The following is a 48,676-nucleotide window of genomic DNA, read 5'->3' as shown; positions in this document are numbered from 1 at the left end:
TCCCGTCCGACGAGGCCGCGATGAAGCTGCTCTACCTCGGGCTTCGCAACATATCGAGCAACCGCGGCGGAGAGTCGGGCACAGGCACCCACGGCTGGAAAATAGCGCTCAACACACTGGTCGTCCACTTCCCCGGACGCCTCAAGCTCTGATACATTCCGACAATCAGCGTCCCGTTGCTTACACGGGAATCGTGACACGCTCTGGTGGATCAGCCCGTCGAGCCGCCCATCACGGGTCTGACCAGCGCGTTCCCGGGTCCAGAGCGCCATCTCCAGGGCATCGAGGGGCAGCTCGGTGGGCATCCGGGCCGCGCAGCGCCAGCCGACGATGCGCCGCGAGTACACGTCGGAGACGAACGCGGTGAACACCATCCCCGACCACGTCGGCACGTAGGTCATGTCGACGACCCAGAGCTGGTTCGGGCGCTGCGCGGTGAAGTCCCGGTCGACCAGATCCGGGGCCCGCTGCGACTGCCGATCCGGCCGGGTGGTGATCACCGGCTGCCCACGACGCACCCCACGGAGCCCGAGGGAGCGCATCAGCCGCTCGACGGTGCAGCGCGCCACCGGGGCGCCGGATGAGCCGGTGACGCCGTCGCGGCGCAGCTGAGCAGCCATCTTGCGGGCCCCGTAGACCCCGCGGCCCTTCTCCCGGTCGAAGAACGTCGCCTCAATAATCTCCTCGAGCGCGGCGTCCGAGAGCGCCCGCCGCGAGGGCACGCGCGCCTTATGGGCGTAGTAGCCCGACGGGGCGACCTGGATGTCCTCGCTGGTCAGGACCCGGCAGATCGGCTCGACCCCGAAGCGGTGCTTGTGCTGATCGATGTAGTCGACGATCAGCGGATATGGCGGTCGAGCTCCGCCGCCGCGAAAAACGCCGACGCGGTCTTCAGGATCTCGTTCGCCCGGCGGAGCTCGGCGTTCTCCCGGCGCAGCCGCTTGATCTCCTCGGACTCCGTGGTCGTGGTCCCCGGGGCCTCGCCGTCGTCGACCTGGGCCTGGCGGAACCAGCCCCGCAGGGTGTCCGGGGTGATCCCCAGCTGCGGGCCGATCCGCTTGCACGCCGCGTTGACCGACAACCCCGGCTCCTGCTGGCGGGCCTCGCGGACCATCCGCTTCGCCCGCTCCCGCATCTCGTCAGTGAACTTCCTCGGTGCCGGCACGACCCCCACCTTCCCGTGGGATCAGAGCCTCCACCACAGCCGGGGCGCTTCAATCCGCTCGAACGCCGGCTCCGCCATCCCCGGATCCAAATCCAAGCCGTGAATCTCCGCCGCCCCCGACGGCGCGATCCGCGTCGACACCCGCGACCGAGCCACCGCCGCCGCCCGACGGTTCTCCGCCCCCAACGGATCCACATCCACCACCGCCGCCGCGACCCGCTGCGCCAACTCCCACAACCCGAGCTTCGGGGCCTGCTCGATCAGCGCGTCCACCACCACCGCCGCCTGCGCATCGGTCACATCGCGCAACCCGGAGACGAACACTGCGACCTTCGCCTGCTCCAACCGCCCCTCGCGCATCGCCTCGCCGAGCCGCGGCAACCGCTCCAACGCACCAGCCGCGGTCTCCAACCGGGAAGCAGCCATCGCCACCGACCACCCCAGACACGCCGCGATCACCCGCGGATCCGGCTCCGGCCACCGCTCCAGCGTGTCCGCGCGCGCCCGGGCGGTCTCGAGCATCCAACACGCCCGACGCCACTCGTCATGCACCAACCGCGCCTGCCAGGCCACCAGACCGGCCTCGCACTCCTGACCGGGCAACTCACGCGGATCGGCGAAGGACACCGCAGGCAGCGGCGTGTCGAACACCCCACCACCACCCGAGAACCCCGCCTCCACCGCCATGACCCGAACGGTAGTTCGAACCCCCGACAGTCACCGGTACCCCGAAACCCCACGCCACGGCCGGGCGCGACGCGAGAGGTACACCAGGCAGGAATCCGGACCAAAGAACCTGCCTCACGTACCCCTCGCGACCCCAGAACCCACGACAAGCGCAAAGATCACGAAACCATCACGATCGTCGGTACATCACGCCCACACACACGTAGGGGTACGCCACGACCGCACGGCCCTCCACGGACGACCGGATCGAAGCCAGCATTCGCTCCCGGTCCTCCGGCTCACGCGTGCTCACCCGGGAGAACGTGGAGAACAGCCGCACCAGGTCGGGAGCGCCGAGCGTCTGCTCCCAGCGCACGCGCGTCACCTCGCCCGCGCCGAAGCCCGGCAGCTCGGACCGACGGACCTCGGGCGCGACGTCCGGCAGCCCCGCGATCCGGTTGAGCTCCCGCACCCAGTCGACCGCCAGGTCGGGCACGTTCCACAGCTGCAGCAACACCCCGTCGTCGACGAGGACCCGTCGCGCCTCCGCCGCCGCCGCGACGGGATCCGCCCAGTGCCACGACTGCCCGTAGACCACGGCCGACGCGGTGCCCGTACCCACGGGCACCCGCTCCGCCGTCCCGTCCACGACCTCCACGCCGGGCAGGCCGCGGTCGGCGAGTACCGAGCGCATGGCGGGGTCGGGCTCGACCGCCACCACCCGTCGTCCGGAACGGGTCACCGCCGCCGTGAGCTTCCCGGTCCCCGCGCCCACGTCCACCACGAGGTCCCCGGCCACGGCCGCCAGCGCTGCGGGCGGATAGCCGGGACGGAGCCGGTCGTAGTCCTCGGCGAGGCGCCCGAACGAGCGCGCCCGCCCGGTCACGCGAACACCGGCCGTCCCACCCGCGTCCGCTTGAGCTCGCAGAATCCGGCCGAGCCGGCGAGGGCCACCGCTCCGTCGAACACCTCCAACGCGGCATGCCCACGAGGCACCGCCCCGAGCACCGGACCGAAGAAGGCGACCCCGTCCACGTGGACCACGGGAGTCCCGACGTCGAGGCCCACCGGCGCCATGCCCTCCTCGTGGCTGCGACGGACCTCGGTGTCGAGCGAGGGGTCGTCGGCGGCGGCGTGCAGCGGCAGGAGGTCCATCACGGCGAGCACCCGCCGCAGCACCTCGTCGCGACCACGCACACCGTCGCGGTGGTAGAGCGCCCCGAACCGCGACACGAACTCACCCAGCCGCTCGCCGACCGCGACGCCGACCCGCACCGGCCGCCACGCACTCTCCGTGCCGCGCGCGGACTCGGGCCCACGCCCGGGATCCGCCTCGCCGAGCACCGCGAGACTCATCAGGCGCACCTCCAGGTCCACCGGACGCTGCGCGGCGACCTCCTCGAGCCAGCACAGCGCGAGGTACGCGAAGGGGCAGACCGGATCGACATAGAGTCGCACCCCGCCAGCATGACCGAGGAGACCGACGATGCCCGACCAGTTCGACGTCACCGACGTCCCCGAGCGCCACCGCTACGAGATCCGCGTCGGCGACGTGACCGCCGGGTTCGCGGAGTACGCGCTGCGCACCGATCCGCACGGCGACGGCGAGACCATCGCCTTCGTCCACACCGAGGTCGACGACGCCTTCGCCGGTCAGGGGCTCGCCGGCCGCCTGGCCCGGGCCGCCCTCGACGACGCGCGGGCCCGCCACCTGGCCGTCCTGCCGTTCTGCCCGTTCATCCGCGGGTGGATCACGAAGCACCCGGACTACCTCGACCTGGTCCCCGTCGGACGCCGGGAGCAATTCGACCTCGCCTGACCGCAGGAGTACTTTCTTGCGCTCAGTACCGAGTGCGAGGAGGTGGCAGGATGGCCACGGACGCCGGATCCTTCCCGACGGCGGGTGCCAGCGCCGCCCTCGAGAACCTCCCGCTCTCGCGGTGGCACCGCACCATCGTGGTGCTCGTCGGGATCGGTTCGTTCTTCGACCTCTACGAGGTGTTCCTCGGGGGCGTGCTCGCGCCGATCCTGGCCCGCGAGTTCCAGCTCGGGTCGCTCGGCAAGGCCGCCGTGGTGGCGAGCGGGTTCCTCGGCATGTTCGTCGGCGCCAACGTGCTCTCCGTGGTGGCCGACCGGCTGGGCCGCCAGCGTGTCTTCCTGCTCAACCTGCTGATCTACAGCCTGTTCAGCCTGCTCGCGGCGTTCTCGCCGAACATCGAGATCTTCCTGCTGCTGCGCTTCCTCGGCGGGATCGGCCTGGGCTGCGAGCTCGTCCTCGTCGACACCTACCTCGCCGAGTTCCTCCCGGCGAAGGTCCGGGGCCGCTACATCGCGTGGGCGTACACGGTCGGCTTCCTGGGCGTCCCGGTCGCGGCCCTGCTCGGCGGCAAGCTGGTCGCCGCGCAGGAGATCGCGGGCGTCGCCGGGTGGCGCTGGCTGCTCGTCGCCGGCGCGCTCGGTGCGGTCTTCGTCATCGTCATGCGCCGCGTCCTGCCCGAGTCCCCGCGCTGGCTGGAGTCCCGGGGGCGCTTCGCCGAGTCCGAGGCGACCGTGCGCGCCATCGCGGCGAAGGTCGGGGCGCCGCACGCGGTGGACGAGCTGCCCGCCCGCGCCGTCCCGCCGGACCGGGGGCGGGACCGCTCCACGACGGAGGTCCTGCGGATCGCGTTCACGGACTACCGCCGGCGCACCGTCATGCTGTTCATCTTCCAGGTGCTGCAGACCGTCGGGTACTACGGCTTCGGCACCCTCGCGCCCCTCGTGCTCGTCTCCAAGGGCTTCGAGGTGACCGAGTCGCTCGGCTACGCGGCCCTGTCCTTCGCGGGCTACCCGCTCGGTTCCCTGCTGTCGGTGCCGATGGTGGAGCGCTTCGAACGCAAGTACCTGATCATCGCCGCGGCCCTCGCGATCGCCGTGTTCGGCGTCGTCTTCGCGGCCGCCGCGACCCCGTGGTTGATCGTGCTGGCGGGCTTCCTGCTGACCACGGCGAGCAACGTCTTCTCGAACGCGTTCCACATCTACCAGGCCGAGATCTTCCCGACCGCGATCCGCTCCACCGCCTCCGGTGTCGCCTACTCGCTGTCCCGTGGCACCTCGGTGGTCCTGCCGTTCATCGCCGTGCCGCTGCTCGCGACGGCGGGTCCGGTGTGGGTCTTCGGCGGCTCGGCGTTCCTGATCGTGCTGCTCTGCCTCGACGTCGGGCTCCTCGGGCCCCTGACGACGGGTCGCTCGCTCGAGGAGGTCCACTGACCGTCCGCCCGGCGGCCTCGGTCAGTTGACGCAGGGCACCGTGGGCGCCGCGGTGCCGGCGTCCTCGGAGGGCACCGCCGGGGCGGCACTGGTCTTCGGGGCGGCGCTGCCGGGGGAGGAGCCGCCGGTGTTCGACCCCCCGGCCGTTCCCGACGACGAGCCGCTCGCCTTCGGTGGCGTCGTCGTCTCGCCGGCGCCGGAGATCGTGTCCGAGATGTACTCCTGGACCTTCTCGGGGTCGACCTTCACCGCCTCGCCGTCCTCGGCGGTGTCGTAGGAGGCGTTGACGATGGGGATCGTGTGGAAGCCGATCGACCCGGAGCTCACACCCTGCACCTGGGTGGCCAGGTCGAGCACGTCGAGCCCGCGGTCGACCGTGATCGCCTTGTCGACCGCGTCGATCAGCGCGTTCCGCTTCGTGGAGTCGGTGAGGGTGTCCGACGAGAGGACCGTGCGCGCCATGCTGGCGAGGAACACCTGCTGACGGCGGGCGCGGTCGAGGTCGCCGCCGGGCAGGCCGTGGCGCTGGCGGACGAAGGCGAGTGCCTGCGGGCCGGAGACCGTCGTCTGGCCCGCGGGGAACCTCGCCCCGGAGAACGAGTCGTTCACCGCCTTGTTGAGACACACCGGCACGCCGCCGATTGCCTCGCTGATCTGCGCGAACCCGGCCAGGTTGACCGCCGCGAAGTGGGTGATCGTGAGTCCGGTCAGGCCCTCGACGGCGCCGATCGTGGTCCGCGCCCCCGCGGCCCCGGACTGCACGGCGAGGTCGCTCCCGCTCACGCCGTCCTTGATCAGTTCCTGACGGGCCGCGTTGGAGCCGTAGGAGTAGGCGGAATTGATCTTGTGCGTGCCGAACCCGCCCGTCACGTCGACGTACGAGTCGCGGGGGATCGAGAACCCGGTCGCCGGTCCGCCGCCGCCCGGGATGTGCAGCACGATGATGGTGTCGGTCGAGTCGCCGCCGGAGTCGCTCCCGCCCGCGTTCAGCGAGGCCAGGATGTCCTTCGGCAGCGGGTTGCCGAACGAGTCGGTGCGCGTGTCGAGCCCGACCAGCAGGATGTTCTGGTCGGTCCCGAAGATCGACCCGAGCGACGTCGAGATCACGTCGACGCGCGAGAGCCCCGAGTCGAAGGTCCGGGCCGCGAGCACGGTCACCCCGGAGATCAGCAGGACGAGCACCGACGCCGCGGCCAGCACGAGCAGCAGGACCCGGCTGGTCGCCCACCCGCGCGCACGCTCGAGCAGGGCCAGGGCCCCTGCGCCCCGTCCCGACGGCGGGTCGTCCCCGGCTCCGCCGGGTCCCTCGGGCACCGGTGACGGAGCCACCCGGGTCGGCGTCGGGGCGGGGCGGCGGCCTCCACCGGGCGGCGGGCCGGAGCGTCCCGGGGGCGGCCCGGCCGGCGGGCGACCCGGTCCACCCGGTCCCGCGGGGCCCCCCGGTCCTGCGGGGCCACCGGGTCCCGCGGGGCCGCCAGGTCCACCGGGTCCCGGTCCGCCGGGACGCGGTCCGCCAGGGCCGGGCGCCGACGGACCAGGCGCCCCCGGCCGTGCGGACGGGCCGGCGCCGCCGGGCGAGGGAGCGGGCCCCGGCCGGGCGGGCGGGCGCGGCCCGGGCTGCGGGGCCCCGCCGTCGGGCCGGGTGGGCCGACGGCCGGGCAGCCGGAATTGCCCGGGACGTTCGTCGTCGTCGCGCGCCATCACGCGTTCCTCACACCGCGCACGGCGCCCAGCACGGAGAAGCCGGGATTCGCCTCGCGGAATCGCAGGAATCCGAGCAGCGCACATCCCACGAGTGCGACGAGCATCCACCAGAACAATTGCGCGAGCGGGGCGAACACACCGAGCACGAACAGCGTGCTGCCGGCCGCGTCACCCCGGACGACCGCCGCGACCACGAGGGCGAGGAAGGCGACCACGGGGGCCTGGAGGGCGGGCACGAGGACCCCGTCGACGCGGACCGCGCACACCGCGAGCAGGCAGACGACGAGGTAGCCGACCGGGAAGAACAGGCCCAGGAGACCGCTCCGGTCCTGCAACAACCAGGCCAGCACCGTGGTCAGCACGAGGGCGGCCGCCGAGGCGAGCGGCCACGGGAAGCCGGGGCCGACGGCGAACCGCCCGGGCTGGCGCGGCCGCGGGTCGCGCGCCGGTCGTGGGCCGGCCGGTCGGGGTCCGCGCGAGAACGAGCCGGTGGACCAGCGGGACGGCGCGGAGGGCCGGGACGGCCGCCCGCCGCCCGGTCGCGGATCCCAGCGGTCGGCCACGGCGCCACGATAGCCGAGGGGTCCGACCGTACCCCGCCCGCCGTCGGGAACTATTTCCCACCACCCGCGGAAATGGTCCCGATCCGACGGGGACGACAATTCCGGGTCGGAGCCCGGCGTCCCCGACCGGGCGACGGGACGGGCAGGCGGGCCGGGCCCGCCGTAAGGTCACCCACGCCGGTGATTAGGCCGTACGGAGTAATGCCGGCGGGCTCGGGGTCGATACACCCGGCACACGACCGATGACCGTCCGTACCGGCCCGACCCGGAGGATCCGCGTGCCCCTCTCCGTCCCCGCCCGTCGCGCGGGCGCCGTCGTGGCGCTCGCGCTGGCCGCCGTGCTCGCGCTGGCGGTACCCGCGCTCGCGCAGACACCCACGCCACCGCCCCTGCCGTCGGGCCCGGGCTCGACGACCCGGCCCACGCCGGTCGAGCCGCGGGCGGGGCAGGCCGCGAAGCAGCGGATGGACGAGCGGCGTGGCCGGGCACCGGCCAACGTCACCGCCTGGTACGTGGACCCCGCGACGAACCAGACCGTCGTCGCGGTCGTCGGCCCCGCCACGAAGTCGGCGACGGACTTCGCCGCGGACGAGAACCCGGCGGCCGTGCGGGTGCAGCCGATGTCGGCGCCGGTGCGTCCCCTCGCGGCCGCGCCGCTCGTCGGCGGCACCGCCATCACGACGGTGACCAGCACGACGACCAGCGGCGGCGTCACCACCCGCAGCGGCCTGCGCTGCTCCGACGGCTTCTCGGTGCGCCGCGGGACCACGACCTACCTGCTCACGGCCGGGCACTGCACCCGGGGCACCTCGACCTGGTCGGGGCCGAACGGGCAGACGATCGGCACCGTCGCACGGACCGCCTGGCCGGACACCGACTACGGGCTGATCCAGGTGACCAACACCGCCGCCTGGCGCGGCAGCGGGCAGGTCTCGGGCGGGCCCGCCGTCACCGGCGCCACCGAGGCGCCCGTGGGGACGCGGGTCTGCCGCTCCGGGTCGACGACGGGCTACCGCTGCGGCGTGGTCCAGGCGAAGAACGTCACGGTGAACTACGGCGGCGGCACCGTCGTGCAGGGCCTGACCCAGACCAGCGCCTGCGCCGAGTCCGGCGACTCCGGCGGCTCCTTCCTCGCGCCGGGGAACGCCCAGGCCCAGGGCCTGCTCTCGGGCGGCACCGGGGACTGCACCACCGGCGGCACGAGCTACTTCCAGCCGCTGCGCCCGATCCTCACGCAGTTCGGGTTCACGCTGGTCACCGGGAGCTGACGAGCACGTCGACGAGGGCCGCGCGCGCCTGCGCGGCGGTCGTCCACCGGCGGCTGTCCCACTGCTCGCCGGCCAGCGAGTCCCCGGCGAAGAGCACCTGGGAGAACGCCACGCCCCGGAACCGGGCCACCGCGATGAGCGCCGAGGCCTCCATCTCGACGGCGAGGCAGCCCTCCTCCCGACGACGGTCGGTGCGGGTGCGCGTCTCCCGGTAGACCGCGTCGGTGGTCCAGGTGCGGCCGACGGTGTGCGCGACGTCCGCCGCGTGGAGCGTCGCGACCAGCGCCTCGACGCCCTCCGGGTCGGCCTCGACGACCCGTCCGGCCGGCAGGTAGTGGAACGACGTCCCCTCGTCGCGCAGCGCCGAGGAGACGACCACCGCGTGCCCGAGGACGAGGTCGGGCACCAGCACGCCGGCCCCGCCGACCGCGGTGAAGCGGCGGCCGCCGAGCACGATCAGCTCCTCGAGCGTCACCGCCGCCATCGGCGCCCCCACGCCGGGGTGCGCGACCGCGACGGTGCGCCCGTCGGGCCGCGGCACGCCGAGGACGGGGGAGCGGCCGTTCTCCGAGTGCAGCGTGGCGATCTCCGGGTGCTCCTGCGCGAGCGCCGTCATCACCTCGGGGAAGAAGCACAGGACGACGTCGGGCGGCACGCTCCCGTGGGTGCGCATCGCGCCGGGCGCGATGATCCCGGGCTGGTCCAGGTCGTCCTCGGCGAGGGCGAGGTCGGCGCGATCGGGGCGGTCGAGTGCGGGGTCGGTCACCCGGTGATCGTCGCGTAGGCGGCCCGCACCGCACGGGCCGCCTCGCGGTCGACGTCGGTGGCCTCGACCACGGTGTCGCGCCCGATGCGCCAGTCGGGCTCCGCGCCGGTCAGTGCCCAGGCCGCCTGCCGCGCGGCCCCCAGTGCGACGTACTCCGCAGGGGCGAGCACCTCGACGTCGAGCCCGAACACCGCCGGCGCGACGGTCGACACCGCCCGGGAGCGGCTGCCCCCGCCGATGAGCAGGACCCGCGAACCCTCCACCCCCACGTCGGCGAGCGCCTCCACCCCCGCCGCGAGCCCGCAGAGCATGCCCTCGACGACGGCGCGGGCGAGGTTCTCCCGGGTGCCGTTCGCGTTCGTGAGGCCGGCGATCGTGCCGGTGGCGTCGGGACGGTCCGGGGTGCGCTCGCCCTCCAGGTAGGGCACGAGGACCAGCCCGCCGGCCCCCGGTGCGGCGGCGAGGGCGAGCGCGTCGAAGCCCTCCGGGTCGACGCCGAGCAGCGTCGCGCCCACCCCGAGCACGCGCGCGGCGTTGAGGGTGCAGACCAGCGGCAGGTAGCCGCCCCGCGCGTCGGCGAAGCCCGCGACCAGGCCGGACGGGTCGGCGGAGGGGCGCGCCGCGCCGGTGAACACCGTGCCCGAGGTGCCGATGGAGACGATGAGCTCGCCGGGCGCCGTCCCGATCGCGAGGGCCGCCCCCATGTTGTCCCCGGTCCCGGGTGCGACCACCGCCCCGGGCACCGGACCGTGCTCGTGGCCGCGCCCCACGGCCTCCCCGGGGCCCGCCACGCGCGGGACGTCGAGCGTGCGCCCGAAGGCGAGTTCGAGCAGGTCGGGGCGGTAGTCCTCGGTGTGCGGCGACCAGTAGCCGGTGCCGGAGGCGTCCCCCCGGTCGGTCACCGGGTCGGCACCGGCGCGGGCGCCGCCCCGGAGCCGCCAGGTCAGCCAGTCGTGGGGGAGCAGCACCGACCGCGCGCGCTCGGCGTTCTGCGGCTCCGCCCGGGCGGTCCAGCGCAGCTTGCTCGCCGTGATGCTCGCGACCGGCACGGTCCCCACCGCGTCCGCCCAGGCGGCGGCGCCGCCGAGCTCGGCGACGAGATCGTGCGCGGCGTCGGCGGAGCGGGTGTCGTTCCAGAGCAGGGCGTCGCGGACCGGCTCGCCGCGCTGGTCGCACAGCACCATGCCGTGCTGCTGACCGGCGACGGCGATCGCGCCGACGTCGTCGGTGCCGACCTCGGCGAGCGCGTCGCACAGGGCCGTCCACCAGGCCCGCGGGTCGACCTCGGTGCCGTCCGGGTGGGCCCGGCGGGCCTCCCGGACGACCGACCCGTCGTCGGGATCGACGACGACGACCTTGGTGGCCTGGGTGGAGGAGTCGACCCCTGCGACGTAGGTGGGCATGCGCCCATGCTCACACGCCGCAGCCGCAGCTCTCGCGGATCCGGAACGCCGGCGGGAGGCGCAGCACCTCGACCGGGGCCTCCGGCTGGGCGCGCCGGCGCAGGAGCAGGCGGACGGCCTCGGCGGCGATCCGGTCGAACGGCTGCGCCATCACGGTCAGGCGCGGGGAGAACAGGTCGGCCCACGCGAAGTCGTCGAACGCGACCACCGCGACGTCGTCGGGCACCCGCGCCCCGGCGTCGCGCAAGGCGGCGATCACGCCGATCGTCATGCTGTTGTTCCCGACGACGACGGCCGTGGGCGGCTCGGGCAGCGCCAGCAACCGGGCCATCGCGGCCCGCGCCGGCTCCGTCGCCGACTCGCCGGACACCTCGAGCGCCGGATCGCGCGGCACCCCGGCGTCGTCGAGCGCGCGACCGAACCCGGCGCAGCGCTCCTCGGTGGTGGTCAGGCCGTCCAGACCGGCGACGAGCGCGATCCGGGTGTGGCCGTGCTCCACGAGGTGGCGGGTGAGGGTGGCGGTCGCCGCGTGGTTCTCGCTGCCGACCTGGTCCAGCGCGGCCGCGCGGCCGCCGGGGACGAGGCGGTCGAGCAGCACCGTCGGGACCTCGTGTCGGGCGAGGTACTCCAACGCGGCGGACGGCTGTGCGGACGGCGCGAGCACCACGCCGTCGACGCGGTGGTGGTGCAACCGGGCGACGACGGTGCGTTCGTACTCCGGGTCCTCGTGCGGGTCGACGAGCAGGAGCGTGTACCCGGCGGCGGCGGCCGCGGACTCGGCGGAGGACAGCAGCTCGCCGAAGTACGGGTTGGAGATGGCGGAGAGGACGAGGCCGAGCGTGGTCGTCCGGCTGGTCGCGAGCGACCGGGCCACCGTGTTCGGCGTGTAGGCCGTCTCCTCGACCGCGGCGAGGACCGCGGCGCGGGTGTCGGCGCTGACGGCCCGCGTGTTGTTGAGGACGTGCGAGACGGTGGCCGTCGAGACGCCGGCACGCCGCGCGACGTCCGCCATCGTGGTCACTCGTGGACCTCCGTCCGCTGCCCGCCGTAACGACGCCGATGATGCCCGGTCGTGCCCGTGCGGGGGAGCAGTGAGTTCCGACCAACGGTCCGAGCAGGAACGGTCAAGCGCTTGCGTCGGTACGTATAGGAGTCCTACGGTCGCCCGACGTGACGTCGGGGTGAACCACGTCACTGCCGAGCGGGACGGGGGCGGGGCGTGCGGAGACCGAGGACGAACCGGCGGCCGGGGCGTCGGCGACCGGCGCTGGCGCTGGTCGCGGCGGCGCTGCTCGCCCTCGTGGCGGGGTGCTCCGGCGCGGGCGCCCTGGGGCAGGCCGAGGGCGTGCAGACCGTGACGGTCGCGATCGTGTCGAACCCGCAGATGGAGGACGCGATCACGCTGTCCCCGGAGTTCGAGCGGGAGAACCCCGGCATCCGCCTGCGGTTCGTGACGCTCTCGGAGAACGAGGCCCGCGCCAAGATCACGGCGTCGGTGGCCACCGGCGGCGGCGAGTTCGACATCGTCATGATCTCGAACTACGAGACCCCGCAGTGGGCGCAGAACGGCTGGCTCACCGACCTCGAGCCGCTGATGGCGCAGACGCCGGGCTACGACCGCGCGGACTTCCTGCCCACCGTGCGCGACGCGCTCTCCTACGAGGGCCGGATGTACTCGGTGCCCTTCTACGCCGAGTCCTCGTTCCTCATGTACCGCACCGACCTGTTCGCCCAGGCCGGCCTGACGATGCCGCCGCAGCCCACCTGGCCGCAGGTGGCCGAGGCCGCGGCCCGGCTCGACGACCGGCAGCGCGGCGGCAGCACCGCCGGCATCTGCCTGCGTGGCAAGCCCGGCTGGGGCGAGATGATGGCCCCGTTCAACACGGTGGTGAACACCTTCGGCGGCCGCTGGTACGACCCGCAGTGGAACGCCCAGCTGACCAGCCCGCAGTTCGAGCAGGCCACGCAGTTCTACGTCGACCTGGCCCGCGCGCACGGCATCGCCGGCGGCTCGCAGGCCGGCTTCTCCGAATGCGGCACCGCGTTCAGCCAGGGCAACGTCGCGATGTGGTACGACTCCACGTCCGCCGCGGGCACCGTGATCAACCCGGAGGACTCGCGGGTCGTCGGCAAGGTCGGGTTCGTCCCCGCGCCCGTCGTCGCCACCCCCAGCTCCGGCTGGCTCTACTCGTGGTCGCTCGCGATCCCGAAGACCTCGCCCCGCGTGGACGCGGCCTGGAGGTTCATGAGCTGGATGACCTCGAAGCAGTACATCCAGCTCGTCGGGAACCGCCTCGGGTGGGAGTCCGCACCCCCCGGCTCGCGCACCTCGACCTACGACAGCCCGCAGTACCAGCAGGCGGCGGGCGCGTTCGCCAACACCGTGCGCGACGCGATCGTCCGGGCGAACCCGCAGCAGCCGACGGTCGAGCCGGTGCCGTACCAGGGCGTCCAGTTCCTCCGGATCCCCGAGTTCCAGGACCTCGGCACACGGGTCAGCCAGCAGCTGTCCGCCGCGATCGCCGGACAGATCACGCCGGCGGAGGCCCTCGAGCAGTCCCAGGAGTACGCGACGACGGTGGGGGAGAGCTACCAGCGATGACCAGCACGCTCGAACGTCCGCCGGCGCCCTCCGGGCCGCCGCCCGCACCCGGTCAGACGCCGACGCGCTCGGCCCGCGCCGAGGGCTGGGTGCGCCGGGCGCCGCTCCTGCCCGCCCTCGTCTTCACGATCATCGTCACGCAGATCCCGTTCCTGCTGACGATCTTCTACTCGCTGCAGTCCTGGAATCTCGTCCGGCCAGGCTCGCAGCAGTTCGTCTGGTTCGACAACTACGTCAGCGTCTTCCAGGACTCGCAGTTCCGGGGCGTCGCGCTCAACACGGTGATCATGACCCTCGGGTCGGTGCTGATCGCGGTGGTGCTCGGCCTGGTCCTCGCGCTGCTGCTGAACCGGCACTTCATCGGTCGCGGGATCGTGCGCACCCTGCTGGTGACGCCGTTCCTGATCACCCCGGTCGCCGCGGCCCTGCTGTGGAAGACCACGCTGCTCGACCCGACCTACGGCCTCATCAACTTCGTGCTCTCGCCGTTCGGGGTCGGCGAGGAGGCCTGGATCTCCGACTTCCCGCTCGCGTCGGTCATGGTCGCGCTGATCTGGCAGTGGACGCCGTTCATGATGCTGCTGCTGCTGGCGGGCCTGCAGTCGATGCCCACCGACCAGATCGAGGCGGCCCGGATGGACGGGGCCGGCGCGTGGGCGATCTTCCGCGAGCTGACGCTGCCGCACCTGCGTCGCTTCATCGAGCTGGGCACGGTGCTCGGCGCGATCTACCTGGTCAACACGTTCGACGCCGTCTACATGATCACGCAGGGCGGGCCCGGCACGGCCTCGGCGAACCTGCCCTTCTACATCTACCAGCGGGCGTTCCTCGGCTTCGACATCGGCCAGTCCGCGGCCATGGGCGTGGTCGTGGTGGTCATGACGATCATCGTCGCGACCTTCGCGCTGCGCCTGGTCTTCCGGAGCTTCGGTGCCGCCGAGGGGAGCAACTGATGGCGATCACCACCGAGCGGGCGTCGACCACCGCCTCGTCGGGAGCCTCCGACCAGGAACCGCGGCGCTCCTCGCGCACCGGTCCGGTCCTGCTGACGACGCTGACGTGGATCCTCGGCATCGGGTTCTTCTTCCCGGTGCTGTGGATGGTCCTCACGGCGTTCAAGACCGAGGGCGACGCGCAGTCGAACCCGCCGACGTTCGTGTTCACCCCGACCTTCGAGCAGTTTCGCACCGTCTTCGACGCCGGGATCGGGCCCTACCTCGCGAACTCGCTGGGGGCGACGGTCATCTCGACGGTGCTCGTGCTGCTCCTCGCGATCCCGGCCGCGTTCGCGCTGTCGATGCGGCCGGTGGAGAAGACCCAGGACGTCCTGTTCTTCTTCATCTCCACCAAGATGCTGCCGGTGGTCGCGGCGATCGTGCCGATCTACGTGGTGGTCAACAACGTCGGGCTGCTGGACAACATCTGGACGCTGATCGTCCTCTACACCGCGATGAACCTGCCGATCGCGGTGTGGATGATGCGCTCGTTCTTCCTCGAGGTGCCCTCGGAACTGCTCGAGGCGGCCTCGATGGACGGGGCCTCCCTCGCTCGGACGCTGCGCGAGGTGGTGCTGCCGATCATCTCGCCCGGCATCTTCGCCACGGCGCTGATCTGCGTGATCTTCTCGTGGAACGAGTTCTTCTTCGCGGTCAACCTGACCTCGGCGAACGCCGGCACGATGCCCACGTTCCTGGTCCAGTTCGTGACCTCGCAGGGTCTCTACTTCGCGCAGCTCTCGGCCGCCGCGACGCTGGCGGCGCTGCCGGTGATCCTGGCCGGGTGGGTGGCGCAGAACAAGCTGGTGCAGGGTCTGTCGTTCGGCGCGGTCAAGTAAGGGGAGCTGGAGAACCATGGCCGAAGTGGTGTTCGACGAGGCCTCGCGTATCTACACGCCGGGCGCGACGCCCGCCGTCGACAAGCTGAGTCTGACGGTGAATGACGGCGAGCTCGTCGTCCTGGTCGGTCCGTCCGGCTCGGGCAAGTCGACGGCCCTGCGGATGCTCGCGGGCCTGGAGCCGATCGATGCGGGACACCTGCGCATCGACGGGCGCGACGTCGTGGACGTGGCGTCGAAGGACCGGGACATCGCGATGGTGTTCCAGAGCTACGCGCTCTACCCGTCCAAGACGGTGCGCGACAACATGGCGTTCCCGCTGAAGATGCGCGGGATGGACAAGGCCGAGCAGACGAAGCGGGTGAACGAGGCCGCCGAGATCCTCGGGCTCACCGAGTACCTCGACCGCAAGCCCAAGGCGCTCTCCGGCGGTCAGCGCCAGCGCGTGGCGATGGGCCGCGCGATCGTGCGCGAGCCGCGGGTGTTCCTGATGGACGAGCCGCTGTCGAACCTGGACGCGAAGATGCGCGTGCAGACCCGCGCGCAGATCGCCGGGCTGCAGAACCGCCTGGACGTCACCACGGTGTACGTCACCCACGACCAGGTCGAGGCCATGACGATGGGCGACCGGGTGGCGGTGCTGCGCGACGGGAAGCTGCAGCAGTACGCCACGCCCTCCGAGCTCTACGACAGGCCGGTCAACGCGTTCGTCGCCGGCTTCATCGGCTCGCCCGCGATGAACCTGATGGACCTGAGGCGCTCGGGCGACGGGGTGTCGCTCGGCGGGTCGACGGTGCCGCTGACGCGCGAGGTCGCGGACGCGGCCGGCTCGGCCGAAACCGTCACGGTGGGGGTGCGGCCGGAGGATCTGTCGCTGACCTCGGACGGCGACGGCATCAAGGCCGTCGTGGACGTCGTCGAGGAGCTCGGCAGCGAGTCCTACCTCTACGCGCACATGGCCGAGCACCCCGACACCACGCTCGTGGTGCGCGGGCCGGGCCGCACGTCGGTGCGCTACGGCGAGACGATCGGGGTCCGGGTGGACCCCGACGCGATCCACGCGTTCGACGCGTCCTCGGGGGAGCGGCTGGCGGCCTGAGGGCCGTCCCGACGGCGGGTGCGGGCGCGCCCGCCGTCGGGACCGGGGGTCAGCCGTGCAGGTCGGTCCACTGCACGGACACGCCGCGCCGGTGGTGCTCGAGGCGGCGCAGCCGGCGGCGGGCCTCGTGGGTGAGACCGTCGATGCGGTCGAGCAGCTGGTTCAGCTCGGCGGTCTCGGAGTCGATGAGCGCCTCGCGGGCCTGCTCGGTCTCGGGCGAGCGGGGCGTCGGCCGGTGGACGAACGGTGCGTGCTCGGTGGCGGCGTCGGGGACGGCCACGGTGTCTCCTTCACGGGACGGAGGACGATCGGACGTGCCCGGACGGGGGTGGCCCGCCCGGGCACTGAATCGTTCAACAAGATAGCAGCCGCACTATTTCCCGCTGCGGTTGCGCGTCGGGTCGGCGCGGCGCACGATCGAGGCTCTCCCAGCCGCGGTTGACCAGGTTCCAGCCCGTGGTGCAGGCAGAAGTCCGCGCCCGGGCCGTCCGCGACGGTCGTCCGGGTCGTGGCCACGGGATCTCCCGTGTCGCGGCGGAGGGCCGGCGCGCATGGCAACTCGAGCACGGACCGAGGCGTTCCGGGGCGAGCGACTGCTCGCCCGCGGCGCCGACGAGGTCGACAGCCGCTACCACCCCGCGGGGCCGCTGCGGCGCCAGATCGACAAGGTGTTCCCGACCCACTGGTCGTTCCTGCTGGGCGAGGTGTGCATCTACACCTTCATCGCCCTGCTGATCTCCGGCACGTGGCTGGCGATCTTCTACGACCCGTCGATGGCGGAGTCGACCTACGAGGGCGCCTACGCCGGGGCCCGCGGGGTCGAGGCCTCCCAGGCGTGGATCACCACCGTGGACATCTCGATGGAGGTGCGCGGCGGGCTGTTCGTGCGGCAGGTCCACCACTGGTCGGCCCTGCTGTTCGTCGCGGCGATGATCGCGCACATGGCCCGGACGTTCTTCACCGGCGCCTACCGCCGACCCCGGGAGTCGAACTGGATCCTGGGCGTCGTCCTGCTGCTGTCCGGGATGATCGAGGGCTTCGTCGGCTACTCGCTGCCCGACGACCTGCTCTCCGGCACCGGCCTGCGGACCGGCCTGTCCGCGATCGTCATGTCGATCCCGGTGGTCGGCACCTGGCTGCACTGGGCGATCCTCGGGGGCGAGTTCCCCGGCACGATCATCATCCCGCGCCTCTACATCGTCCACGTCTTCCTGCTGCCCGGGATCATCCTGGCCGTCATCGGCGTGCACGTCGCGCTGGTGTGGTTCCAGAAGCACACCCAGTTCCCCGGGCCCGCCCGTACCGAGCGCAACGTCGTCGGCGTCCGGATCCTGCCGACCTTCGCGACGAAGGCGGGCGCGTTCCTGATCGTCAACGTCGGCGTCATCGCGATCATGAGCGGGGTCTTCCAGATCAACCCGATCTGGAAGCTCGGCCCCTACGACCCGACCAAGGTCGGCGCGGGGTCGCAGCCGGACTGGTACATGGGCATCTTCGACGGCGCGGTCCGGCTGTGGCCGTCGTGGGAGATGTACCTGGGCAACTACACGATCCCGGCCATCTTCTTCCCCGTCGTCGGGATCGGCGTGCTGGTCGCCCTGCTGGCCCTCTGGCCGCAGATCGAGCGCCTGCTGACCGGCGACGCGGCCCACCACAACCTGTTGCAGCGCCCGCGCGACGCCCCGGTGCGCACCGCCACCGGCATGATGGCGTTCTTCTTCTACTTCTGGCTGCTCCTGGCCTGCGGCAACGACATCGTCGCCTACACCTTCGACATCTCGTTGAACGTGATGACGTGGGCGGGCCGGATCGGCCTGCTGGTCGGGCCACCGATCGTCTACGCCGTGACCTACCGGATCTGCCTCGGGCTGCAGCGCCTCGACCGCGACGTGCTCGAGCACGGCATCGAGACCGGCGTGGTCAAGCGTCTCCCGCACGGCGAGTTCGTCGAGGTGCACCAGCCGCTCGCGGTCGACGAGCAGGGCCGGACGCGGGAGCTGGCGTACCAGGGAGCGACCGTGCCGCGGCGGATGAACGACATCGGGGCGGCCGGTGCACCGCTGTCCGGCGGGTGGTTCCGGCCGGACCCGGCCGCGGAGCAGCACCCGGAGCTGGGCGGTGACCCGCTCGAGGTGCAACCGCGGGAGGATCGCACCGAGCAGGCCCCCGCCACGGCAGGGGCCGGGCGGCCGCGGCCGGACGAGGCGTGAGCGGCGACCGGACGGTGACGCTCACGCCCGACGAGCTCCGGCGTCTCGACCACCTGGCGCGCGGCCTGCGCCACGACGACCCCGGGCTCGCCGGCCTCCTCACCACCGACCGCCGCGGGCGACCCCGTCGCCGGGTGCCGGTGCTGGGGGTGGTGCTCACCGCCGTCGTGCTGGCCGGCGCGGGCGTCGTGCTCGTCGCGGTGGGGTGCGCGGGCGGCGGGGTCGTCCCGGTGGTGCTCGGCGCGGCGCTGGTCGGCCTGTGCTTCGCGGCGATCACCTGGCTGACGGCGGCGCCTCGCTGACGGCGCTCCGGTGACGGCCCGTCCCGTCAGCCCAGCACGGCCCGCAGCGCGGCCCGCGCGCCGTCGGTGTGCAGCCGGTCGAGGTGGCGGCGGTAGGCGTCGGTGAAGCGCTCGTCGTCGACGAGGTCGCCGAACAGCGAGCGGTCGGCGAGGAACGCCAGCGGCTCGTCCGGGTAGCGCCGGGCGGTCGCGGTGCGCTCCTCGGCGCGCCCGGTGTCGACGACCTCGATCGGCTCGCCGGCCTCGTCGACGCCCTCCGCGTAGCGCGCCCACGCCGCGACGATCAGGGCGGAGCGCTCGATCGGGCCGCCCTGCTCCAGGTTGCGGCGGATCACCGGGACCAACCAGGGCGGGATCCGGTCCGACGACTCCGCCGCCAGGCGGGCCAGGGTGTCGCGGATCTCGGGGTTCGCGAACCGCTCGATCAGCGTCGCCTTGTAGTCCTCGAGATCGACGCCCGGCACCGGCAGCAGCGTCGGCGTGGCCTCGTCGTCCATGTAGCCACGCACGAAGCGCACGAACTCCTCGTCGGCGCACACCTCGTGGGCGTAGCGGTAGCCCGCGAGGTAGCCGAGGTAGGCGATGGCCTGGTGGGAGGCGTTGAGCAGCCGCAGCTTCATCAGCTCGTAGGGCTCGACGTCGGCGACCACCTGCACGCCGGCCTCCTCGAAGGCCGGGCGGCCGGCGGCGAAGCGGTCCTCGAGCACCCACTGCGTGAACGACTCGCACACCACCGGCCAGCCGTCGTCGACCCCGGAGCGCTCGGCCAGCTCCGCGCGGTCGTCGTCGGTGGTGCGGGGCGTGATGCGGTCGACCATGGAGTTGGGGAAGGGGACCTCGCGCTCGATCCAGGCGGCGACGTCGTCGCCCGTCCGCTCGTCGCGCAGGCGTGCGAACGCCGTGATCATGCGGTGGGCGACGTCGCCGTTGCCGGCGATGTTGTCGCAGCTCATGACGGTGAAGGGCCCGGTCCCCGCGTGGCGGCGCCGACGCAGGGCCTCCACCAGGAACCCGAACGCCGAGCGCGGGACGGTGTCGTCGTCGCGGGCGATGTCGTGCGCGACGCTCGCCTCCGAGCCGTCGAACTCGCCGGTGGCGGTGTTGACGTGGTAGCCGCCCTCGGTGACGGTCAGGCTCACGATGCGGGTGGCCGGGTCGGTCATCCGGTCGAGCACGGCCTCGGGGTCGTCGGGGGCGACGAGGTAGTCGACCATCGAGCCGATCACCCGGGGCTCGCGCGAGCCGTCGGCGTGCTTGAGCACGAGCGTGTAGAGGTCGTCCTGGCGCGCCATGACCTCGCCCATCGCGCGGTCGGCGTCCAGGACCCCGACGCCGCACAGCGCCCAGTCGTGGTCGCGGCCCGCCGCGAAGAGCCGGTCGAGGTACATCGCCTGGTGCGCGCGGTGGAAGCCGCCGACCCCGATGTGCACGATCCCGACCGACAGCGCGTCCCGGTCGTACTCGGGCACCGGCACCGAGAGCTCCGGCAGCGAGGCGCGGTTCAGGGCGACAGCGTCGGCGCTCATGCGCTCACCGTAGTAGCGCAAGCGCTTGCCGTCACCGGCCGCGCGTGAGTCGATCACGGGCGGGCGGGTAGCCGCGCGCTCCACGAACCGATGACGAGGAGCCCACCATGAGCGAGCAACCGCGCCCGCAGTCCGACCAGGACGACGACCACGCCCGCAAGGAGGTCAACCCGGACCTGCACGGCCAGGCGCGCGACGTCGAGGAGAAGCGGGCGAACGACGACCCGGAGACCACCGGCGCCTGACGCCCCTCACCGTCCGCCGGTGACGTCCAGGATGCTGCCCGTGGCGTAGGAGGCCTCGTCGGAGGCCAGCCACACGATCGCGGCGGCGATCTCGTCGGCGGTGCCCGCCCGACCCAGCGGGACGGCCGGCCCGAGCCGTTCGACCCGGTCGGGCTGGCCGCCGCTGGCGTGGATGTCGGTGTCGATGATCCCGGGACGCACCACGTTGACGCGGACGCCCTCGGCGGCCACCTCCTTCGCGAGGCCCAGCCCGAGGGTGTCGACGGCGGCCTTCGAGGCCGCGTAGTCGACGTACTCGCCCGGCGAGCCCAGCCGGGCCGCGGCCGAGGAGACCAGGACGATCGACCCGCCGTCGTGACCGTGGGCGGTGGACATCCGCCGGACGGCCTCGCGGCAGGTGACGATCGCGCCGGTGACGTTGGTGGCGAGCATCCGCTCGACCCGGTCGACGGTGAGCTCGTCGACCCGCGTCCGCTGCCCGACGATGCCCGCGTTCGCGACGACCGCGCCCAGGCGGCCGAGGGTCGTGGTCGCCTCGACGGCGGCGACGACGTCGGCCTCGACCGCGACGTCGGCCCGGACGGCCGCGGCCCGCCCGCCGTCGTGCTCGATCGCCGCGACGACGGCCGCCGCCGCGGCCTGGTCGGACCGGTAGGTCAGGCAGACCGCCCACCCGGCGGCCGCGGCCCGCCGTGCGGTCGCCGCGCCGATACCCCGGCTGCCTCCGGTGACGAGCATGCTGCGCATGGGGTGGATCATCCCGCGCCGGCCGCCGGCGTGCGCAGCGTCGTGGGGCGCACACCGCGCTCGCGCAGGAAGGCCGCGGAGAGGGCGAACGGGCTGCCGTAGCCGACCCGGGCGGCGATCGTCGCGAGCGTGAGGTCGGTGCCGCGCAGCAGGTCCGCGGCGAGCGAGAGGCGCAGGTCGGTCAGCCACGCCAGCGGCGGTACGCCGACCGCGGCGGCGAAGCGGCGGGCGAACGCCGCCCGCGACAGGCCGCTGCGGCGGGCTAGGTCCGCCACGGACCACGGCGCCGCCGGGTCCGCCTCCATGGCCGCCAGGGCGGGGCCGACGGTCGGGTCGCGCCGGGCGAGCGCGGCCGACGGCGCAGCCGGACCGGCGAACCAGCCCCGCAGCACCGTGACCAGCAGCAGGTCGAGGGCCCGGTCGAGCACCACGTCCTGCCCGGCCGCATCGCGGTCCAGTTCGGCGTCGAGCAGGGCGACCAGGGGAGCGGGCGCGGCGGCCACGTCGGCGGGGCGCAGGACGGTGACCGGTGGCAGCGACCGCACCAGCCGGGTCCCGACCCCGCCGGCCACCGGGTAGGTGCCGACCAGCATCGCCGTGGCCGCGTCCGGACCGTGCCCCCAGGTACGGAGACCGAGGTCGTGCGGGGCGCGGTCGGTACCCGGCGGCGACCAGCAGCGCTGGTCCTCGCCGATCACGGCCTGCAGCGCGGCCCCGGGACCGGACCGGACGGTGTAGGGCGTCGGCCCGCGCAGCACCACGACGTCCCCCGCTTCGGCGGACGCGTCGTCGACGAGCGCCGACCCACGGGTCATGACGACGAGCGTCAGCGGTGCCCCGTCCTCGATCCGGACGGCGAACGGCGGCTCGAACAGACACCGCAGCAGGAACGCGCCGTGTGCCCGGGGTCCGTCGAGGAGCGCGGCGAGATGGTCCACGACGAGACGATGACGCATGCGGCGAGGCGTCGCAATCATGGACCGTCCTGCGACGGCAGGCTGGAATGGCTCCGTGCTCACGGACCTGCTGCCCACCACCGCGACCCTCGCCGGCGGACTCCTCGGCGGGGTCTACCTCGCGTTCGACCTGGCCGTGCTGCCGGCGTTGCGCCGGGTGCCGGTCGGGGGCCCCGGACCGGACCCGGGGGACACCATGCGCGCGATCAACGTGGCGATCGTCCGGCCGTCGTTCCTGGCGCTGCTGTTCGGGGCGCCCGCTCTCGCGGTCACGGCCGCCGTGCTCGGACCGACCCCGTGGTCGGTGGCCGCGGCGGCGCTCCAGGTGGGCGGCCTCGTCGTCACGGTGGCGGTGAACGTGCCGCACAACGACCGCCTCGCGGCCGGCGGGCCGTGGTCGGCGTTCGTGGGCCCGTGGCTGCGGGCCCATCGCGTGCGGACCGCGGTCGCCCTGCTGGGCGCCGTCCTCACGTCCGTCGGCCTCTGACCGGACACGGGTGGATACGTCTGCGCCGTAGGCTGCGGCGCGTGTACGACCTGCTCGACCTCCGCCTGTTCGTCGCCGTGCTGGACGAGGGGTCCATCACGGCGGGCGCCGGGCGGCTGCCGTTGAGCCTGCCCTCGGCGAGCGCCCGCATCCGCGGGCTGGAGGCGCGGGCGGGGGTCGCGCTCCTCGCGCGGGGACGCCGAGGGGTCCGGCCCACGCCGGCCGGCGTCGCGTTCGGCCGGCACGCCCGCGAGACGCTGGACGCCCTCGGGCGGCTCGACACCGCCGTCGCCGCCTACGCCGCCCCGGCCACGCGGCAGCTCACCCTCGTCGCCGGCAGCTCGCCGATGGAACGGCTCGTCCCCCGGGCGCTGGTCGCGTTCCTGTCCGCCCACGTGGACGTCGACGTCGCGGTGGTCGAACGACGCACCGTGGACGCCGTCCGGCTGCTCGCCGACGGCGAGGCCGACCTCGGCGTGGGCATCGCCGACCCGCGGGACGGTCCGCCCGCCCTCGAGGACCGGCTCGTGGACGACTCGCTCGTGGTGATCGGCGCCCCCGGCGGCGTGCTCTCCGGTACACCGCGCCTGAGCTTCGCGGAGGTCGCCGAGCACCCGATGGTCGGCCTCGCCGTGGACGCGCCGCTGCAGGCCACCCTGGAGGCGAACGTCGGCGACCGCGCCCCGCTCGCCCGGCACCGCGGCCGGGCGGCACGGCTGGGCACCGTGGTCGACCTGGTCGCCGCGGGCGTGGGGCTCGCCGTGGTCCCGCGGCACGTCGTCGACCCGGCCCTCGGGCTCGACGTCGGCGAGCTGACCGACCCGTGGGCGCACCGGACGATGGTGCTGCGCCGCGGCGCCCACGCCCGGCCCGGGGTCGACGAGCTCGAGGCCGCTCTCCGCGTGGCGGCCGGTGCCGGATCAGGCTCTGTCGTGACCAAAGGCTGACTTCCGCCTTCCGTTCTAGGTAAGCCGTCGACGGGCGGCCACCGTCGACGCATGGACACCTCGACGGCGCGCACCCTCCTCCCGACGGTCTCGACCGTGCTCGTCGTCGCCGCGGGAGCGCTGGCCACCCGGGCCCTGCACGTGGGCGTCCCCGCCGTCCTCGTCGCGGCCCTCGCCCTGACCCTGCTCCTGGTGGTCGCGGCCGCGGGGGCGCGGTGGTGCCGGGCGACCCGTCGTCGGGACGACCCCGACGCTCTCGACCTCCTCGACCCCCTCGACGCCGAGTGGGCCGCGGTCGAACCGCGGTGGCGGGACCGGTCACAGTGAGCCGGCCGTCCGGCGTTCGTTACGTAACCTATCGATCATGCGGCGGTTCCTCACGGCCAACGCGTTCGTGCTCTGTCTCCTGGCCACGGTGGGACTCGCGACCCTCCTGCCGGCGCGGGGCGGGTTCGCCGTCGGGGTGGACCACGCCACGACGGTCGCGATCGCCCTGCTCTTCCTCCTCTACGGCACCCGGCTCTCGCCGCGGGAGGCCTGGGAGGGGCTGCGGCACTGGCGGCTGCACGTCACCGTGGTCGGGGCGACGTTCGTGGTGTTCCCGCTGCTCGGCCTGCTCGTCGGGCTGACCGACCTCCCGACCCCCGAGCTCGCCGCGGGCGTGGCGTTCCTGTGCTGCCTGCCCTCGACGGTGCAGAGCTCGATCGCGTTCACCTCGGTGGCGCGCGGGAACGTCGCCGCGGCGATCTGCGCCGCGTCGTTCTCCAACCTGCTCGGCATCGTGGCCTCGCCCCTGCTGGTCGCGCTGGTGCTCGGCGGTCAGGGCGGCATCTCCGGGCAGGCGGTGCTCGACGTGGCGCTCCAGCTGCTCGCGCCGTTCCTGCTCGGCCAGCTGCTGCGCCCGTGGATCGGGCGGTTCCTGGCGCGCCACCGGACGGTCCTCGGCCTCGTCGACCGCGGGTCGATCCTGCTCGTCGTCTACTCGGCCTTCGGCGAGGGTGTGGTCGAGGGGGTCTGGCAGCGGACGTCGGTGGGGTCGCTGCTCGCGCTGGTCGGTCTCGAGGTGGTGCTGCTCGCGGTCGTCCTGCTCGCGACCTGGCACGTCGGCCGGCTGTTCGCCCTCCCGCGCGCGGACCGCGTGACCATCATGTTCTGCGGCTCGAAGAAGTCCCTGGCCTCCGGACTGCCGATGGCGGGCGTGCTGTTCGCCGGCCCCGTCGTCGGGTTGATCGTCCTGCCGCTGATGCTCTACCACCAGCTGCAGCTCATGGTCTGTGCGGCGCTCGCCCAGCGGCTGGGCCGCACGAGCGACGATGCTGCTCCCGTGACGACCCGCGAGGAGGTCCGCCGATGACGTCGTTCGTCCCCGAGATCCGGCTGCCCGAGGGTGCGGAGAAGCTCCGCGCCGAGGTCCGCGCCTTCCTCGACGCCGAGCGGGCGCGCGGCACCCTCCTCGACCGGCCCGACTCCTGGTTCGCCGGGTGGGACCGTGACTTCAGCCGCCGACTCGCCGAGCAGGGGTGGGTCGGGATGACGCTGCCGAGCGCCTACGGCGGGGGCGGGCGGTCGCCGCTGGAGCGCTACGTCGTCATCGAGGAGCTCCTCGCCGCGGGCGCCCCGGTCGGTGCGCACTGGGTCTCCGACCGCCAGGCCGGGCCGTCGATCCTCGCCAACGGGACCGAGGAGCAGCGCGAGCGCTACCTGCCCGCCATCACCCGTGGCGAGTGCTTCTTCTCGATCGGCATGAGCGAGGAGGGCGCCGGTTCCGACCTCGCGGCGGTCGCGACCCGGGCCGAGCGGGACGGTGCGGGCTGGCGGCTGACCGGGACCAAGATGTGGACCGGCGGCTCGCACGTCAACGACGCGGCCATCGTGCTCGCGCGGTCCGACCCCGAGGGCTCCCGGCACGCCGGGCTCTCGCAGTTCGTGATCGACCTGCACGCCCCCGAGGTCCGCGCCGAGCCGATCCACCTGCTCACCGGCGAGCACCGCTTCAACGCGACGCACCTCGACGGCGTCCCCGGCGAGCTGCTCGGGGCCGAGGGCTCCGGCTGGGCGCAGGTCACCGGCGAGCTCGCCCAGGAGCGCAGCGGCCCCGAGCGGTTCCTCTCGACCTTCCCGCTCCTCACGTCGCTGCTGCGGGAGCCCCTTCCCGACGGCGGGTCGGTGCGGGTCGGGCTGCTCGTGGCGCGGCTCGCGGCGTTGCGCCGGCTGTCGCTGGGCGTCGCCGGGGCCCTGGAGCGCGGGGAGTCCCCGGACGTGGCGGCCGCCCTGGTGAAGGACCTGGGGACGCGCTACGAGGGGACGGTCGTCGAGGAGGTCCGGGCGCTCTCGCCGGTGGTCGCGGACCCGTCCGCCCCGGTCGGGTCGCACGCCGAGGTGCTGGCGCTCGGCATCGGGCACCTGCCCGCGTACACGCTGCGCGGCGGAACGAACGAGATCCTGCGCGGGATCATCACGAAAGGCCTCGGCGCCCCGCCCGAGGAGGAGGCGCCGACGCTCACGGTGGACCCCGCCGCGTCGGTGGCCGAGCAGGTGACCGCGGCCCGCGCGATCGGGGCGGCGGCCGTGGCGGGGCCGTCGGTCGAGGACGTCGTCGCGCGGCACGTGCTCGCCGCGGCCGGGCGCCCGGCCCCGGACGGCCCGCTGACGGTGGTGTTCGACGACCACGTGACGGTGCGCGACGACGAGGGCGGCCGGGTGGTGCTCGACGGGCGGCCGACCCGGGTGCCGTGGGGTGGCACGACCCCGACCGTGTTGGTCACCCGGGGGGCCCACGGACCGCTCGTGGCGGTGCTCGAGCCGGGACGACCCGTCGTCGGGCCGGGCGCGAACCTCGCCGGGGAGCCGCGGGACACGCTGACGCTGCACGAGTTGCCGGTGGTCGCCACCGCGATCGACCCGGATGTGGCGCGGGAGGCGCACGACCGGCTCGTGCTCCTGCGGGCCGCGCAGATCGCGGGTGCGGGCCGCCGGGCGAGCGAGCTGGCGATCGCGCACGTCGGCGCACGCGAGCAGTTCGGGCGCCCGCTCTCGTCGTTCCAGGCGGTGAAGCAGTCGGTGGCCGAGCTCGTCGAGGAGGTCGCGCTGGTGGAGGCCGCGGTCGCCGTCGGGACGGAGCGGGGCGGCGGGTACGGGGTGGCCGTGGCGAAGGCGCAGGCGTCGGCGTCGGTCGCGACGGTCGCGCGGATCGCCCACCTGCTGCACGGGGCGATCGGGTTCACCGAGCGCAGCCCGCTGCGCCACGCGACGACCCGGCTGTGGTCGTGGCGGGACGAGGACGGCGACGAGCGCGCGTGGGCCGGGCGGCTGGGCGCGCTCGCCGTCGGGACGGACGACCTCTGGGCCCTGGTGACCGGCTGAGGGCCGGTGACCGATCAGGGCTAGCGGCCGGTGTGGGCGAAGGAGCTGTCCTCCTCGGCGGTGCGGATGGACTCCTTCTGCCGGTCGAGGCGGCGGACGACCGTGCCCAGGTCGGCGAGCAGCGCCTCGGCGAGGGAGTGGGTGAAGCCGTTGCGGACGACGACGCGCAGCACGGCGAGGTCGGTCCGGTCGGCGGGGAACGTGTAGGCCGGGACCTGCCAGCCGTGCTCCCGCAGGCCCGCGGAGACGTCGAAGACGGAGTAGTGGGTGATCCCCGGCCGCAGCCGGACCGCGAGGACCGGCAGCTCGTCGCCGCGGGTGAGCAGCTCGAACGGGCCGAGGTCGGCGATCCGGTCGGCGAGGCGGGTCGCGACCTCGCGGCAGTGCCGCTGCACCCGGGTGTACCCGTCCCGCCCGAGGCGCAGGAACTGGTAGTACTGCGCGGCGACCGGCGCGCCCGGGCGGGAGAAGTTGAGCGTGAACGTCGCCAGCTCGCTGCCGAGGTAGTTCACGCGGTAGACGAGCTCCTCCGGCAGCGCATCGGGGTCGCGGAAGACGACCCAGCCGAGGCCCGGGTACACGAGGCCGTACTTGTGGCCGGAGGTGTTGATCGAGGCGACGCGCGGCAGGCGGAAGTCCCAGCCGAGCTCGGGGTCGAGGAACGGCGCGACCATGGCCCCGGAGGCACCGTCGACGTGCACCGGGACGTCCGGCCCGGCGTCGGCGGCGAGGCGGTCCAGCGCGGCGCAGATCTCCGCGACCGGCTCGTAGCTGCCGTCGAAGGTCGAGCCCAGGATCGCGACCACGCCGATCGTGTTCTCGTCGACGTGCTCCAGGGCGGACGCCGCGTCGAGGTGGAAGCGGTCGCCGGACATGGGGACGAGGCGCGGCTCGACCTCGAAGTAGTTGGCGAACTTGTCCCAGCAGACCTGGACGTTGCCGCCCATGACGATGTTCGGCCGGCCGGTGCCGCCCCGGGCGACCCAGCGGCGCTTGAGGGCCAGCCCGGCGAGCATGCAGGCCTCGCTGGACCCCGCGGTCGACGCGCCCGGCGCGGTCGTCGGGTCGGGGGCGTGCCAGAGGTCCGCGAGCATCCGCACGCAGCGCTGCTCGAGCTCCGCGGTCCGCGGGTACTCGTCCTTGTCGATCATGTTCTTGTCCGCGCAGGACGCCATGAGCGCCGCGGCGTGCGGCTCCATCCACGTCGTCACGAACGTCGCGAGGTTGAGCCGCGAGTTGCCGTCGAGCATCAGCTCGTCGTGCACCAGCTGGTGGGCGACCTCGGGGTCGAGCTCGTGCTCGGGGAGCCGGGCCGACGGCATCGCGCCGGGCTCGGCGGTGAAGGTGGGCACGAGGGCGGCGTCGAGGCCGCTGCCCGCGCGCGGGGTTCCGGACTGGGTCACCCGGTGATCGTGGCCCGCGCGGCGCAGCGCTGCGGTGAACAGTCCGCGACGTTGCCGGATCGTCGCCGCCACCCCTGTGCCGGTACCCGGTCGACCGGGTAAGACGTCCCCCGTGGCCAAGACCAAGTCCAAGAGCAAGTCGAAGTCCGCGGCGAAGACGTCGGCCGCCTCGGTGACCGCGTCCACCCTCGTCCTCGCGGCACTACGCGAGCGCGTCGCCGCCCTGCACGCGGCGGTGGAGTTCGAGACCGAGGCGCCGGTGCCGTCGGTCTCCGACGAGTCGGCGGGCGGGTCGGACGGCTCGGACGTGCCTGAGGAGGCCGGAGAGTCCGGGGAGTCCGGAGAGTCCGGGGAGCCCGACTCCGGCACGTCGGTGACGGTGCCGGCCGCACCGGACGAGGTGCCCGACACGGACGACACGGACGATGACGACGAGGACGACGACGAGGACGACGACGAGGACGACTCCGTCGTGGCCGCGGGGGTCGACGTCGAGGGGCTCGCCGAGGTGCTGGCCGACCTGGACGCGGTGGTGGCCGGGTTCGCCCCGCTGATCGAGGGTCCGGACGTCACGGCGCTGCGCGCCGAGCTGGCCTGGGCGCGGGCGATCGTGGACGAGGCGCACGGGCTGGAGGACACGGTGGACGTCCTCGAGGACCTGCTGGGCGGGCTGGACCCGTCGTTGCGGCTGGGGCCGGTGGAGCAGCGGCTGCGGCTCGTGGTGTCGGCGCGGACCAGCGAACGCCGGGACGCGGTCGCGACGATGCTGACCCGGCCGGAGTGGACGAGTCTCGTCGAGCACGCCGACCGACTCGTGCTCACCGCGCCGATCGCCGGCACGAAGCCGAAGCAGGCGGCGAAGGTCCTCGCCCGCGCCCTGACCACGGCGGACGAGGCCGCCCGGCAGGCCGCGGACGCGGCGGTGACCGAGGCCCGCGGCTCGGACCGCGCGGGCGACCCGCAGCTCAGCCCGGTGATCTCGGCGGCGCGGACGGTCGCGACGACCGCGCGGGTGACGCAGCCGGTGCTCGGCAAGGACGCGCGGAAGCTGGCGCGTGCCGCGGAGGCGTTGGCGGGCGCCCTGGTCGAGCGCCGCCGCAGCGAGTCGGCGGCGCACTGGCTGGTCGACCTCGCCGACCTGGCGCACCGGGCCGGCGAGCCGAGCTTCACCTACGGCGTGCTGCACGTCGGGGCCCGCACCCGCCGGGCCCGGGCCGACGAGGCGCTGGCGGAGGCGGTCACCGCCTACACCAAGCCGAAGCTGCACAAGCTGTAAACCGGCCCCGGCTCGGGCGCCGTCGCTCAGCGCAGCGGCGGCGCCTGCCGGGCCGCGGCCTCCTCGCCGTGCTCGAAGAGCTCCGAGGCCGGCCCGACGACGGCGGGGTCGGCCGGATGGGCGACCTCCGGGTCCTTCTCCGGGTAGTCGAAGCGGTGCAGGACGTGCCGGATCGCCTCGAGGCGGGCCCGCTTCTTGTCGTTCGACTTCACCACCGTCCACGGCGCGTCGGCGGTGTCGGTGTAGAAGAACATCGCCTCCTTGGCCGCCGTGTAGTCGTCCCAGCGGTGGATCGAGGCGAGGTCGTTGGGGGAGAGCTTCCAGCGGCGCACCGGGTCGACCTGGCGGATGAGGAACCGGGTGCGCTGCTCGGACCGCGACACCGAGAACCAGAACTTCACCAGGTGGATGCCGCTGCGCACGAGCATCCGCTCGAGGTCGGGGGTCTCGCGCATGAACTCCATGTACTGGCGCGGCTCCGCGTAGCCCATCACCCGCTCGACGCCGGCGCGGTTGTACCAGGACCGGTCGAACAGCACGATCTCGCCGGCCGAGGGCAGGTGCACCACGTAGCGCTGGAAGTACCACTGCGTGCGCTCGCGGTCGGTCGGCTTCTCCAGCGCCACGACGCGGGTGCCGCGCGGGTTGAGGTGCTCGGTGAACCGCTTGATGGTGCCGCCCTTGCCGGCGGCGTCGCGGCCCTCGAAGAGCACGACGATCTTCTGCCCGGTGTCCTTGACCCACGCCTGCAGCTTCAGCAGCTCGATCTGCAGGAGGCGCTTCTGCTCCTCGTACTCCTTGCGGTCGAGGCGCTGGTCGTACGGATAGCCCTCGCGCCACGTGTCGACGACCCGTCCGTCGGGTCCGAGCAGGGCCGGATCGTCGTCCTCGGCCCCGTCGGTGTCGACGGAGAGCTGCTCGATCGGCACGCCGGCGAGGTCGGCGAGGTCGTCCCGGTCCGCTGTCACGGTGGCGATCATGACCGGACGAGGTGGCCGACAGGTGAACGTCGTCCGGGGGTCGTCCCGCGGTCACGTTCCCGACGACGGGTCGGGCGAGGCTGGCGGGCATGCCCCAGCTGCTCGACGGTGACGCCCTGCTCGCCCGCGCCGAGGCCGCCCTGGCGGTCGCCCTGCCCGACGCGCTCGGCCTGGAGTTCGTGGACCCCTCCGAGCCGCTGCGCGGAGTGGAGTTCGAGGTGGCCGGGATCGCGGTGACACCGGCCGCGACGCTGCACGCCTCGGCCCTGGCCGCGGCGCTCGAGCTCGCCGGCTATCTCGCGGTGCTGCCCACGCTGACCACCGCCGAGCACGCCGTGACCCACCAGATCTCGACGCAGTACCTGCGGCCCGCGACCGTCGGTCAGCGGGTGCGCGTCCGGGCCGAGCTCGCCCGGCGCACGCGGTCCCTGGCGTTCGTCGGGGTGACCGCGGAGCGCGGGACCGACGGCGTCGTCGTCGCGCAGGGCCAGATCACGAAGTCGGTCGTGGAGTTCTGAGCAGGGTCGCGGCGAGGACGAAGCCGATCGCGGCGGCGATGAGGTGCCCGACGGTGGTGAAGTCGGGCAGCGCGCCGAACCACTCCGCGTCGACGACCGGCCAGCCGAGGACGAAGAGCACCCACGGCGCCCACGCCCACCGCGGCAGGGCGACCACGACGGCCGCGAGTGCGGCCTGGGCGCCGTAGGAGATGCCGACGTCGACCGCGGAGCGCGTGTCCTCGGGGTACCGGCCGACACCGAGGGCGAGGAGCAGGACGGCCGCCGTCAGCAGGGTCGCGCCCACGTGACCGGCGAGGAACACGGTCGCGGCCCGCCGCGCCCCCCGGTGCGCCTCGACCCACCACAGCGCCACGCCGATCCCGAGCCACAGCGTGAGGACCGTCCCCGGGTCGACGAGCGATCCGGTGGTGACGAACGCGCTGCCCAGCAGGGAGCCCACCGGGTGCCGCGCGAGGTTGTCGAGGTTCGTCGAGAGCCACCCGATCACCGCGTCGGCGGACGGCGAGAGCGCGAACCAGCCGTGGGCCGCGAGCAGCACCACGAGGAACCCGCAGGTCCACGGGCCGCGCCGGACGTAGCTCACGACGGGAGCTTCCCGCGCCCGCCGTCAGGCCGACGCGAGGACCCGGGCCGCGGCCCGGCGGCGCCACGGGGTGCGGCCCCACGGCTTGGCGACCGAGGCCCACGTCATGAGCAGGAAGGCCGCGAGACTGACGAGCGGACCGACGACCAGCGGGTCGGCCACGGGGCTCGGGGCGGTGCCGAGCGCGATGCTCTCCTCGACCCAGACCCCGATGAGGAGCGTGCTGTAGACGATCACCGCCACCGTGAGCACCAGCTTGACCAGGACCCACCAGTAGGTCACCAGGCCCCACGGCGTCACGAGCGACAGCACGACGCCGGTCGCCAGGGCGAGGAAGGCGCCGGGGATGACGAGCCAGAGGTCGATCGTCGAGACGAGCAGGTAGCAGGCCCGGCGGAGTTCGACGTCGTCGGTCACCGCCGCCGTCGAGGTCAGGACGACGTTCGCCGCCCCCGCACCCATCCAACCGAGCGAGACGATCACGTGCAGGAAGACCAGGACCTGTCGGGTGCGCTTGCCGACGCGGGACGCCACGCCGGGGGAGTGCCCCGAGTTTCAGGAACCTGAAACCTGATCTGCCACCCGGTTCAGGAGCGTCGTGAGCGTGGCCAGCTCGTCGGCGTCGAGCCCGAGCGCCTCGGGCCGGTCCGCGTCCTCGACGAGCGGGGTCGCGCGGGCGAGGGCGTCGTGCCCCCCTGCCGTGAGGTGCACGGGTGCGGGACGGCCGCGTCCCGCCGGGGTGCGCTCGACGTAGCCGGCCGCTTCGAGCCCCGGGAGCAGCTCGCTCATGCTCTGCGGGGTCATGAGGCACGCGCGGGCCAGGTCGGACGAGGTGGCGCCCGGGGTGTTGTCGAGCTGCACGAGGACGCCGAACTGGGTCGGACTGAGACCGACGGCCGCGAGTGTCCGGGCGAGCCGGGGCGCGAGCAGGAGGTGGGTCCGGATCACCGACCAGCTCGGCAGTGCGGCGACCCGCTCGTCGCTCCAGAGCTCGGGCACGTCCGGACCCTAGCCTCGCCCTTCGCGGGTGGACGAAGTTGCTCCGAACGGTCTCTGGATCGTCTCGAACTGGTGTTCGATGATGGTGGTATGGCGATCGAGGCAGGGTGGGACCCCGACACGGGGCTGCCGCTGCCTGACGACCCGCCGTTCGTGCCGCTCTCGGAGGAGGAGCTCGCGGCGTGGGCGGTCGAGGACGCCCTCGCGCCGATCTCGGCGTACTCCTTCCACGACGAGGAGGAGCCGCCACTCGCGGCGGAGCCGGTCGAGTCGGTGGAGTCGGGGTGGGCGGTGCCGGGAGTCTCGGACGCCGAGGCGTCCTCCGAGGAGGGTGTGTCGGCGGAGTCGCTGACACTGCTGGCTGAGGGCGCGGCCGCGGTCCGGGCCCGACGGTTGGCGGGGGCCCGGTTGTACCGGGCGATCAACGCCATCCGTGACAGCGATGTCCTCGACGAGACCGGCTACCGGCGGATGTCGCGGCTGCTCGAGGACCACCTGCGCCTCGACCCCACCACGGTCCGCCTGCTCGAGCGGCAAGCCGATGCACTGCGCGAGACCGTCACCCCCACCGGGGCGAGGACACCGGCGGATCTGCCGGCGACGGCGGCGGTGGTCGAGGACGGGCTGGTCGACGAGCACCACGTCGAGATCATCCGCAAGACCATGCAGCGCCTCGGCACGGTCCCCGGCTTGGAGCCGGCGGTGCTGGCGACAGCGGAGGAGCAGCTCGCCGCGTTGGCGACGACGCATTCGCCGAAGGCGTTGTTCTCGGCAGCCAGAGTGATCGCGGACCGGCTCGACCCCGACGGGGCGGCCCCGAAGGACGACGACGCGTCGGGCAACGAGTTGCGCTACACCAAGCGCCGCGACGGGGACCTGCACGCCAAACTCGTACTCCGCGAACGGACCGCGGCAGCGTTGTTCGACGACGCGATCCGCGCCGCCACGCCTGCTCCGGCGTCCTCGGTGGTCGCTGATCCCGACACCGGGGAAGCCCCGACCTCGCAGGACGGGAACCGCGGACACGACCCCCGCGACGAGGCCGACCGCTCCCTACCGGCCCGGCAGGCCTCGGGGTTGTTGGACCTGATCTCGGCCAGCCACCACGCCGGCCTCAACGAACCCGACCCCCACCCCGGCCCCGGCACCGGTACCGGCACCGGCACCGGCACCGGCACCGAGGAGGCTGCACCCGGGAACGACGCGGGAACCGATGCCACCGGCAGCGGTTCCGACGCGAACCGCGCACCGGAGCCCGCCACCGACGAGCCCTCGATGTCCGGTCCCGGCGCGCCCAGTCAGGACCACGGACCCGATGCGGCCGGCACCGGTTCTGACGCGGCACCCGAGCCCGAGCCCGCCAACGACGAGCCCGCGCCCGAGGAGAACACCGAAACTGGTGCCACCGGCAGCGGTTCCGACGCCACCCCCGAACCCGAGTCCGACTCCCGGTCCGAGGCTGAGGCCGATCCGGGCGAGCCGCCACCACAGCGGCCGTGGACCCCACTGGACGTCGACACCATGGCGCTACCCGGCCGGGAACGCGTCACCCTGACCGTGACGCTGGACTACGAGACGCTGCGCCAACAACTCGCCGACACCAGCACCGCACTCGCGCTGCTCGGTGACTCCACCAAGATCCGGCCCGACACCGCCCGGCGGTTGGCCTGCGACGCCGACATCATCCCCATGCTGCTCGGCTCCCAAGGCGAAGTCCTCGACGTCGGCCGCAAGACCCGCTCGATCCCCACCGCCACCGCCCGCGCCATCACCCGCCGCGACCGACACTGCGCCTTCCCCGGCTGCCGCCGACGCGCCCGCCACTCCGAAATCCACCACATCATCCACTGGGCCCACGGCGGACACACCGAACCCGACAACCTCGTCTGCCTCTGCCGGTATCACCACGACCTCGTCCACCACAGCGGCTGGGACGTCCACATGGTCGACCACATGCCCTGGTTCCGACCCCCCACATGGCTCGACCCCACCCGACAACCCCGACACAACCGGCCCTGGCAGACCATGGACACGGCCGCGTGAGCCCGGGACGAGGATCAGCGGGAGGTCACCCGTCCCGCCCGGCGGGTGCCCTGGACCGGGATCGCGCCCGACCAGCCGAACTGCTCGGTGTGCACGCGCTCCGTCGGCACCCCGAGCTGTTCGATCGCCGCCAGCGATCCCGCGAGCAGCGACGGCGAACCGCAGACGAACCAGTCCAGGTGGCGACGGCCGCGGCCGGGGACCACCTCGTCGAGCATGGCCGCGTCGACCCGTCGGCCGGAGGTCCGCGTGACGCGCAGGTCCAGCCGGCGGGCGAGGGAGGCGAGCTCGGGTTCGAAGAGCGGCTCGTCGGGACGCTGCGCGACGACCAGGTGCAGCGGACGCGGGTCGTCCGAGTCGGCGAGCGTGCGCAGCATCGACATCATCGGCGTGATCCCGACACCGCCCGCGATCAGCACCAGCCCCGGCGCCTCGGGGGCGGCGGAGAACGAGCCGTGCGGGCCGTCCAGCCAGACGCGCGAGCCGGGCGGGAGGGAGGCCAGCGTCGTCGAGAAGTCCCCGCTGCCGCGGACCGTCAGCTCGAGACGGCCGGTGACCTGCGCGGACGAGGCGATCGTGAACGGGTGCTCCTCGCTGCCGAGCACCGAGCGGCGCAGCCGCAGCCACACGAACTGGCCGGCGTGGAAGCGCATGCCGCGCTGCAGGTGCACCGGGGCGAGTACCAGCGTCGCGGTCGACGGCCCCTCCGGGCGCACGCCGTACACGACGTAGGCACCGTGGCGGGAGAACAGCGGCCGCCACACCCAGCGCAGGAACAGCACGGCGAGAAAAGCCAACGTCAGCGCGGAGAGGACGACGCGCAGCACCGGGTCGGAGAGCAGGTCGCCGAGCCACACGACATGCAGCCCCGCCAGCACGATCGCAGCGCCGGCGAGCAGCACGTGCACCCGCGCCCACACCTCGTAGCGTCGCCCCGACCGCCGACCCCACGCCGCGACCAGGCCGACCGTCAGCATCGCGGCCGTCCCCAGCCACCCCCACTGGATCGACAACGACGCGTCGAAGGGGTTGAGCAGGTGCGGCGAGCGCACCACCGCGACCGTCAGGTGCACCAGCACCGCGCCGATCGCGACGATCCCGAGCCACCGGTGCGCGCCGATGATGCGGTCGATGCCGAAGGTCCGGGTCAGGGTCCGGAGCCGGGCGGGAGCGACCATCGTCAGCGCCATCGCCAGCAGCGCCACCACGCCGACCGTGGTCAGCAGCACCGACAGCGGTCGGCCCGAGCCGGTCCGCCAGACGGTCAGCGCCACCGGCCCCAGGAGCAGGAGGGCCGCCACCGCCGTCCAGATCGTCCGTCGCGTCGCGAGATGCACGGGGCGCGACGGTAGGGAGGCGCGCTGTGACGACTCCCGAACCTGAGAGCGCCGACGATCAGCGGCGCGGTGTGCGCGACGAGAGGCGAGCGCGGCTCAGAGAGTCGTCCGCAGGCGGTAGGTGCGGGTCACCTGCTCCGGGTTGTCGTTGTCGTCGCTGACGAGGAGCAGTTCGAGGGCCCCGTCGGGGTCGCGGCCGGTGATCGTCATGCCCTCGATGTTGTCGAGCAACGGGTTGCGCTGCGGCTGCTTCGCGGTGGCGCCGAGCGACGGGCAGGCACCGAGGTCGGCGAGCACCGTGACCGAGGCCGGGCTCGTCCGCGGATCGACCAGGACCAGCCGGACGGTGTTGCCGGTCGTCCTCTCGAAGCCGCGTTCCAGGGCGAGCAGTCGGCCGTCGCCCACCGCGACGAGCTCGGACACCCCGAGGCCTGCCGGCAGCGGCATCGGGATCTCCGGCCCCGGCACGCTGCCGCGCCAGGTGAGCAGGCGGGTGTCGGTCTCGCCGGTCAGCGGCTTCTCGAGCGACGCGACGAGCGTGCCGTCGGGTTGCCGGGCGAGCCCCTCGAACGTCGCGTTGTCCTGCGTGCGTCCGACGATGTCGGCGGGGATCGGCAGCGACCCGAGCGGACGCCCGTCGGGGGAGTACCGCAGCACCTGCGGGCCGGTCTCTTCCCCGATCAGCAGGGACCCGTCGCGGTCGACGACCAGGGACTCGGAGTCGAGGGGCTTCCGGGCCGGGTCGGCGAGCGGGACCGACGCGAGCGGGCGGGTGGCGGACGCGTCGAGGGTGTACAGCACCGAGCGGTCCGAGAGCGCGTAGACCGTGCCGTCCGGACGGGCCGCCAGCGCGGACAGGTTGGCGACCTGTCCTTCGAGCGCATCGGAGAACGACTCGATGCTCGTGCTCGGCGAGCAGGGCCCGGGCCCGTTCCCGACGGCGGGTGGAGTCGGCTGCGGCGCGCCGCACCCCGCGAGGAGGAGGGCGGCGGCGAGCAGGAGGAGGCGCACGCCGGGAGCGTGCCCGACGCGGGTGGCGCGTCGGTGAACACGGCGGACGTCACCAACGTCCGGGGGCCGCCCCACGTCACGTCACGTGTGACGCCCGCGCGCACCGGCGACCCGACCGCCATGAGCATGACGGTGGCGGTACTCGGCACGGGCCTGATGGGCTCCGGCATGGCGCGCAGCCTGCTCCGGGAGGGACACACCGTGCGGGCGTGGAACCGGACCCGGGAGAAGGCGGACCCGCTCGCCGACGACGGCGCCACCGTGGTCGACACGGCGGCCGAGGCCGTCGACGGCGCCGACGCGGTGCTCACGATGCTCTTCGACGCGGACGCGGTGGCCGCGACGATGGCGGACGCCCTGCCGCGCTTCGGCGAGCAGACGGTCTGGGTCCAGACGTCGACGGTCGGCGTCGACGGCATCGACAGGCTGGCGGAGCAGGCCTCCGACGCGGGCGTCGCCTTCCTCGACGCACCCGTCGTCGGGACCAGGGATCCCGCCGAGCAGGGCAACCTCGTGGTCCTCGCGTCCGGCGGGAAGGACCTCGTCGAGCGGGTGCAGCCGGCGCTGGACGCGATCGGGCAGCGGACCCTTCACGCGGGTGACGTGGGCACCGGGAGCCGGCTCAAGCTCGTCGTGAACGCCTGGCTCTCGACCGTGGTCGGTGGGGTCGCGCAGTCGATCGCGCTGGCCGGGGACCTCGGCCTCGACCCGCAGCTCTTCCTCGACACCATCGACGGGCAGGCGCTCGACAGCCCGTACGCCCAGCTCAAGGGCACGGGCATGATCGACGGGGACTTCACGCCGTCGTTCGCGGTCGACGGGGTCCTCAAGGACACCCACCTCATCCTCGACGCGGCGCACTCGGCCGGGACCTTCACCGGCCTGCTCGCGATGCTGGCCGACCGCCTCTCCACGGCCGACCGCGCGGGCCACGGCGACGAGGACGCCGCCGCCGTGGTGCACGCCTACCGCGCCCACCGGGACTAGTCCAGGCGTTCCCGGAGGTCCCTGACCTCGCCCGCCAGCGCCACCAGCACCCCGTCGTCGGGACCCGCCTCGGCGCACCCGCCGAGCACCGCGAGCGCCCGGTCGACGGCGGGGTGCGCGGTGTCGGGGTGCGCGGTGTCGGGGTGCGCGGTGTCGGGGTGCTCGCCGTCCGGGTGCTCGGCCGCAGCGCCGAGCACGGTCGCCGTCGCGAGGACCCGGAGGTCGACCAGGCCCTCGCGGAAGCGGTCGAGGTCGGCGCGGCGGTCGTCGGTGAGGCGGTCGTGGTCGGGGGTGAGGTCGGCGGTGGCGCGGACCGCGGCCCGCTGGGCGGCGACGACCTCGCCCCGCGGGCGGCCGAGCGCCCGGACGGCCGCCGTCGTGGTGGCCACGGCGTCGTCCACCCGGGCGCGCAGCGCGGGCGGGCGCACCCCGGGCACCGCCGCGAATCCGACCACGACGGCGATGAGCAGCGCCCCGGCCGTCAGCAGCGCGTACTCGACGAGCGTGCCGACCGGGTCGAGGTGGCGCAGCGACGAGTTCATCGCGACGCTCGTGCACACCATGGCCGCGCTGCCCAGCGCCGGCCGGGTCGTGATCGTCGACAGGCCCACGACCAGCGCGACGCCCGCGATCGGCGCGTAGGCGGCGGTCGGGACGACGAGGATCACGACCAGGACGACCGCCGACCCCGCCGCGAGCCCGACCACCCGCGGCCACGCCTTCGCGAGCGTGTCGCGCCAGCTCGCCTGCAGGACGCCGAAGGTCGTCATGAGCAGCGTCGGCAGCAGCGGGTCGCCGGGTAGGAGCTGCATCGACAGCAGCAGTGCCGCGAGCACGCCGAGGCCGGTGCGCAGGGCGTGCCGCACCTGCGCGGTGCGCAGCCAGCCGGTCAGCGGGACCGAGCGCAGGTCGCGGCGCGCCTCGGCGGCGATCGGCACCGCCCGACCGTCCCGCTCGCCGGCGGCACGGTCGATCGCGTCGAGCGCCGCGTGGGCGGCGTCGAGGGCGGCGTCGAGGGCGGCGTCGAGGGCGGCCTCTCCCGACGTCCGGTCGAGCACGCCGACCGGGGACGGGGTCGTCGCGGGCGGCGCGGCCCGCTTCGCGCGGACCCGGTCGGCCACCGCGTGGGCACGGTCCCGGAGTTCGTCGAGGGCCGGACCGTCGTCGTCGGCGCGACGGGCCAGGGCCTCCGCGGACCGGCGGGCGAGCCGGAGACGACCGGCCTCCTGCAGCACCGTCCCGAGCCAGCGGCGTCGCCCGTCGGCGTACCAGAGGCCGACCGCGCCGGGGAGATCGCCGTCACCGTCGAGCAGGTCCGCGACGGCGGCCCGGGTCGGCTTCGAGGGGTCGGCGATCCCGAACGCGAGCCGCAGGACGAGGGCCACGACGATCCCGGCGGCGGCCGCGAGGACGAACTGCCACGAGCTCGCGGGGGAGAGCAGCGGGATGCCGTAGGCGAACAGCGTGACCATGCCCAGCCCGAGCGCCGTCGTCGTGTACCGGGCACCGCGCAGCGGCAGCAGCGCACCCGCCGTCACGATGACGACGATCAGCGCGAAGGCGGCCGGGCGCGACACGTCGGCGAGGAGGCGGGGCCCGACGGCCGCGCCGAACAGGACGGGTGCGAGGACCGCGAGCCGGCGCAGGTCCGGCCACAGTGGGCCGCCCAGGGACGTGATCAGGCCGAACAGGGCGACGAAGGCGCCGACCACCGCCGCGGGCCCGGCGCCGAGCAGGGTCCCGACCGCGAACGCCGGCACGGCGACGACCACGAGCAGGGGGAGCAGCCCGCCCTTCACCGGCCCGGCCCGATCGCGGCGTCCGTGCCGGTGCGGTGCCCGCCGGACCGGCGGGCCGTCTCCGCGCTCGAGATCATCCCGTCATGCTGCCTGCGCGGCGGCCAGCTTGCCCGGGTTGAGCTGCGCGGCGAGCTGCACGAGCTCCCCGGTGTCGGCGTCGAAGGCCGCCTGCATCACCACCGTCAGCACACCGTCGACCCGCACCAGCACCGCAGGCGCGCCGTTGACCGGGCCGACCTCGATCGTCGCCGCCGCGGCCTGCCGGGCCAGCCCCGCCACGAAGCGCGCGACGCGCTCGCGGCCCTCGACCGGCCGGCGGGCCGCGCTCACCACCCCGCCGCCGTCGGACACCGCGACCGCGTCGGCGGCCAGCAGCTGCTCGAGGGCACCGAGGTCCTGCCCGGCCGCGGCGGCGAGGAAGCGGGCGAGGAGGTCGGCCGCCCGGTCGGGGTCGGCCTCGAACCGCCGCCGGCCGCGGACCCGCTCCCGGGCCCGGTGCAGGTGCTGGCGGACCGTGGCCTCGGGGAGGTCGAGCAGGGTCGCGACCTCGGCGTGCGGGTGCCCGAACGCCTCGTGCAGCACGAACACCGCCCGCTCGGCCGGCGAGAGGGCCTCCATCAGCTGCAGCACCCCGAGCGAGAGCGTCTCCCGCTGCTCGGCGGTGTCGAGCGGACCGAGGTCGGTGTCCGCCGCGACCGGCTCGGGCAGCCACGGCCCGACGTAGTCGGTGCGGCGCGCCCGCACCGAGGTCAGGCGGTTCCGGCACAGGTTGACGACGACGCGGGTGAGCCAGGCGGGTGGGTCGCGCACCTCGTCGGCGGCGCCGGACCAGCGCAGCCAGGCGTCCTGCACGACGTCCTGTGCCTCGTGCAGCTCTCCGAGCATCCGGTAGGCGAGGCCCGTCAGACGGCCGCGCTCGGCCTCGAAGACGTCGGCGACCGCAGATCCGACGCTCATGCGCTCGTCGGGATCCACGGGTGCCGCTGGACGCGCAGCGCGTTCACCACGATCGCCTCCTTGACCGCCGCCGCGAGCCGGCCGGTGAGCACGGCCTCGCGCGGCGAGTCGTCCGCGTGCACGAACTGCACCAGCCCGTCCCGACGGCCCAGGCTGACGCACCGCAGCGCGTACCGGAAGCGCAGCGGCTCCGGCGTCGTGCCGGCGAGCAGGGCGGCGACGGTGCGGGCGGCCTGCTGGGCCTGGGGGAGGCCGGTCGCGCACGCCATCCGCAGGAGCTGCCCGTCGGCGCGGGTGGCCGCCGCCGCGTCACCGACCGCGAGGACGTCCGGGTGCGAGGTCGACCGGAGATCCGGGCCGACGAGGACCCGGCCGTCCCCGTCGACCGCGAGCCCTGCGCGCCGGGCGAGGTCCCCGACGGCGAACCCGACGGTGCCGACCACGACGTCGGCCGCGACCCGCGTGCCGTCGGTGAGCGTCAGACCGCCGTCGTCGGCGGCGACGGCGCGGGCGTGTTCGCGCACGACGACGCCGAGCCGCGCGCAGACCCGCCGCACGTGCCGCGCGCCGCGGGCGGACAGGTCGGCCCCGAGCGTGCCGGCGTCGACGAGCGTGACGTGGTGCCCGTGCTCGCCCAGCTCGGTGGCGAGTTCGAGGCCGGTGAGCCCGCCGCCCACCACCGCGACCCGTGCCGGACCGAGGGCCAGGCGCTCGCGCAGCCGGGTCGCGCCGGCGGCCGTCGAGACGTCCGCGACCGGCCCGGGGAGCACCGTCGGGTCGGCGTGGCTGCCGAGGGCGTACACGAGCAGGTCGTACCCGAGGGCCCCGCCGTCCCGCAGGTGCACCCGCCGGGCGCCGGGGTCGAGCGCCTCGGCCCGGTCGTCGACGAAGGAGACGCCGGTGCCCGCCAGCAGGTCGGTGAACCGCGGTGCCGCGGGCGCGCCGCCCGCCGCGGTCTCGTGCAGCCGGACCCGCTGCACGAACCGGTCGCCGTCGTTGACCAGCGTGACCGCGGCGTCGGTGCGTGCCGCGAGCGCCTGGGCGGCGAGCTGCCCGGCGTAGCCGCCGCCCAGCACCACCACCCGCGCCCGGGTCTCCCCACCGCCGGCACCCGTCGTCGGGAACAGCTCCTGGACCGTCATGGCGACCTCCTCGTCGTGGATGTGCCGGAGAGACCGAGGGCGGCGCGCGGCCGTGACAGGTCGCGAGGTGACCTGGCGCACACGACGCCCGGACCCGTCCGTTCGACCGGGTGTCGTACGCGTCCTGTTTTCCGATCGACGAGCGCAGGGAATCTGAGCCGCGTGTGAGGTCCGTGCGACGACGCGCGGACCCGGGACGGAGGGCCGACATGGACCACGTGCGCTGGTTGGAGACGCTGTCGTCGGGCGACGTCGACGCCGTCGGGGGGAAGAACTCCTCGCTCGGCGAGATGATCCAGAACCTGGAGTCGGCCGGGGTCCGCGTCCCGGGGGGCTTCGCGACGACCGCGGACGCCTACCGCGCGTTCCTGTCGGCCAACGGGCTCGACGACCGGGTCCGGGAGCTGCTCGACGGCCTCGACCCGGACGGCGACAGGCTCGCCGAGGTCGGCGCCGCGATCCGCGAGGAGTTCACGAAGGCGGAGTTCCCGGAGGACACCGCCGAGGCGATCCGCGAGGCCTACGCCGAGCTGTCGCGGCGGTACGACACCGAGAACGTCGACGTCGCGGTGCGCTCGAGCGCCACCGCGGAGGACCTGCCGGACGCGAGCTTCGCCGGCCAGCAGGACACCTACCTCAACATCACCGGCGCCGACGACCTCATGCGCGCCTGCAAGGACTGCTTCGCCTCGGTGTTCACCGACCGCGCGATCGCCTACCGCACCGAGCAGGGCTACGACCACCTGGACCTGGCGCTCTCGGTCGGCGTGCAGAAGATGGTGCGCTCGGACCAGGGCAGCGCCGGCGTCATGTTCACCATCGACTCCGACACGGGCTTCCCCGACACGATCGTCATCAACGCCGCGTGGGGTCTGGGCGAGAACGTCGTCGGCGGCGAGGTCACGCCCGACCAGTACACGGTCTACAAGCCGTTCCTGGGGAACGAGAAGCTGGTCCCGATCGTCGAGAAGTCGGTCGGGGCGAAGGAGAAGACGCTGCAGTACGCGTCGGATCCGGAGCAGGCGGGCGACACCACCGAGAACGTCGACACCCCCGCCGAGCAGCGCAGCCGGTTCGTGCTCTCCGACGACGAGATCCTCGAGCTCGCCCGGTGGGGCACGACGATCGAGCAGCACTACGACCGCCCGATGGACATCGAGTGGGCCCGCGACGGGCGCACCGGCGAGCTGTTCATCGTCCAGGCCCGCCCCGAGACGGTGCAGTCCAACGCCGGCGCCGGGACGCTGCAGACCTACCGGCTCGACGAGACCGGCACCGTGCTCGTCAGCGGTCTCGCGATCGGGCAGGCGGTGGCGTCCGGCGCGGTCCAGCGCATCGCCTCGGCCGACGACATCGACACCTTCGAGGAGGGCCGCGTCCTCGTCACCGAGATGACCGACCCGGACTGGGTGCCGATCATGCGCAAGGCCGCGGCCATCGTCACCGACCGCGGCGGGCGCACCTCCCACGCGGCGATCGTGTCCCGCGAGCTCGGCGTGCCCGCGATCGTCGGGACCCAGGACGCGACGGCGACGCTGTCCGACGAGCAGGAGGTCACGATCTCCTGCGTCGAGGGCGACCAGGGGCAGGTCTACGAGGGGCTGCTCTCCTACACCGTCGAGGACCTCTCGCTCGACGACGTCCCCGAGACGTCGACCCGCGTCATGATGAACATCGGCAACCCCGCCGCCGCGATGCAGTGGTGGCGGCTGCCGGCGAAGGGCATCGGGCTCGCGCGCGTGGAGTACCTGGTCAACAACGTCATCCAGGCGCACCCGCTCGCGTTGCTGCACCCCGACCGGATCGACGACGAGGCCCGCGCCCGCATCGAGGAGCTGACCACCGGCTACGACTCGAACGAGGAGTACTTCGTCGAGCAGATGGCCCGCGGTATCGGCGTCATCGCCGCGTCGCAGTACCCGGAGCCCGTCGTCGTGCGGCTCTCGGACTTCAAGACCAACGAGTACGCGGGCCTCATCGGCGGGACGACGTTCGAGCCCGACGAGGAGAACCCGATGCTCGGGTGGCGCGGCGCCTCGCGCTACTACAGCGACGACTACAAGGAGGCCTTCGCGCTCGAGTGCCGCGCGCTGCACCGCGTGCGCGTCGAGATGGGCTTCACCAACGTCATCGTCATGGTGCCGTTCTGCCGCACCCCGGAGGAGGCGGACCGCGTCCTGGAGACGATGGCCGAGTTCGGGCTGGAGCGTGGCAAGGACGAGCTGATGGTCTACGTCATGGCGGAGATCCCGTCGAACGTGCTGCAGGCCGACGAGTTCTCCGAGCGCTTCGACGGGTTCTCGATCGGCTCCAACGACCTCACCCAGCTCACGCTGGGGATCGGGCGCGACGACGACCGCCTGACCCACCTGTTCGACGAGCGCAGCCCCGCCGTCAAGAAGATGATCACGATGCTCATCGAGACGGCGCACGCGCAGGGGAAGTACGTCGGCATCTGCGGCCAGGGCCCGTCGGACCACCCGGAGCTGGCGGAGTTCCTCGTGGAGCAGGGCATCGACTCGATGTCGCTCAACCCGGACAGCGTGCTCACGGTGATCGAGAAGGTCGCCGAGGCGGAGGCCGGGAAGTAGCTCGACAGCGCGGCCAGGATGGTCGGTGATGCTCACCGACGCCGAGATCCGGGCCTTCCACGACGACGGGTTCGTCACGGTCCGCGGGGCGTTCCCGCGGACCGTGGCGGACGCCTGCGCGGCGGAGATCTGGGCCGCGCTGCCCGAGTCCCCGCACGACCCGTCGACGTGGACCGTCCCGGTGCGCCGCCTCGACGGCTTCGGGACGCCGCCGTTCGCCGCCGCCGCGCGGGCGCCCGTGCTGCACGAGGCGTTCGATGCGCTCGTCGGGCCGGGCCGCTGGACCCCGCGCACCGGGCTCGGCACGATCCCGGTGCGGTTCCCGTCGCCGGACGAGCCGGGGGACGACGGCTGGCACGTCGAGGGCGGCTTCGCCGGCCCGGACGGCGGGCCGCGGGTGAACCTGCGCAGCGACGGCCGGGCGCTGCTGATGCTGTTCCTGTTCGCCGACGTCGGGCCGGACGACGCCCCGACCCGCATCCGGGTCGGGTCGCACCTCGACGTGCCGCCGTTCCTCGCGGACGCCGGGGACGCGGGCCGCGAGTGGATGGCGGTGTGTCGGGACGTGGTGCCGGCGTCCGCGCACCGGCCCGTGGTCACGGCGCACGGCGCGGCCGGGGACGTGTTCCTCTGCCACCCGTTCCTCGTGCACGCCGCGCAGCCGCACCGCGGGACCCGGCCCCGGCTGATGGCGCAGCCGCCGCTCGAGCCGGCCGGTCGGCCGGACCTCGACGCGGCGTTCCCGGTCGCGGCGGCGATCCGCGCCGGGCTGCGGTCCTGACGGCGGGTCAGGCCCTCGTCAGGCCATCGTCGGTGCTGCGGCGCGGGCGGCCCGCAGCTCGCGCTTGAGGATCTTTCCGGCGCCGGAGATCGGGAGTGCCTCCAGGTACTCGACCGAGCGTGGTGCCTTGTAGCGGGCGATCCGCTCCGCGACGTGCTCGCGCAGCTCGTCGGCCGGAGGAGCGGCCACCCCGTCGCGCAGGACGACGACGGCGTGCACCCGCTCGCCCCAGCGGTCGTCGGGCACCCCGATGACGGCGCACGAGGCGACCGCCGGGTGCGCGGCCAACGCGTTCTCCACCTCGGCGGAGTACACGTTCTCCCCGCCGGTGATGATCATGTCCTTGATGCGGTCGACGACGAAGACGTAGCCGGCGTCGTCCATCCACCCGGCGTCCCCGGTGTGCATCCAGCCGCCGCGCAGGGCGGCCGCGGTCTCCTCCGGGCGGTTCCAGTAGCCCTGCATGACGTGCCCGCCGCGGACGACGATCTCGCCGACCGTCCCGCGGGGGACCTCCCGGTCGTCCGCGTCGACGATCCGGACCTCCGCGTGCGGGGCCGCCCGTCCGGCCGACCGACGCAGCTGCTCCACGCCGTGGTCCGCCGGGCGCAGCAGGGTGGCGACCGGCGCGAGCTCGGTCATGCCGTAGGCCTGGACGAAGCCGCAGTCGGGCAGGCGCGAGGTCGCCCGGTCGAGCACGGCGGCCGAGATCGGGGAGGCCCCGTAGACCAGGTGGCGCAGGCTCGTCAGGTCGGCCCCGCGGGCCTCCGGGGCGTCCACGAGCATCTGGATCATCGTCGGGACGAGCAGGGCGTCGGTGATGCGGTACCGCTCGATCGCGTCGGCGACCCCGCCGGGGGTGAACGACGGCAGGATCACGTGCGTCCCGCCGAGGACGGTGCGGGCGAGCCAGGTCGCGCCGTCGGCCAGGTGGAACATCGGGGCGGCGTGGAGCAGCGTCCCGCCGGGGCGCATGACGTCGCCGGTGGCGAGCATGCCCAGCGCCGAGACGAGCAGGTTCGCGTGGCTGAGGACGACGCCCTTGGACGCGCCCGTGGTGCCGCCGGTGTAGTAGACGCCGAAGGGGTCGTCGCCCCGGCGGTGGGCGTCGGGCACCGGGTCGTGGCCCTCCACCAACCCCTCGGAGGGCAGGGCGCCCTCCGGGGTCGGCCCGTCGCCGACGTGCACGACGTGACGCAGCGTGGGTGCCTCGGCGCGCACGCGGGGGACCAGCGGCAGGAGGGCGTCGTCGACGAGGAGCACCCGCGCGTCGGCGTCGGTCAGGGCGTAGGCGACCTCGGCCGCGCTCCACCGCACGTTGAGCGGCACGACGATCCCGCCCGCCCAGGGCACCGCGAGCAGGGCCTCGTGGTAGCGGTCCGAGTTGAGGGAGAGGATCGCGACGCGGTCGCCGGACGCCACGCCCAGGCCCTGCAGGGCGGCCGCGAGCCGCGCGACGCGGTCGAGGCTCTGCGCCCAGGTGCGGGTCCGGTCGCCGAACACGGTCGCGGGGAGGTCCGGGGTCTCGTGGGCGGCCCGGTGCAGGCCCTGGGTCACGTACATCGGTTCGCTCCTCGCCGCTGTGGTCCGGGCCACATGGTGACGCACGGTAGGTGGAGCGTGGAAGCGGGTCGCACGAACGGCCCAGTGCAGCATGCGCACGCGTCCGCGGATCTTGGACGGGAGCGCCGGGCGCGGTGGGATCCGGCCATGAACGAGTGGATCGCCGTGGTGGGCGCGGACAACGCGGCCTATCTCGCGACGTCGACACGGACGTCGGTGCTGGCCCGGGAGTACCGCCCGGAGGACCTCGGGGACGGCCGGATCCGCTACTCGAAGCGGGCCCTGGGCGCGTCGCGGGAGCTCTCCGAGGAGGAGGACGGTGCCATCAGCGACGACGCCGAGGGCCTGCGGGTGTGGATCGGCGACGACGCCTACGAGCTCGAGGAGATCTGACTCCACGCCTGGACCTCGGCGTAGGGCACCGCGTCGCCCGGCCGGCGGCCGTCGCGGACGGCCGTCGCCGCGTCGATCGTGCGGTGCACGGCCGCGCGGTAGAGCAGGGAGCCGGTGCTGATCCGGGCCACCCCGAGCTCGGCGAGCCGGGTGCGGTCGAGTGTGGGGGACGCGAGGACGTTGACCGGCCGGTCGACCCCGGCGGTGAGACGCCCGATCGTCGCGGCGTCGAGCGCGCCGGGGACGAAGACCCCGTCCGCCCCGGCGTCGGCGTAGCGCCGCACCCGGGCGAGCGCGTCCTCGGGCGTGCCGGCCCGCAGCCACAGCACGTCGGTCCGGGCGTTGACGAAGACGCCCGGCGCCCGCTCCCGCACCGCGCGGATCCGCGCCTCGTGGCGGGCCGGATCGACGAGGACGCCGTCCGTGGCGTCCTCCAGGTTGACGCCGTGCACGTCGAGGGACGCGACGAGGTCGCCGACGGCGGCCGGGTCGTCCTCGAACCCGTCCTCGAGATCGACGGTGACGAGGAGCGCGGGCAGGGCCCGGCGGAGTTCGGCGACCAGGGCGACGGTCGCGGCGCCGGCCGCGCGGGTGGCGTCCACGAGCCCGTGCGAGGCGGCGACCCCGAGGCTGGTGGTGCCCACCGCGGGGAAGCCGGCCGCGGCCAGCGCCTGCGCGGACCCGACGTCCCACGCGTTCGGCAGGACGAACGGGTCCCCGGGGCGGTGCAGGGCGGCGAACGCGGTCACGGGCGCCAGTGTGGCCCGACCACGGTTCGATGCGGGGCGAAGCGTCTCAGCCCGCGCGCCGGACCCGCGCGAGCACCGCCGGGAGGTCGACGAGCTCGCCCACCCGCGCTCCCGTGCCCGCCTCCTGGTCGGGGTGCGTCACCCGCCCGCGGTAGGTGCTCGGGCGGAGGTCCTCGACCTGCCAGTCCGGCGCCCGGAAGGCCGCGGCGACGGCGTCGTCGTCGATCTGCGGCCCGAAGCCCGGTCCGCGCGTCGAGAGCGCGAGGACGATCACCCGGCCGCCCGGCTCGACCACCCCGGTCAGGGCGCGTGCGTAGCGGGCCTGGTCGGCGGGGTCGAAGACGTGGAACAGGGCGCTGTCGAGCACGGTGGCGAAGCGCCCCAGCCCGGCCGGGTCGAAGGCGTCGGCGACGACGAACGACACGTCCACCCCCGCCGCCCGCGCCCGGTCCCGGGCCT

General features: G+C 74.0%; 48 protein-coding genes, 2 pseudogenes and 1 other annotated feature (1 of these 51 running past the window's edge). Of the genes and pseudogenes, 23 read left to right on the top strand and 27 right to left on the bottom strand.

Features of this window, described 5'->3' with window-relative positions; all coding sequences use genetic code 11:
* Nucleotides 1–152 (top strand): annotated as a pseudogene (locus LN037_RS34140) (IS256 family transposase); the annotation flags it as partial.
* A 153-nt stretch (nt 153–305) separates the two neighbouring features.
* Here LN037_RS34140 and LN037_RS34135 read toward each other — a convergent pair.
* From LN037_RS34135 to LN037_RS25340, 5 genes and pseudogenes are all read right to left on the bottom strand, one after another.
* A pseudogene (locus LN037_RS34135) lies at nt 306–779 on the bottom strand (IS3 family transposase); the annotation flags it as partial.
* Nucleotides 750–881 (bottom strand) — a sequence feature (AL1L pseudoknot). Its footprint overlaps the pseudogene before it by 30 nt.
* Nucleotides 839–1,165: a transposase gene (locus tag LN037_RS25355; RefSeq protein ID WP_230758695.1), complete on the bottom strand. Its 327-nt coding sequence runs from the start codon at nt 1,163–1,165 to the stop codon at nt 839–841. Its footprint overlaps the feature before it by 43 nt.
* 21 nt (nt 1,166–1,186) lie before the next feature.
* The gene (locus tag LN037_RS25350; protein WP_230758692.1) at nt 1,187–1,852 is read right to left on the bottom strand and encodes a DUF222 domain-containing protein; all 666 of its coding nucleotides are present in this window, start codon (nt 1,850–1,852) and stop codon (nt 1,187–1,189) included.
* A gap of 169 nt (nt 1,853–2,021) precedes the next feature.
* The gene (locus LN037_RS25345) at nt 2,022–2,717 is read right to left on the bottom strand and encodes a class I SAM-dependent methyltransferase (RefSeq protein ID WP_230758689.1); all 696 of its coding nucleotides are present in this window, start codon (nt 2,715–2,717) and stop codon (nt 2,022–2,024) included.
* The gene (locus tag LN037_RS25340; RefSeq protein WP_230758686.1) at nt 2,714–3,289 is read right to left on the bottom strand and encodes a mycothiol-dependent nitroreductase Rv2466c family protein; all 576 of its coding nucleotides are present in this window, start codon (nt 3,287–3,289) and stop codon (nt 2,714–2,716) included. Before LN037_RS25340 ends, LN037_RS25345 begins: the two co-directional genes overlap by 4 nt.
* Nucleotides 3,290–3,317: 28 nt before the next feature.
* On the opposite strand from LN037_RS25340, the gene LN037_RS25335 reads away from it, so the two are divergent.
* Nucleotides 3,318–3,650: a GNAT family N-acetyltransferase gene (locus tag LN037_RS25335; protein ID WP_230758682.1), complete on the top strand. Its 333-nt coding sequence runs from the start codon at nt 3,318–3,320 to the stop codon at nt 3,648–3,650.
* 50 nt (nt 3,651–3,700) lie between these two features.
* On the top strand, nt 3,701–5,080 hold the full coding sequence (locus tag LN037_RS25330) for an MFS transporter (RefSeq protein ID WP_230758679.1): 1,380 nt from the start codon (nt 3,701–3,703) through the stop codon (nt 5,078–5,080).
* Between the two features lie 21 nt (nt 5,081–5,101).
* Here LN037_RS25330 and LN037_RS25325 read toward each other — a convergent pair whose 3' ends face one another.
* Both LN037_RS25325 and LN037_RS25315 read right to left on the bottom strand, forming a co-directional pair.
* Nucleotides 5,102–6,328, bottom strand: a complete 1,227-nt coding sequence (locus LN037_RS25325; protein WP_372460531.1) for an LCP family protein — start codon at nt 6,326–6,328, stop codon at nt 5,102–5,104.
* A gap of 452 nt (nt 6,329–6,780) precedes the next feature.
* A complete protein-coding gene (locus tag LN037_RS25315) occupies nt 6,781–7,347 on the bottom strand; it encodes a DUF6542 domain-containing protein (RefSeq protein ID WP_230758673.1) in 567 nt (188 codons plus the stop codon).
* A gap of 278 nt (nt 7,348–7,625) precedes the next feature.
* On the opposite strand from LN037_RS25315, the gene LN037_RS25310 reads away from it, so the two are divergent.
* On the top strand, nt 7,626–8,615 hold the full coding sequence (locus LN037_RS25310; RefSeq protein ID WP_230758671.1) for a S1 family peptidase: 990 nt from the start codon (nt 7,626–7,628) through the stop codon (nt 8,613–8,615).
* On the opposite strand, the gene LN037_RS25305 is transcribed toward LN037_RS25310, so the two are convergent.
* Genes LN037_RS25305 through LN037_RS25295 form a run of 3 tightly spaced genes read right to left on the bottom strand, consistent with a single transcriptional unit; the run spans nt 8,602 to nt 11,796 of the window.
* Nucleotides 8,602–9,381 (bottom strand): nucleoside phosphorylase, encoded by a 780-nt coding sequence (locus LN037_RS25305; protein ID WP_230758668.1) that lies wholly within the window; start codon nt 9,379–9,381, stop codon nt 8,602–8,604. The two genes, LN037_RS25310 and LN037_RS25305, sit on opposite strands and share 14 nt — an antisense overlap.
* On the bottom strand, nt 9,378–10,784 hold the full coding sequence (gene xylB / locus LN037_RS25300) for a xylulokinase (protein WP_230758666.1): 1,407 nt from the start codon (nt 10,782–10,784) through the stop codon (nt 9,378–9,380). Before xylB ends, LN037_RS25305 begins: the two co-directional genes overlap by 4 nt.
* Nucleotides 10,785–10,794: 10 nt before the next feature.
* A complete protein-coding gene (locus tag LN037_RS25295) occupies nt 10,795–11,796 on the bottom strand; it encodes a LacI family DNA-binding transcriptional regulator (RefSeq protein WP_230758711.1) in 1,002 nt (333 codons plus the stop codon).
* A 207-nt stretch (nt 11,797–12,003) separates the two neighbouring features.
* On the opposite strand from LN037_RS25295, the gene LN037_RS25290 reads away from it, so the two are divergent.
* The 4 genes from LN037_RS25290 to LN037_RS25275 are packed head-to-tail and all read left to right on the top strand — an operon-like array spanning nt 12,004 to nt 16,319.
* Entirely contained in the window at nt 12,004–13,386 is a 1,383-nt protein-coding gene (locus LN037_RS25290; RefSeq protein ID WP_230758664.1) for an ABC transporter substrate-binding protein, read from the top strand.
* A complete protein-coding gene (locus LN037_RS25285; protein WP_230758662.1) occupies nt 13,383–14,339 on the top strand; it encodes a carbohydrate ABC transporter permease in 957 nt (318 codons plus the stop codon). The genes LN037_RS25290 and LN037_RS25285 overlap by 4 nt, the downstream gene beginning before the upstream one ends.
* Nucleotides 14,339–15,220 carry a carbohydrate ABC transporter permease gene (locus LN037_RS25280; RefSeq protein ID WP_230758660.1) on the top strand — a complete coding sequence of 294 codons (882 nt, stop codon included), beginning with the start codon at nt 14,339–14,341 and terminating at the stop codon, nt 15,218–15,220. The genes LN037_RS25285 and LN037_RS25280 overlap by 1 nt, the downstream gene beginning before the upstream one ends.
* Before the next feature lie 16 nt (nt 15,221–15,236).
* Nucleotides 15,237–16,319 (top strand): ABC transporter ATP-binding protein, encoded by a 1,083-nt coding sequence (locus LN037_RS25275; protein ID WP_230758659.1) that lies wholly within the window; start codon nt 15,237–15,239, stop codon nt 16,317–16,319.
* Between the two features lie 49 nt (nt 16,320–16,368).
* On the opposite strand, the gene LN037_RS25270 is transcribed toward LN037_RS25275, so the two are convergent.
* On the bottom strand, nt 16,369–16,599 hold the full coding sequence (locus tag LN037_RS25270; protein ID WP_230758657.1) for a hypothetical protein: 231 nt from the start codon (nt 16,597–16,599) through the stop codon (nt 16,369–16,371).
* Between the two features lie 271 nt (nt 16,600–16,870).
* On the opposite strand from LN037_RS25270, the gene qcrB reads away from it, so the two are divergent.
* A complete protein-coding gene (gene qcrB / locus LN037_RS25265; protein WP_230758655.1) occupies nt 16,871–18,529 on the top strand; it encodes a cytochrome bc1 complex cytochrome b subunit in 1,659 nt (552 codons plus the stop codon).
* Nucleotides 18,526–18,831 carry a DUF3040 domain-containing protein gene (locus tag LN037_RS25260; RefSeq protein WP_230758653.1) on the top strand — a complete coding sequence of 102 codons (306 nt, stop codon included), beginning with the start codon at nt 18,526–18,528 and terminating at the stop codon, nt 18,829–18,831. Before qcrB ends, LN037_RS25260 begins: the two co-directional genes overlap by 4 nt.
* Nucleotides 18,832–18,857: 26 nt before the next feature.
* Here LN037_RS25260 and LN037_RS25255 read toward each other — a convergent pair whose 3' ends face one another.
* Nucleotides 18,858–20,357, bottom strand: coding sequence for a mannitol dehydrogenase family protein (locus tag LN037_RS25255; RefSeq protein WP_230758650.1), 1,500 nt, complete (start codon nt 20,355–20,357; stop codon nt 18,858–18,860).
* 107 nt (nt 20,358–20,464) lie between these two features.
* Between LN037_RS25255 and LN037_RS25250 the strand changes: the two genes are divergently transcribed.
* A complete protein-coding gene (locus LN037_RS25250) occupies nt 20,465–20,602 on the top strand; it encodes a hypothetical protein (RefSeq protein ID WP_230758648.1) in 138 nt (45 codons plus the stop codon).
* A 6-nt stretch (nt 20,603–20,608) separates the two neighbouring features.
* On the opposite strand, the gene LN037_RS25245 is transcribed toward LN037_RS25250, so the two are convergent.
* A complete protein-coding gene (locus LN037_RS25245) occupies nt 20,609–21,349 on the bottom strand; it encodes an SDR family oxidoreductase (RefSeq protein ID WP_230758645.1) in 741 nt (246 codons plus the stop codon).
* An 8-nt stretch (nt 21,350–21,357) separates the two neighbouring features.
* On the bottom strand, nt 21,358–22,287 hold the full coding sequence (locus tag LN037_RS25240; protein ID WP_230758643.1) for an AraC family transcriptional regulator: 930 nt from the start codon (nt 22,285–22,287) through the stop codon (nt 21,358–21,360).
* A gap of 73 nt (nt 22,288–22,360) precedes the next feature.
* On the opposite strand from LN037_RS25240, the gene LN037_RS25235 reads away from it, so the two are divergent.
* The 5 genes from LN037_RS25235 to LN037_RS25215 are packed head-to-tail and all read left to right on the top strand — an operon-like array spanning nt 22,361 to nt 27,102.
* Nucleotides 22,361–22,792: an anthrone oxygenase family protein gene (locus tag LN037_RS25235; protein WP_230758641.1), complete on the top strand. Its 432-nt coding sequence runs from the start codon at nt 22,361–22,363 to the stop codon at nt 22,790–22,792.
* A gap of 41 nt (nt 22,793–22,833) precedes the next feature.
* Nucleotides 22,834–23,739, top strand: a complete 906-nt coding sequence (locus LN037_RS25230) for a LysR family transcriptional regulator (protein ID WP_230758639.1) — start codon at nt 22,834–22,836, stop codon at nt 23,737–23,739.
* 51 nt (nt 23,740–23,790) lie between these two features.
* Nucleotides 23,791–24,066: a hypothetical protein gene (locus tag LN037_RS25225; RefSeq protein WP_230758637.1), complete on the top strand. Its 276-nt coding sequence runs from the start codon at nt 23,791–23,793 to the stop codon at nt 24,064–24,066.
* 37 nt (nt 24,067–24,103) lie between these two features.
* The gene (locus LN037_RS25220; RefSeq protein WP_230758636.1) at nt 24,104–25,093 is read left to right on the top strand and encodes a bile acid:sodium symporter family protein; all 990 of its coding nucleotides are present in this window, start codon (nt 24,104–24,106) and stop codon (nt 25,091–25,093) included.
* Nucleotides 25,090–27,102 carry an acyl-CoA dehydrogenase family protein gene (locus tag LN037_RS25215; protein WP_230758635.1) on the top strand — a complete coding sequence of 671 codons (2,013 nt, stop codon included), beginning with the start codon at nt 25,090–25,092 and terminating at the stop codon, nt 27,100–27,102. Before LN037_RS25220 ends, LN037_RS25215 begins: the two co-directional genes overlap by 4 nt.
* 20 nt (nt 27,103–27,122) lie before the next feature.
* Here the strand turns inward: LN037_RS25215 and gad are convergent, their stop codons facing one another.
* Entirely contained in the window at nt 27,123–28,505 is a 1,383-nt protein-coding gene (gene gad / locus LN037_RS25210; protein ID WP_372460527.1) for a glutamate decarboxylase, read from the bottom strand.
* A 112-nt stretch (nt 28,506–28,617) separates the two neighbouring features.
* Here gad and LN037_RS25205 point away from each other — a divergent pair, with 112 nt between their 5' ends.
* Nucleotides 28,618–29,781: a CHAD domain-containing protein gene (locus LN037_RS25205; RefSeq protein WP_230758634.1), complete on the top strand. Its 1,164-nt coding sequence runs from the start codon at nt 28,618–28,620 to the stop codon at nt 29,779–29,781.
* 26 nt (nt 29,782–29,807) lie between these two features.
* Here the strand turns inward: LN037_RS25205 and ppk2 are convergent, their stop codons facing one another.
* Nucleotides 29,808–30,761 carry a polyphosphate kinase 2 gene (ppk2, locus tag LN037_RS25200; protein WP_230758633.1) on the bottom strand — a complete coding sequence of 318 codons (954 nt, stop codon included), beginning with the start codon at nt 30,759–30,761 and terminating at the stop codon, nt 29,808–29,810.
* Between the two features lie 89 nt (nt 30,762–30,850).
* On the opposite strand from ppk2, the gene LN037_RS25195 reads away from it, so the two are divergent.
* The gene (locus tag LN037_RS25195) at nt 30,851–31,279 is read left to right on the top strand and encodes a PaaI family thioesterase (protein WP_230758631.1); all 429 of its coding nucleotides are present in this window, start codon (nt 30,851–30,853) and stop codon (nt 31,277–31,279) included.
* On the opposite strand, the gene LN037_RS25190 is transcribed toward LN037_RS25195, so the two are convergent.
* The 3 genes from LN037_RS25190 to LN037_RS25180 are packed head-to-tail and all read right to left on the bottom strand — an operon-like array spanning nt 31,254 to nt 32,864.
* Nucleotides 31,254–31,865 (bottom strand): rhomboid-like protein, encoded by a 612-nt coding sequence (locus LN037_RS25190; RefSeq protein WP_230758629.1) that lies wholly within the window; start codon nt 31,863–31,865, stop codon nt 31,254–31,256. The two genes, LN037_RS25195 and LN037_RS25190, sit on opposite strands and share 26 nt — an antisense overlap.
* Before the next feature lie 24 nt (nt 31,866–31,889).
* Complete coding sequence (locus LN037_RS25185) at nt 31,890–32,399, bottom strand: hypothetical protein (protein ID WP_230758626.1); 510 nt, start codon at nt 32,397–32,399, stop codon at nt 31,890–31,892.
* A 21-nt stretch (nt 32,400–32,420) separates the two neighbouring features.
* Nucleotides 32,421–32,864 (bottom strand): MarR family winged helix-turn-helix transcriptional regulator, encoded by a 444-nt coding sequence (locus LN037_RS25180; protein WP_230758625.1) that lies wholly within the window; start codon nt 32,862–32,864, stop codon nt 32,421–32,423.
* A gap of 90 nt (nt 32,865–32,954) precedes the next feature.
* On the opposite strand from LN037_RS25180, the gene LN037_RS25175 reads away from it, so the two are divergent.
* Nucleotides 32,955–34,907 (top strand): DUF222 domain-containing protein, encoded by a 1,953-nt coding sequence (locus tag LN037_RS25175; RefSeq protein WP_230758624.1) that lies wholly within the window; start codon nt 32,955–32,957, stop codon nt 34,905–34,907.
* A 14-nt stretch (nt 34,908–34,921) separates the two neighbouring features.
* On the opposite strand, the gene LN037_RS25170 is transcribed toward LN037_RS25175, so the two are convergent.
* Both LN037_RS25170 and LN037_RS25165 read right to left on the bottom strand, forming a co-directional pair.
* Complete coding sequence (locus tag LN037_RS25170) at nt 34,922–36,244, bottom strand: ferredoxin reductase family protein (protein ID WP_230758623.1); 1,323 nt, start codon at nt 36,242–36,244, stop codon at nt 34,922–34,924.
* Nucleotides 36,245–36,340: 96 nt separating this feature from the next.
* Complete coding sequence (locus LN037_RS25165) at nt 36,341–37,255, bottom strand: esterase-like activity of phytase family protein (RefSeq protein WP_230758622.1); 915 nt, start codon at nt 37,253–37,255, stop codon at nt 36,341–36,343.
* Between the two features lie 9 nt (nt 37,256–37,264).
* Here LN037_RS25165 and LN037_RS25160 point away from each other — a divergent pair, with 9 nt between their 5' ends.
* Nucleotides 37,265–38,242: an NAD(P)-dependent oxidoreductase gene (locus LN037_RS25160; protein ID WP_230758621.1), complete on the top strand. Its 978-nt coding sequence runs from the start codon at nt 37,265–37,267 to the stop codon at nt 38,240–38,242.
* On the opposite strand, the gene LN037_RS25155 is transcribed toward LN037_RS25160, so the two are convergent.
* The 3 genes from LN037_RS25155 to LN037_RS25145 all read right to left on the bottom strand — a co-directional run bounded on the left by LN037_RS25155 (nt 38,239) and on the right by LN037_RS25145 (nt 42,140).
* Complete coding sequence (locus LN037_RS25155; protein ID WP_230758620.1) at nt 38,239–40,041, bottom strand: amino acid adenylation domain-containing protein; 1,803 nt, start codon at nt 40,039–40,041, stop codon at nt 38,239–38,241. The two genes, LN037_RS25160 and LN037_RS25155, sit on opposite strands and share 4 nt — an antisense overlap.
* Before the next feature lie 81 nt (nt 40,042–40,122).
* Nucleotides 40,123–40,998, bottom strand: a complete 876-nt coding sequence (locus LN037_RS25150; RefSeq protein ID WP_230758618.1) for a sigma-70 family RNA polymerase sigma factor — start codon at nt 40,996–40,998, stop codon at nt 40,123–40,125.
* Complete coding sequence (locus LN037_RS25145) at nt 40,995–42,140, bottom strand: NAD(P)/FAD-dependent oxidoreductase (protein ID WP_230758616.1); 1,146 nt, start codon at nt 42,138–42,140, stop codon at nt 40,995–40,997. The genes LN037_RS25150 and LN037_RS25145 overlap by 4 nt, the downstream gene beginning before the upstream one ends.
* A 209-nt stretch (nt 42,141–42,349) precedes the next feature.
* Here LN037_RS25145 and ppsA point away from each other — a divergent pair, with 209 nt between their 5' ends.
* Both ppsA and LN037_RS25135 read left to right on the top strand, forming a co-directional pair.
* Nucleotides 42,350–44,731, top strand: coding sequence for a phosphoenolpyruvate synthase (gene ppsA, locus LN037_RS25140; protein WP_230758614.1), 2,382 nt, complete (start codon nt 42,350–42,352; stop codon nt 44,729–44,731).
* Nucleotides 44,732–44,759: 28 nt separating this feature from the next.
* Nucleotides 44,760–45,512 (top strand): phytanoyl-CoA dioxygenase family protein, encoded by a 753-nt coding sequence (locus LN037_RS25135; protein ID WP_230758612.1) that lies wholly within the window; start codon nt 44,760–44,762, stop codon nt 45,510–45,512.
* Between the two features lie 18 nt (nt 45,513–45,530).
* Here the strand turns inward: LN037_RS25135 and LN037_RS25130 are convergent, their stop codons facing one another.
* On the bottom strand, nt 45,531–47,075 hold the full coding sequence (locus tag LN037_RS25130; RefSeq protein WP_230758610.1) for a long-chain-fatty-acid--CoA ligase: 1,545 nt from the start codon (nt 47,073–47,075) through the stop codon (nt 45,531–45,533).
* 147 nt (nt 47,076–47,222) lie between these two features.
* Between LN037_RS25130 and LN037_RS25125 the strand changes: the two genes are divergently transcribed.
* Entirely contained in the window at nt 47,223–47,468 is a 246-nt protein-coding gene (locus LN037_RS25125; protein WP_230758608.1) for a hypothetical protein, read from the top strand.
* On the opposite strand, the gene LN037_RS25120 is transcribed toward LN037_RS25125, so the two are convergent.
* Both LN037_RS25120 and LN037_RS25115 read right to left on the bottom strand, forming a co-directional pair.
* Nucleotides 47,447–48,217, bottom strand: a complete 771-nt coding sequence (locus tag LN037_RS25120; protein WP_230758607.1) for an isocitrate lyase/PEP mutase family protein — start codon at nt 48,215–48,217, stop codon at nt 47,447–47,449. The two genes, LN037_RS25125 and LN037_RS25120, sit on opposite strands and share 22 nt — an antisense overlap.
* Nucleotides 48,218–48,263: 46 nt before the next feature.
* Nucleotides 48,264–48,676, bottom strand: the 3' portion of a protein-coding gene (locus LN037_RS25115) for a class I SAM-dependent methyltransferase (protein WP_230758604.1). The gene runs 220 nt beyond the window's last position; the window shows 413 of its 633 coding nt (coding positions 221–633); the start codon falls outside the window, past its right edge; it ends in the stop codon at nt 48,264–48,266.

It is taken from the genome of Actinomycetospora soli (assembly GCF_021026295.1).
Taxonomy (GTDB): Bacteria; Actinomycetota; Actinomycetes; order Mycobacteriales; family Pseudonocardiaceae; genus Actinomycetospora; species Actinomycetospora soli.
Note: the sequence above shows the minus strand (reverse complement) of the source record. Positions and strands in the feature narration are given on the sequence as shown.

What these genes read in the sequence shown, in the direction of transcription:
- LN037_RS25285 (WP_230758662.1), top strand. Translation starts at nt 13,383, where the DNA reads ATGACCAGCACGCTCGAACGTCCGCCGGCGCCCTCCGGGCCGCCGCCC.
- LN037_RS25275 (WP_230758659.1), top strand. Translation starts at nt 15,237, where the DNA reads ATGGCCGAAGTGGTGTTCGACGAGGCCTCGCGTATCTACACGCCGGGC.
- qcrB (WP_230758655.1), top strand. Translation starts at nt 16,871, where the DNA reads ATGGCAACTCGAGCACGGACCGAGGCGTTCCGGGGCGAGCGACTGCTC.
- LN037_RS25215 (WP_230758635.1), top strand. Translation starts at nt 25,090, where the DNA reads ATGACGTCGTTCGTCCCCGAGATCCGGCTGCCCGAGGGTGCGGAGAAG.
- LN037_RS25245 (WP_230758645.1), bottom strand. Translation starts at nt 21,349, where the DNA reads ATGCGCAGCATGCTCGTCACCGGAGGCAGCCGGGGTATCGGCGCGGCG.
- LN037_RS25195 (WP_230758631.1), top strand. Translation starts at nt 30,851, where the DNA reads ATGCCCCAGCTGCTCGACGGTGACGCCCTGCTCGCCCGCGCCGAGGCC.
- LN037_RS25125 (WP_230758608.1), top strand. Translation starts at nt 47,223, where the DNA reads ATGAACGAGTGGATCGCCGTGGTGGGCGCGGACAACGCGGCCTATCTC.
- LN037_RS25330 (WP_230758679.1), top strand. Translation starts at nt 3,701, where the DNA reads ATGGCCACGGACGCCGGATCCTTCCCGACGGCGGGTGCCAGCGCCGCC.
- LN037_RS25175 (WP_230758624.1), top strand. Translation starts at nt 32,955, where the DNA reads ATGGCGATCGAGGCAGGGTGGGACCCCGACACGGGGCTGCCGCTGCCT.
- LN037_RS25150 (WP_230758618.1), bottom strand. Translation starts at nt 40,998, where the DNA reads ATGAGCGTCGGATCTGCGGTCGCCGACGTCTTCGAGGCCGAGCGCGGC.
- LN037_RS25280 (WP_230758660.1), top strand. Translation starts at nt 14,339, where the DNA reads ATGGCGATCACCACCGAGCGGGCGTCGACCACCGCCTCGTCGGGAGCC.
- LN037_RS25255 (WP_230758650.1), bottom strand. Translation starts at nt 20,357, where the DNA reads ATGAGCGCCGACGCTGTCGCCCTGAACCGCGCCTCGCTGCCGGAGCTC.
- LN037_RS25225 (WP_230758637.1), top strand. Translation starts at nt 23,791, where the DNA reads ATGGACACCTCGACGGCGCGCACCCTCCTCCCGACGGTCTCGACCGTG.
- LN037_RS25295 (WP_230758711.1), bottom strand. Translation starts at nt 11,796, where the DNA reads ATGGCGGACGTCGCGCGGCGTGCCGGCGTCTCGACGGCCACCGTCTCG.
- LN037_RS25250 (WP_230758648.1), top strand. Translation starts at nt 20,465, where the DNA reads ATGAGCGAGCAACCGCGCCCGCAGTCCGACCAGGACGACGACCACGCC.
- LN037_RS25145 (WP_230758616.1), bottom strand. Translation starts at nt 42,140, where the DNA reads ATGACGGTCCAGGAGCTGTTCCCGACGACGGGTGCCGGCGGTGGGGAG.
- LN037_RS25135 (WP_230758612.1), top strand. Translation starts at nt 44,760, where the DNA reads ATGCTCACCGACGCCGAGATCCGGGCCTTCCACGACGACGGGTTCGTC.
- LN037_RS25220 (WP_230758636.1), top strand. Translation starts at nt 24,104, where the DNA reads ATGCGGCGGTTCCTCACGGCCAACGCGTTCGTGCTCTGTCTCCTGGCC.
- LN037_RS25335 (WP_230758682.1), top strand. Translation starts at nt 3,318, where the DNA reads ATGCCCGACCAGTTCGACGTCACCGACGTCCCCGAGCGCCACCGCTAC.
- ppsA (WP_230758614.1), top strand. Translation starts at nt 42,350, where the DNA reads ATGGACCACGTGCGCTGGTTGGAGACGCTGTCGTCGGGCGACGTCGAC.
- xylB (WP_230758666.1), bottom strand. Translation starts at nt 10,784, where the DNA reads ATGCCCACCTACGTCGCAGGGGTCGACTCCTCCACCCAGGCCACCAAG.
- ppk2 (WP_230758633.1), bottom strand. Translation starts at nt 30,761, where the DNA reads ATGATCGCCACCGTGACAGCGGACCGGGACGACCTCGCCGACCTCGCC.
- LN037_RS25130 (WP_230758610.1), bottom strand. Translation starts at nt 47,075, where the DNA reads ATGTACGTGACCCAGGGCCTGCACCGGGCCGCCCACGAGACCCCGGAC.
- LN037_RS25350 (WP_230758692.1), bottom strand. Translation starts at nt 1,852, where the DNA reads ATGGCGGTGGAGGCGGGGTTCTCGGGTGGTGGTGGGGTGTTCGACACG.